Origin of the sequence: Mesorhizobium sp. M0244, from assembly GCF_040321795.1 — a bacterium.
Taxonomy (GTDB): Bacteria; Pseudomonadota; Alphaproteobacteria; order Rhizobiales; family Rhizobiaceae; genus Mesorhizobium.
This window is the reverse complement of record NZ_JAMYSE010000052.1, coordinates 1-47,555: the sequence shown is the minus strand read 5'-3', so window position 1 is coordinate 47,555 and position 47,555 is coordinate 1. Positions and strand designations below refer to the sequence as shown.

43 protein-coding genes, 1 tRNA gene and 2 pseudogenes are annotated in these 47,555 nt (G+C 63.6%); 25 read left to right on the top strand and 21 right to left on the bottom strand.

Annotated features, from left to right (window positions below; genetic code table 11):
- Positions 1–146: 146 nt before the first annotated feature.
- A complete protein-coding gene (locus NKJ08_RS25400; protein WP_352522672.1) occupies positions 147–1,739 on the bottom strand; it encodes an ABC transporter substrate-binding protein in 1,593 nt (530 codons plus the stop codon).
- A 366-nt stretch (positions 1,740–2,105) separates the two neighbouring features.
- Here NKJ08_RS25400 and NKJ08_RS25395 point away from each other — a divergent pair, with 366 nt between their 5' ends.
- Genes NKJ08_RS25395 through NKJ08_RS25385 form a run of 3 tightly spaced genes read left to right on the top strand, consistent with a single transcriptional unit; the run spans position 2,106 to position 4,939 of the window.
- Entirely contained in the window at positions 2,106–2,399 is a 294-nt protein-coding gene (locus NKJ08_RS25395; RefSeq protein ID WP_352522671.1) for a hypothetical protein, read from the top strand.
- A 52-nt stretch (positions 2,400–2,451) separates the two neighbouring features.
- Entirely contained in the window at positions 2,452–4,197 is a 1,746-nt protein-coding gene (locus NKJ08_RS25390) for a long-chain fatty acid--CoA ligase (RefSeq protein ID WP_352776250.1), read from the top strand.
- A 7-nt stretch (positions 4,198–4,204) separates the two neighbouring features.
- Positions 4,205–4,939, top strand: a complete 735-nt coding sequence (locus tag NKJ08_RS25385; RefSeq protein WP_502896163.1) for a class I SAM-dependent methyltransferase — start codon at positions 4,205–4,207, stop codon at positions 4,937–4,939.
- Here NKJ08_RS25385 and NKJ08_RS25380 read toward each other — a convergent pair.
- The 3 genes from NKJ08_RS25380 to NKJ08_RS25370 all read right to left on the bottom strand — a co-directional run bounded on the left by NKJ08_RS25380 (position 4,923) and on the right by NKJ08_RS25370 (position 7,544).
- On the bottom strand, positions 4,923–5,645 hold the full coding sequence (locus tag NKJ08_RS25380) for an HAD family hydrolase (protein WP_352522669.1): 723 nt from the start codon (positions 5,643–5,645) through the stop codon (positions 4,923–4,925). The two genes, NKJ08_RS25385 and NKJ08_RS25380, sit on opposite strands and share 17 nt — an antisense overlap.
- A 5-nt stretch (positions 5,646–5,650) precedes the next feature.
- A complete protein-coding gene (pgi, locus tag NKJ08_RS25375; RefSeq protein WP_352783912.1) occupies positions 5,651–7,294 on the bottom strand; it encodes a glucose-6-phosphate isomerase in 1,644 nt (547 codons plus the stop codon).
- Positions 7,295–7,388: 94 nt separating this feature from the next.
- The gene (locus NKJ08_RS25370; protein WP_254816186.1) at positions 7,389–7,544 is read right to left on the bottom strand and encodes a hypothetical protein; all 156 of its coding nucleotides are present in this window, start codon (positions 7,542–7,544) and stop codon (positions 7,389–7,391) included.
- A 5-nt stretch (positions 7,545–7,549) separates the two neighbouring features.
- On the opposite strand from NKJ08_RS25370, the gene pdxR reads away from it, so the two are divergent.
- Together pdxR and NKJ08_RS25360 are read left to right on the top strand one after the other, a co-directional pair.
- Positions 7,550–9,043 carry a MocR-like pyridoxine biosynthesis transcription factor PdxR gene (gene pdxR / locus NKJ08_RS25365; protein WP_352522667.1) on the top strand — a complete coding sequence of 498 codons (1,494 nt, stop codon included), beginning with the start codon at positions 7,550–7,552 and terminating at the stop codon, positions 9,041–9,043.
- Positions 9,044–9,236: 193 nt separating this feature from the next.
- Positions 9,237–10,826 carry a trimethylamine methyltransferase family protein gene (locus tag NKJ08_RS25360; protein WP_352783910.1) on the top strand — a complete coding sequence of 530 codons (1,590 nt, stop codon included), beginning with the start codon at positions 9,237–9,239 and terminating at the stop codon, positions 10,824–10,826.
- 3 nt (positions 10,827–10,829) lie between these two features.
- Here NKJ08_RS25360 and chrA read toward each other — a convergent pair whose 3' ends face one another.
- The 4 genes from chrA to NKJ08_RS25340 all read right to left on the bottom strand — a co-directional run bounded on the left by chrA (position 10,830) and on the right by NKJ08_RS25340 (position 15,600).
- Positions 10,830–12,218 (bottom strand): chromate efflux transporter, encoded by a 1,389-nt coding sequence (gene chrA / locus NKJ08_RS25355; RefSeq protein ID WP_352783908.1) that lies wholly within the window; start codon positions 12,216–12,218, stop codon positions 10,830–10,832.
- Positions 12,215–13,054, bottom strand: a complete 840-nt coding sequence (locus NKJ08_RS25350) for a chromate resistance protein ChrB domain-containing protein (RefSeq protein ID WP_352522664.1) — start codon at positions 13,052–13,054, stop codon at positions 12,215–12,217. Before NKJ08_RS25350 ends, chrA begins: the two co-directional genes overlap by 4 nt.
- Positions 13,055–13,267: 213 nt before the next feature.
- Complete coding sequence (locus NKJ08_RS25345) at positions 13,268–13,780, bottom strand: hypothetical protein (protein ID WP_352783906.1); 513 nt, start codon at positions 13,778–13,780, stop codon at positions 13,268–13,270.
- Between the two features lie 14 nt (positions 13,781–13,794).
- Positions 13,795–15,600, bottom strand: a complete 1,806-nt coding sequence (locus NKJ08_RS25340) for an IlvD/Edd family dehydratase (RefSeq protein ID WP_352522775.1) — start codon at positions 15,598–15,600, stop codon at positions 13,795–13,797.
- Between the two features lie 157 nt (positions 15,601–15,757).
- Between NKJ08_RS25340 and NKJ08_RS25335 the strand changes: the two genes are divergently transcribed.
- Positions 15,758–16,219 carry an SRPBCC family protein gene (locus NKJ08_RS25335; RefSeq protein WP_352522662.1) on the top strand — a complete coding sequence of 154 codons (462 nt, stop codon included), beginning with the start codon at positions 15,758–15,760 and terminating at the stop codon, positions 16,217–16,219.
- 152 nt (positions 16,220–16,371) lie between these two features.
- On the opposite strand, the gene NKJ08_RS25330 is transcribed toward NKJ08_RS25335, so the two are convergent.
- Positions 16,372–17,541, bottom strand: coding sequence for an Mrp/NBP35 family ATP-binding protein (locus tag NKJ08_RS25330; RefSeq protein WP_352783903.1), 1,170 nt, complete (start codon positions 17,539–17,541; stop codon positions 16,372–16,374).
- Positions 17,542–17,740: 199 nt separating this feature from the next.
- On the opposite strand from NKJ08_RS25330, the gene NKJ08_RS25325 reads away from it, so the two are divergent.
- A complete protein-coding gene (locus tag NKJ08_RS25325; protein ID WP_352522660.1) occupies positions 17,741–18,118 on the top strand; it encodes a VOC family protein in 378 nt (125 codons plus the stop codon).
- Between the two features lie 48 nt (positions 18,119–18,166).
- Here NKJ08_RS25325 and NKJ08_RS25320 read toward each other — a convergent pair whose 3' ends face one another.
- Positions 18,167–19,171 carry an inorganic phosphate transporter gene (locus NKJ08_RS25320; RefSeq protein ID WP_352522659.1) on the bottom strand — a complete coding sequence of 335 codons (1,005 nt, stop codon included), beginning with the start codon at positions 19,169–19,171 and terminating at the stop codon, positions 18,167–18,169.
- On the bottom strand, positions 19,171–19,812 hold the full coding sequence (locus NKJ08_RS25315) for a DUF47 family protein (protein WP_352783902.1): 642 nt from the start codon (positions 19,810–19,812) through the stop codon (positions 19,171–19,173). Before NKJ08_RS25315 ends, NKJ08_RS25320 begins: the two co-directional genes overlap by 1 nt.
- Positions 19,813–20,005: 193 nt before the next feature.
- On the opposite strand from NKJ08_RS25315, the gene NKJ08_RS25310 reads away from it, so the two are divergent.
- The 10 genes and pseudogenes from NKJ08_RS25310 (at position 20,006) to NKJ08_RS25265 (ending at position 30,132) form a co-directional block, all read left to right on the top strand.
- On the top strand, positions 20,006–20,905 hold the full coding sequence (locus NKJ08_RS25310; RefSeq protein ID WP_352522657.1) for a LysR family transcriptional regulator: 900 nt from the start codon (positions 20,006–20,008) through the stop codon (positions 20,903–20,905).
- A 132-nt stretch (positions 20,906–21,037) separates the two neighbouring features.
- A pseudogene (locus tag NKJ08_RS25305) lies at positions 21,038–21,517 on the top strand (formate dehydrogenase subunit gamma).
- Entirely contained in the window at positions 21,514–23,070 is a 1,557-nt protein-coding gene (locus tag NKJ08_RS25300; RefSeq protein WP_352522655.1) for a formate dehydrogenase beta subunit, read from the top strand. The pseudogene NKJ08_RS25305 and the gene NKJ08_RS25300 overlap by 4 nt, the downstream one beginning before the upstream one ends.
- 12 nt (positions 23,071–23,082) lie before the next feature.
- Positions 23,083–25,995, top strand: coding sequence for a formate dehydrogenase subunit alpha (gene fdhF, locus NKJ08_RS25295; protein ID WP_352783900.1), 2,913 nt, complete (start codon positions 23,083–23,085; stop codon positions 25,993–25,995).
- A 2-nt stretch (positions 25,996–25,997) separates the two neighbouring features.
- Positions 25,998–26,828: a formate dehydrogenase accessory sulfurtransferase FdhD gene (fdhD, locus tag NKJ08_RS25290; RefSeq protein WP_352522653.1), complete on the top strand. Its 831-nt coding sequence runs from the start codon at positions 25,998–26,000 to the stop codon at positions 26,826–26,828.
- Positions 26,818–27,123 carry a formate dehydrogenase subunit delta gene (locus NKJ08_RS25285; RefSeq protein WP_352783898.1) on the top strand — a complete coding sequence of 102 codons (306 nt, stop codon included), beginning with the start codon at positions 26,818–26,820 and terminating at the stop codon, positions 27,121–27,123. Before fdhD ends, NKJ08_RS25285 begins: the two co-directional genes overlap by 11 nt.
- A gap of 106 nt (positions 27,124–27,229) precedes the next feature.
- Complete coding sequence (locus NKJ08_RS25280; RefSeq protein WP_352522651.1) at positions 27,230–28,783, top strand: alpha/beta fold hydrolase; 1,554 nt, start codon at positions 27,230–27,232, stop codon at positions 28,781–28,783.
- A 111-nt stretch (positions 28,784–28,894) separates the two neighbouring features.
- Entirely contained in the window at positions 28,895–29,368 is a 474-nt protein-coding gene (locus tag NKJ08_RS25275) for a carboxymuconolactone decarboxylase family protein (protein WP_352522650.1), read from the top strand.
- Between the two features lie 79 nt (positions 29,369–29,447).
- Positions 29,448–29,810, top strand: a complete 363-nt coding sequence (locus NKJ08_RS25270) for a nuclear transport factor 2 family protein (protein ID WP_352783894.1) — start codon at positions 29,448–29,450, stop codon at positions 29,808–29,810.
- Positions 29,811–29,817: 7 nt separating this feature from the next.
- The gene (locus NKJ08_RS25265) at positions 29,818–30,132 is read left to right on the top strand and encodes a hypothetical protein (RefSeq protein WP_352522648.1); all 315 of its coding nucleotides are present in this window, start codon (positions 29,818–29,820) and stop codon (positions 30,130–30,132) included.
- A gap of 99 nt (positions 30,133–30,231) precedes the next feature.
- On the opposite strand, the gene NKJ08_RS25260 is transcribed toward NKJ08_RS25265, so the two are convergent.
- Positions 30,232–30,732 (bottom strand): MmcB family DNA repair protein, encoded by a 501-nt coding sequence (locus tag NKJ08_RS25260; RefSeq protein WP_352776387.1) that lies wholly within the window; start codon positions 30,730–30,732, stop codon positions 30,232–30,234.
- A gap of 214 nt (positions 30,733–30,946) precedes the next feature.
- Between NKJ08_RS25260 and NKJ08_RS25255 the strand changes: the two genes are divergently transcribed.
- Positions 30,947–31,270: a hypothetical protein gene (locus NKJ08_RS25255; protein WP_352522647.1), complete on the top strand. Its 324-nt coding sequence runs from the start codon at positions 30,947–30,949 to the stop codon at positions 31,268–31,270.
- A gap of 722 nt (positions 31,271–31,992) precedes the next feature.
- Here NKJ08_RS25255 and NKJ08_RS25250 read toward each other — a convergent pair.
- Positions 31,993–32,066, bottom strand: a tRNA-Cys gene (locus tag NKJ08_RS25250).
- A 163-nt stretch (positions 32,067–32,229) separates the two neighbouring features.
- On the bottom strand, positions 32,230–32,529 hold the full coding sequence (locus NKJ08_RS25245) for a DUF1330 domain-containing protein (RefSeq protein ID WP_352783891.1): 300 nt from the start codon (positions 32,527–32,529) through the stop codon (positions 32,230–32,232).
- Between the two features lie 193 nt (positions 32,530–32,722).
- Between NKJ08_RS25245 and NKJ08_RS25240 the strand changes: the two genes are divergently transcribed.
- Complete coding sequence (locus NKJ08_RS25240) at positions 32,723–33,049, top strand: GYD domain-containing protein (RefSeq protein WP_352522645.1); 327 nt, start codon at positions 32,723–32,725, stop codon at positions 33,047–33,049.
- Between the two features lie 80 nt (positions 33,050–33,129).
- On the opposite strand, the pseudogene cueR reads toward NKJ08_RS25240, so the two are convergent.
- Positions 33,130–33,552 (bottom strand): annotated as a pseudogene (gene cueR, locus NKJ08_RS25235) (Cu(I)-responsive transcriptional regulator).
- Positions 33,553–33,775: 223 nt separating this feature from the next.
- Here cueR and NKJ08_RS25230 point away from each other — a divergent pair.
- Positions 33,776–34,393, top strand: a complete 618-nt coding sequence (locus NKJ08_RS25230) for a L,D-transpeptidase (RefSeq protein ID WP_352522643.1) — start codon at positions 33,776–33,778, stop codon at positions 34,391–34,393.
- 137 nt (positions 34,394–34,530) lie between these two features.
- On the opposite strand, the gene NKJ08_RS25225 is transcribed toward NKJ08_RS25230, so the two are convergent.
- The 3 genes from NKJ08_RS25225 to trpS form a co-directional block, all read right to left on the bottom strand.
- Entirely contained in the window at positions 34,531–35,100 is a 570-nt protein-coding gene (locus NKJ08_RS25225) for a NifU family protein (protein ID WP_352522642.1), read from the bottom strand.
- A 139-nt stretch (positions 35,101–35,239) separates the two neighbouring features.
- Entirely contained in the window at positions 35,240–35,731 is a 492-nt protein-coding gene (locus tag NKJ08_RS25220; protein ID WP_023717912.1) for a universal stress protein, read from the bottom strand.
- A 96-nt stretch (positions 35,732–35,827) separates the two neighbouring features.
- Entirely contained in the window at positions 35,828–36,895 is a 1,068-nt protein-coding gene (trpS, locus tag NKJ08_RS25215) for a tryptophan--tRNA ligase (RefSeq protein ID WP_352522641.1), read from the bottom strand.
- A 360-nt stretch (positions 36,896–37,255) separates the two neighbouring features.
- Here trpS and NKJ08_RS25210 point away from each other — a divergent pair, with 360 nt between their 5' ends.
- On the top strand, positions 37,256–37,501 hold the full coding sequence (locus NKJ08_RS25210; RefSeq protein ID WP_352522640.1) for a type II toxin-antitoxin system VapB family antitoxin: 246 nt from the start codon (positions 37,256–37,258) through the stop codon (positions 37,499–37,501).
- Positions 37,501–37,905, top strand: coding sequence for a type II toxin-antitoxin system VapC family toxin (locus NKJ08_RS25205; RefSeq protein ID WP_352522639.1), 405 nt, complete (start codon positions 37,501–37,503; stop codon positions 37,903–37,905). The genes NKJ08_RS25210 and NKJ08_RS25205 overlap by 1 nt, the downstream gene beginning before the upstream one ends.
- Here NKJ08_RS25205 and murJ read toward each other — a convergent pair.
- Positions 37,880–39,478, bottom strand: coding sequence for a murein biosynthesis integral membrane protein MurJ (murJ, locus tag NKJ08_RS25200; protein ID WP_352783888.1), 1,599 nt, complete (start codon positions 39,476–39,478; stop codon positions 37,880–37,882). The two genes, NKJ08_RS25205 and murJ, sit on opposite strands and share 26 nt — an antisense overlap.
- A 46-nt stretch (positions 39,479–39,524) precedes the next feature.
- Positions 39,525–42,323 carry a [protein-PII] uridylyltransferase gene (locus tag NKJ08_RS25195; protein WP_352522637.1) on the bottom strand — a complete coding sequence of 933 codons (2,799 nt, stop codon included), beginning with the start codon at positions 42,321–42,323 and terminating at the stop codon, positions 39,525–39,527.
- Positions 42,324–42,550: 227 nt separating this feature from the next.
- Between NKJ08_RS25195 and NKJ08_RS25190 the strand changes: the two genes are divergently transcribed.
- The 3 genes from NKJ08_RS25190 (at position 42,551) to NKJ08_RS25180 (ending at position 46,418) form a co-directional block, all read left to right on the top strand.
- On the top strand, positions 42,551–45,055 hold the full coding sequence (locus NKJ08_RS25190; RefSeq protein ID WP_352783885.1) for a heavy metal translocating P-type ATPase: 2,505 nt from the start codon (positions 42,551–42,553) through the stop codon (positions 45,053–45,055).
- Positions 45,056–45,098: 43 nt separating this feature from the next.
- Positions 45,099–45,485, top strand: coding sequence for a CopM family metallochaperone (copM, locus tag NKJ08_RS25185; RefSeq protein WP_352522635.1), 387 nt, complete (start codon positions 45,099–45,101; stop codon positions 45,483–45,485).
- 87 nt (positions 45,486–45,572) lie between these two features.
- On the top strand, positions 45,573–46,418 hold the full coding sequence (locus NKJ08_RS25180; protein ID WP_352522634.1) for an aldo/keto reductase: 846 nt from the start codon (positions 45,573–45,575) through the stop codon (positions 46,416–46,418).
- A 242-nt stretch (positions 46,419–46,660) separates the two neighbouring features.
- Here the strand turns inward: NKJ08_RS25180 and NKJ08_RS25175 are convergent.
- The coding region (locus NKJ08_RS25175; protein WP_502906353.1) for a MutS-related protein at positions 46,661–47,555 on the bottom strand (895 nt) is incomplete at its 5' end.

The window sequence follows — 47,555 nt, the reverse complement described above, 5'->3', positions numbered from 1 at the left end:
ATAACACACATAAACCGACCCCCGCCCGTTATAGGCCTACCAGGGGGGGGATTATCAGGGCTCGCTGGTGGATTACAAACCGGCGCATGTTGCTCAAAACACCGGCGCCGGGGGGAGCCCCGCGCCGCCGTTCAATTTCTCAGGACTTATTCGGTGACGTCGACGCCGTCAAACCGGTGAATGCCAAGCGGGTCCATAACGAAGCCCGAAACCTTCTTGTTCATCGGCATGAAGACCTTGGAGTGGGCGATGGTCAGCCACGGCGCCTCACGCTTGAACACGACCTGGGCTTCCTCGTAGATTTTGGTGCGCTCGGCGACGTCCGTTGTCGCCTTGCCCTTCTTCAGCAGGCCTTCGAATTCCTGGTTGCACCAGATCGCATAATTGGACTGACCGATGGCATCGCAACCGAGCAGGAACAGGAAGTTGTCGGGGTCGCCATTGTCGCCGGTCCAGCCCAGCTGGAAGGCGCCGTCGCGATCCTTGGCCTTGCCGCGCTGGCGGTACTCGGTCCATTCGTAGCTGACGATCTCCGCCTTGACGCCGACGGCGGCGTAGTCGGCCTGGATCAGTTCGGCGACACGCTGGGCGTTCGGGTTGTAAGGGCGGCTGACCGGCATAGCCCAGATCTTCATCGACAGATCCTTGACGCCCGCGTCGGCCAGCATCTTCTTGGCCGCCTCTGGATCATAGGGATCGTCCTTGATGTCCTTGTTGTAGGACCACATGGTCGGTGGGATCGGGTTGATGGCCGGCGCGCCGGCGCCCTGATAGACCGCGTCGATGATCGCCTTCTTGTTGACCGCCATGTTGAGGGCCTTGCGGACCTCGACCTTGTCGAAGGGCGGCTGCGTCGTATTGTAAGCCATGTAGCCGATATTCAGGCCTTCCTGCTCGTCCACCTTGAGGTTCGTGTCGGCCTGCAGTCCGGCGATGTCGGCCGGCGCCGGGTACGACATGATATCGCACTCGCCTGCCTTCAGCTTCTGCGCGCGCACGGCCGGATCGGGCGTGATGGCGAAGATCAGATCGTCGATCTTCTGGCGGCCGCCATAGTAGCCGTCCCATGCGGCGTAGCGGATGACCGCATCGACCTGGTAGTCGACGAACTGGAACGGACCGGTGCCGACCGGCTTCTGGGTGAACTGCTGCCTGGTGCCGGCCTTGTCGAGCTGGTCGGCATATTCCTTGGAGACGATCGAGGCGAAATCCATGCCGAGGTCAGGCAGGAAGGCGACTTCAGGCTTGTTCAGAACGAATTTCACGGTCAGGTCGTCGACCTTGACGATTTCCTTCAGGAGATCGGGGAAGCCCATGCCGGTGAAATATTCCCAGCCGGTGCCTTCCAGATAGCTGTACCACGGGCTTTCTTTCTTCCACTGGCGTTCGAAGGAAAAGATCACGTCGTCGGCATTGAGGTCGCGAGTCGGCGTAAAATAGTCGGTCGTCTGGAATTTCACACCCGGGCGAAGCTTGAATGTATATTCGAGACCGTCGTCGGAAACCGTCCAGCTCTCTGCGAGGCCGGGCGAAATGGTGGTCTTGCCATGCTCGAACTCGACCAGGCGCGAATAGATAGTGCGCGACGAGGCGTCGAAGTCGTTGCCGCCGCTCCATGGCGACGGGTCGAAGCCGGCCGGCGATGCCTCCGAGCAATAGACCAGTTGTTTTGCATTGGCCATGCCGCCGAGGACGCTTGCAGCCAGCAACGCGGCTGCAAAAGTCAGTTTCTTTTTCATTGAGCACTCCCTGATGTTCTTCCAAGCCCCTCTATCAGGCTCGCGAAGCGCGCATATAAGCACCGTTTTTCTAGCTTTGGAACTGCTTGTTTGCCTAACCCACGGGAAGCAGAAAAAAATTCCGGCATGCGGCGGATTGTGGAAAAAACGAGCCGAATCCGCAGATCACGACATTATTAGCGACCTCAATTTTTTGTTGATCGGCGATGCCGCCAATTCGGGGAATCCAGCCGTTCGGTTCGGCAGCGATGCCAAGAGATGCCCGTCCGAAACCCGGTCGCGGCCGAGAGGTTTGAAGGCAAGTCTTGCCGCACTGCCAGGTGGGCGAGGCTTGCACGGCCGCCGCTAGTGGCAATACATAGATAGATGGACGGCGTGCTGGATTTCCCAGGTTCCGGACATTGCGGCAGCGTGGGATACCTTTGTTCGCCAGGGGCGGCGGTGGCGCTCAAGCGTGCCGAAACAATAAGAACGATTGAGGGAGCGACAGGTGGCAAAACCGGCAAAGACAACAACCCCGGCGAAAGCAAAGGCCGAGGCAACATCGAAAGCGGTCAAGCCAAAAGCGGCCGCCGCCAAGCCGAAGGCTACCGCGAAGACAAGCGCGAAGCCGGCGGCGAAAACCGCGGCTGGAAAGTCTGCCAAGCCGGCAGCCAGTAAGACGGCGACCCCCGCAAAGTCCGCCGCTGCTGCCAAGCCGGCGGCGAAGGCAGTGCCGACTGCGCCAAAACCGCCGGCAGGTCCGGCCAAGAGATTACCGAAGGCGATCACGTCGCTGGCCGCCGGCCTGCCGGAAAAACCGTGGCTCAAGAGTTATCCAAAGATCGTGCCGGCCGAGATCGGCGCCCTGCCCTCCAGCTCGATCGGCGACTTTCTCGTCGCCGCCTGCAAGCAGTTTGCGAATCGGCCGGCCTTTGTCTGCATGGGCAAATCGATCACCTATGCCGATCTCGAGCGACAGTCGGCGGCCTTTGGCGCTTATCTGCAATCAAAGGGGCTGCAGAAGGGCGCGCGTGTCGCGCTGATGATGCCGAACGTGCTGCAATATCCGGTCGCGATGATGGCAGTGCTTCGCGCCGGCTATGTCGTGGTGAACATCAACCCGCTCTACACGCCGCGCGAGCTGGAGCACCAGCTCAAGGATTCCGGCGCTCAAGCCATTGTCATCCTCGAAAATTTCGCCTGCACCTTGCAGGCGGTGATCGCCAGGACCGCGGTCAAGCATGTCGTGGTCGCGACGATGGGCGATATGCTCGGCGGGCTCAAGGGAACAATCGTCAACTTCGTCGTGCGCCGCGTCAAGAAGATGGTGCCGGCATGGTCGCTGCCCGGCCATGTCAAGTTCAACGCCGCATTGAAGGCCGGCGCCGGCGTGGCCTTCAAACCCGCCGAGGTCGCGACCGCCGACATCGCCTTCCTGCAATATACGGGCGGTACGACCGGCATCTCCAAGGGCGCGATGCTTTTGCACAGCAATGTTTTGGCGAACGTCGCGCAGAACGCGCTGTGGGTCGAAGACGCCTACACGGTCAAGCCGAAGCCGGCGCATCTGAATTTCCTCTGCGCGCTGCCGCTCTATCATATTTTTGCGCTGACGGTGAACGCGATGATGGGCATGCAGCAAGGCGCGCAGAACGTGCTCATTCCCAATCCGCGCGACATTCCCGGCTTCGTCAAGGAGCTGCAGAAATACCCGATTCACATCTTCCCGGGCCTCAACACACTGTTCAATGCCCTGCTCAACAATGAGGATTTTCGCAAGCTCGACTTCAAGCCGCTGATCTTGACGCTGGGTGGCGGCATGGCGGTGCAGAAGGGCATCGCCGAGCGCTGGAAGGCGCTGACCGGCTGCCCGATCAGCGAAGCCTACGGGCTCTCCGAAACCTCGCCGGGGGCGACCGCCAACAAATTCAGCGACGGAGCCTTCACCGGCACGATCGGCCTGCCGCTGCCCTCGACCGAGATCGCCATCCGCGACGACGACGGCAACAATTTGCCGCTCGGCGAGGTCGGCGAAATCTGCATTCGCGGACCGCAAGTGATGGCCGGCTACTGGAACCGGCCGGACGAGACCGCCAAGGTGATGACCGAGGACGGTTTCTTCAAGTCGGGCGACATGGGCTTCATGGACGAGCGTGGCTACACCAAGATCGTCGACCGCAAGAAGGACATGATCCTCGTTTCCGGCTTCAACGTCTATCCGAACGAACTCGAGGAGGTGGTGGCGCAGCATCCGGGCGTGCTCGAAGTGGCGGCGATCGGCGTACCGGACGAGCATTCGGGTGAAGTGCCGAAGCTGTTCGTCGTCAAGAAGGACCCGGCACTGACCGCCGAGATGCTGACGGCTTATTGCCGCGAGAACCTGACCGGCTACAAGCGACCCAGATATATCGAGTTCCGCCCCGAGCTGCCGAAGACACCGGTCGGCAAGATTCTGCGACGAGCGTTGCGGAGCTAGGCGCAGCTTGAGCGATTGCATCGCCGGCGCCAACACCGGGGATATAGGTTCGCGTCCAGACCCGGCAGACTTCATCCGGGCGAACATGCGGATCACCGCCGTGCCCGCGCTTCCCGAAATCCAGCTTTACACCGCCCATCCGGGAAGCGGGCTCAGGCGGCTTGTCGAGTGGAACCAACACGGGATCGAAGAAGACGGACCTGAACCGGAGCCACCGTACTGGGCCTATGCCTGGGCCGGCGGCGCGGTGCTCGCCCGCTACATAATCGACCGGCCGGAGACCGTGGCTGGGCGGCGCGTGCTCGACCTCGGCGCCGGCTCGGGCCTTGTCGGCATCGCTGCGGCAAAGGCCGGAGCCAGCGAGGTCGTCGCGACAGAGATCGACCGCAATGGCGTGGCCGCGCTCGGCCTCAATGCGGCTGCGAACGGCGTCGCTATCATGATCATTGGCGAAGACATCACCGGCGGTCCGCCGCCACCAGTGGATATCGTGATGGTCGGCGACCTGTTTTACGCCCACGATCTTGCCGGCCGGGTCGTTCCCTTCCTCGACCGCTGCCTTGCTGCCGGCATCGCCGTGCTGATCGGCGATCCGGGCCGCGCCTATCTGCCCCGCTCGCGGCTTCGCCTGCTGGCCGAATACGAGGTGCCGGATGTCGGCGCCGGCAGGAATGCGGCGATGAAACCAAGCGGCGTGTTTTCGTTCGAGCCGGATAGCTGCGCGCTCAAGCCGTCTCGCTGACTCGGGCCGCAAGAAAATCGGGCAGATCGGCAACCGAATCCAGGATGACGTCGGCGATCTGCGATAGCGATTCACGTGTGCCGGTGCCGGACAGCACGCCGATCGCCAGGCCGCAGCCGCCGGCGCGCGCCATTTCCAGATCGTGACGGTTGTCGCCGACCACGGCGATCGTTGCCGGCCTTAGCCCTGTCAGATCCGAGAAGGCAAGGATCGTATCCGGCGCCGGTTTTGGATTGGCCACCGCGTCGTAACCATAGGCGGCTTCGAAAAGCTGCGCGACGCCCAGCGTGACCAGGGTCTTTTCCGCGCCGCTGGTTGAGTCATTGGTGGCGACGCCAAGCCGGTAGGATTTTCTGTGAAGCAGCCCAAGCGTCTCGACCACGCCCGGCAGCGCCACGGCCATCGCCGATCCTTGCGCCGAGGTGATGGCATTGAAGCGGGCGACGGCAAGCATCTGGTCCTCATCGGACAGCCGCGGGAACCACAGTTCGACGACATCCATGTTGGTGCCGGAGGCAAAAATCGAATCCGGCTTGAAGCGCTTGGCGGCGAAATCGAAGCCCGCCGCCGCAAGCAGCCTGTCTGCTTTCCAGCGATCGCCTTCGGCCGCATCCATCGCCATGAAGTCGGCGATGCCCAGCCATGTCGCGTTGAAATCTACGAGCGTGCCGTCCTTGTCGAACAATATTCCCTTGATGTCCGCCAAGCTTTTCACTCCGAGCCACGCAAGCGGTGGATGTGTTCCACCAATCCAGCCGTCGAGGCATCCCGCTTTGCGGCATTCTCCTTGCCTTCAACGACGGGCAGCAGCCCGGTCGCCAGTTCCTTGCCGAGTTCGACGCCCCATTGGTCGAAGGAGTTGATGTTGAACAGCGTGCCTTCGACGAAGACGCGATGCTCGTAGAGGGCAATCAGCCGTCCGAATGTGTGGGGGTCGAGCTTCCTGTAGAGGATCGTCACCGAGGGGCGGTCGCCGGAGAAGACGCGGTGCGGAGCAATCCTGTCGACGTCGGCGGGCTTCATGCCTTTCGCCAGCATCTGCGCGCGGGCTTCCTCCAGAGTGCGGCCCTTCATGAAGGCTTCCGACTGCGCCAGGCAATTGGCGAGCAGAAGGTCGTGGTGATGCTTCAGTTCCGGCTCGTGGCCGACGGCGGCGGCGAGGAATTCGACCGAGATGAAGTCGGTGCCCTGGTGCAGTAGCTGGAAGAAGGCGTGCTGGCCGTTGGTGCCGGGCTCGCCCCAGACCAGCGGGCCGGTCGGCGTCGTTACAGCGCCACCATCCAGGGTGACGCTCTTGCCATTCGATTCCATGTCGAGCTGCTGCAGATAGGCCGGCAGCCTGGAAAGGCGCTGATCGTAGGGGATGACGGCACGAGCCGGATATTTGCAGATCACGCGGTGCCACCAGCCGATCAGGCCCATCAGCGCCGGCAGGTTCCCCGCCAGCGGCGCGGTGCGGAAATGCTCGTCCATCTCATGCGCGCCGTCGAGAAAGGCACGAAAATTCTTCGGGCCGATGGCAATCATCACCGGCAAGCCGATAGCGCCCCAGACCGAATAGCGGCCGCCGACCCAGTCCCAGAAGCCGAAGACGCGGTCGGCTGCGATGCCGAACTTGGCGACCAGCTCGAGCGCCGTCGAGACCGCGGCGAAATGCTTGCCGACCGCTTCCGTGCCGAGCGCCCTCTCGACCCATCTGCGCGCCGTCTCGGCATTGGTCATCGTCTCGACGGTGGTGAAGGTCTTGGAAGCGATGATGAACAGGGTGGTTTCGGCAGAAAGGCCCTTCAGCGTGTCATGGATATGCGCGCCATCGATATTGGACACGTAATGCGCGCGCGGGCCGTCATGATAGGGCGCCAGCGCCAGCGTCGCCATGGCCGGGCCGAGATCGGAGCCGCCGATGCCGATGTTGACGATGTCGGTGATCTTCTTGCCGGTCGCGCCGGCCGCATTGCCGGAACGCACCGCATCGGCGAAGGCGCCCATCGCGTCGAGCACGGCGAGGACTTCCGCCTTCACGTCCTGGCCGTCGAGCACGATGCCCTTGCCGGTCAGATTGCGCAGCGCCGTGTGCAGCACGGCGCGGTCTTCGGTGACGTTGATCTTCTTGCCGGCAAACATCGCAGCGCGCCGGCCTTCGAGGTCGGCGGCCGCACCCAGCTTCTCCAGCAGTTCCATCGTCCACGCATCGACCGCGCATTTCGACCAGTCGAGCAGCAGGTCGCCGTCGCTGGCGGAGAATTTCTCGAAGCGCTGCGGATCGGCGGCGAAAGCCTCGCGCATCGAGCCCGATTTGGCCGCACGATGATCGCGCAACGCGTCGAGCTGCTTTTGAAAGGACGATTGATCCACTGCTTCGCTCCGATCTCTTGAGATGCATCTTATCAGGCCGGATGTTTCCGGCGCGTGTCGTCGCGGCAAACTATCGGGTCGAATTCCATCTGTTTCAATGCGCAGCGATGCCGCAGCGCAGCGCGGGCCGGCGCAAAGGATCACTGGCATAAATCCCAGCGATCAGAAAAATTGATTGGCGCAACACCTTGTGCCACCGGTACATTCGACTGGTCCAGCCAAGTGAAAAAAGCTGGCCATCGAGGAACATCTCCCATGCCACAGCGAAACGACACGGCCATATGGTCCGGCCTGTTCCGGATTTCGGCGGAATCCGGTCAGACCCTGCAGGCGCAGATCCGCCAGGCGATCGTCGCCGCTATCCTCGACCGGCAGATCGCGGCTTCGATGCCGCTTCCGTCCTGCCGGATTCTTGCCGAGAAACTCGGCGTCGCGCGCGGCACCGTGGTGCTGGCCTTCCAGCAGCTGGTCGACCAGGGTTTCCTGGTGGCGCGCGAGCGGCGCGGCCACTTCGTCAATCCCGAAGTGCTGGCGACGCCGGCCAAGCCGCACCAGAAGGCGCCCGACCAGGCCAACGAGATCGACTGGAAGGCGCGCCGGCAGATCGCGGCCAGCGACATGCCGCCGCCGGCCAAGCACGACAACTGGATCAAGTCGTCCTACCCCTTCGTCTATGGCCAGTTCGATCCGGCGCTTTTCCCGACGGCCGAATGGCGCGAGTGCAACCGCATGGCGCTGGCGGTGCTCGAAATCCGCAACTGGGCGTCCGACATGGTCGACCGCGACGATCCGCTGTTGATCGAGCAGATCCAGGCGCGGCTGCTGCCGCGGCGCGGTATCTTCGCCAATCCGGACGAGATCATCGTGACGCTGGGCGCCCAGAACGCGCTTTACATGCTGGCGACGCTTTTGATGACCAAGGGCTCCAAGGTGGCGATGGAAGACCCCGGCTATCCCGATGCACGCTCGATCTTCCGGCTGGCCGGCGCCGACATCCAGCCGGTTCCGGTCGACCACTCCGGCATCGTAACCTCTGCCATTCCCAATGATTCCGGCTTCGTCTTCGTCACGCCCAGCCACCATTGCCCGACCATGGTGCCGCTGTCGGCCGAGCGGCGGCAGGATCTTTTGGCGCGCGCCAACCGCTACAACCAGATCATCATCGAGGATGGATATGACAGCCAGCTTCTGGACGAGGCGCCGCAGCAGGCGCTGAAGAGCCTCGATCGTTCAGGCCGCGTCGTCTATGTCGGCTCGATGTCGAAGACGCTGGCTCCGGGCTTGAGGCTCGGCTACATCGTCGCCTCGGCCGGGCTGATCTCCGAGCTTCGGGCGCTGCGCCGCTTCATGCTGCGCCATCCGCCGGCGAACAACCAGCGCGCCGTCGCGCTATTCCTGTCGCTCGGCCATCACGAGGCGCTGGTGCGGCGGCTGTCGAGCGCCTTCGACGAGCGGCGCAAGCGTCTGGTCCATGCGATTTCCGCCTTCCTGCCGGAGTGGCGTTCGACCGATTCGGCCGGCGGCACGTCGCTCTGGCTCGAAGGGCCACGCGGCACCGATTCGCGCGGCCTGGCCGAGGCCGCGGCGTCGCGCAGCGTCATTATCGAGCCCGGCGACCGGTTCTTCGACCGCACCGACAAGCCGTCGCGTTTCATGCGCTTGGGCATTTCATCGATCGCGCTGCAGCACATCGAGCCAGGTATCCGCGAACTGGCGACGGCAGCTGGACGAAGGCCGGCAGCGGCTTGATCGCCCTCCCCCGACCGGAGCTTGGCGCATGTAGCGCGGCTCCGGTTCTTTAGCACCTTGGCATATGCGACGGGACCGGCTGGCACATAGGCTGTGCCAATGTCGGCGGCATAGTCGCAGTATAAGGGGACGAAGCAGGCCGATGGTGGACCAACCGCCGCGCCCGCTTCGCAGCTAAAGGTGGAGTGCCTTCATGCCGGTGGCTCATGAGAAGCAGGATTCGTCCGCAGACCAGCGTTCGCGGCGTTCCGGCGGGCGCGAGGCGCGCCGCGCCATGCGGGCGGCACCGCTTGCCGACGACATCAAGCCGGTGCGCGCCGGCCTTGAAGGCGGAAGCTACAGCCCGCTCAGCGGGAACGATTGCGAACGTATCCACGAAGCCGTGCTGACGCTTCTGGAGACAGTCGGCTTCGCCAATGCCATCCCCTCCTGCATCGAGGCGCTGACCAAGGCCGGTGCGAGCCTCAGCGAAGATGGCCGTCTGCGCTTTCCCCGCGGTCTCGTGCTCGACACGATCAAGAAAGCGGCACGGCATTTCACCCTCTACGGCCAGAATCCGAAGCACGACATGGTGATCCAGGGCAAGCGCGTGCATTACGGCACGGCCGGTGCTGCGGTGCACCTTGTCGACGTCGAAAAGCGTGAGTATCGCGAGTCGCTGCTGCAGGACATCTACGATGCCGCGCGCTTGGTCGAAGGGCTCGACAACATCCATTTCTTCCAGCGGCCGATGGTGCCGCGCGACATTCCCGACCCGCTCGATATGGATTTCAACACGCTCTACGCCTGCGTCATGGGCACATCGAAGCATGTCGGCACCTCGTTCACTGTGCGTGAGAACGTCAAGCCGGCGCTCGACATGCTTTATGCGATCGCGGGCGGCGAAGAGAATTTTCGCGCGCGGCCTTTCGTCTCCAATTCGAACTGCTTCGTCGTGCCGCCGATGAAGTTTGCCGAGGACGCCTGCGGCGTGCTCGAAGCCTGCGTGGAGGGCGGCATTCCGATCCTGCTGCTGTCGGCCGGCCAAGCGGGTGCAACAGCACCGGCGGCGATTGCCGGTGCTGTGGTGCAGGCGGTCGCCGAAGTGCTCGTCGGCCTTATCTATGTCAACGCCATCAAGCCCGGCCATCCGGCGATCTTCGGCACCTGGCCGTTTGTCTCGGATCTCAGGACCGGCGCCATGTCGGGCGGTTCGGCCGAGCAGGCGGTGCTGACCGCGGCCTGTGCACAGATGGCGCAGTTCTACGACCTGCCAGGCGGTTCGGCCGCCGGCATGACGGATTCGAAACTGCCTGACATCCAGTCCGGCTACGAAAAGGGCATAACCGACGTGATGGCCGGTCTCGCCGGCCTCAACCTGGTTTATGAGTCGGCCGGCATGCATGCGTCGCTGCTCGGCTTCTGCCTGGAGAGCCTGATCATCGACAATGACATGCTCGGCCACTGCCTGCGCTGCGTGCGCGGCATCGAGGTGACGGACGAGTCGCTGTCGATCGACACCATCGCCGATGTTTGCCTGAAAGGGCCGGGCCATTATCTCGGCAACGAGCAGACGCTGCGGCTGATGCAGACCGAATATTTCTATCCGGCCGTCGGCGACCGCTTTTCGCCGAAGGAATGGAACGAGAAAGGCAGGCCCGACATCTTGCAGCGGGCAATCATCGAGAAGAAACGCGTGCTTGCCGAACGCTTCCCGCGCCATGTGCCGAAGCCGGTCGACGACAGATTGCGTGCCCGCTTCGGCGATATGATCAAGCTGCCGCGCAGCGGCATGGGCGGTTGAGCTCTACCCGCTCACCGCCAGCAACAACACACCGGCCAGCGCCGATCCGGCAAGCGTCGGCAGCATGCCGATTTTCAGCTTCAGAATGGCGATCATGGCGGCACAGGAAAGCAGCGCCGCGCGCCAGTCGATCGACGCGAGCACCGGCACGTCCATTCCAAGCCCGACATTGCGCACTTCGCCGAAGATGACGTGTAAGCCGAACCAAAGCGCGAGGTTCATGATGACGCCGACGACCGCAGCGGTGATCGCGCCGAGCGCCGCCGACAGCGCCCTGTTGCCGCGCAGCGCTTCGATGTAGGGCGCGCCGAGGAATATCCACAAGAAGCACGGCGTAAACGTCACCCACAGTGTGAGCAGTGCCCCAAGCGCGCCGGCAAGCAGCGGGGCGAGCGCGCCGGAGTGGCGGAAGGCGGCAATGTAACCGACGAACTGCAAGACCAGGATCAGCGGGCCCGGCGTGGTTTCGGCCAGCCCAAGGCCGTCGACCATTTCACCGGGTGCGAGCCAGCCGAAGGACTCGACCGCTGCCTGCGCGACATAGGCAAGCACGGCATAGGCGCCACCAAAGGTGACGACCGCCATGAGACTGAAGAACCCACCGATTTGCGTCCACACGCTGGCAGAGCCGGTGAAAGCCCAGATCAGCAGAACAGGCCCGAGCCAGATCGGCAGCCAGATCGCCAAAATGCGCGGCGCATGCCATCGCGTCGGCTTGACGTGGGTCAGTTCGCCGCGCTCGAACATCAGATCGACCGCGCCCTTGATGTCGGGAACATCGCCTTTGCCCTGCGATGTGCCGGAAAAAAATGCCGGTGCAATGCGGTTGCCGATCCAGCCTGTCAGGCCGGCAAGCAGGACGATCAGCGGGAACGGCACGTTTAGCGCGTAGATGGCGATGAAGGCGGCGAGTGCGATCGACACCATGATCCGGTTCTTCAGCGCACGTCGCCCGATCCGGATCACCGCCTCGATGACAATGGCGAGCACCGTCGCTTTGACCCCGAAAAACAGCGCCTCGACGAAGGGTATATCGCCGTAGAGCGCATAGAGGCTGCTCAAGACGAGCATGACAAGCGCGCCCGGCACAACGAAGAGAATGCCGGCAACAAGGCCGCCGACTGTTTTGTGCAGCAGCCAGCCGATATAGATGGCAAGCTGCTGAGCCTCGGGGCCGGGCAGCAGCATGCAGTAATTCAATGCATGCAGGAAACGCTGTTCGCCGATCCAGCGCCGCTCCTCGACCAACTCCTTGTGCATGAGCGCGATCTGTCCTGCCGGGCCGCCGAAGCTGAGCAAGCCGATTTTCGCCCAGAGCTTCACGGCCTGCCGGAAGCTTGGCACAGCCGGAGCTTGGATCTCCGCCGGATCCTTCGAAAAGACGGCGCTCACGACGGTTTGCCCGCGCCGAGACTACCCGCGCCTGCGGCCGGCCAGTTATGCGTTTCCTCGGTGGCATCACGGCACCATCGGAAAAACGCATCGTAAAGCAGCATACCCGCCTCAAGCTGCTCCAGATCATCGCGAAACATCCGCGACAGGCCAAGCGAAGCGGCCAGGAACCCGGCTGCCTGGGGAACCAGACCGAGGTCCGCAGTGTCGGCAGCGCGTATGATCATGGCGAGGCGATCGAGCGGCTCGGATTCAAGCCCGAACTCCTCGATCATGGTGTCGAAGGTGCAGCGTTCGCCGCGGTGGCTCCAGAACACGGCGTCGATGTCGAACGGCACGGCGTGAAAACGATCAGCGACGGCCGACACTTCGGCCGCCTCGACGAAGAGGAAGACCGCGTGAGGATCGATGAAGCGCCGGATCAGCCACGGGCAGGCGATGCGGTCGATCTTCGGGCGAGCCCGCGTGACCCAGACTGTGCGGCCCTTTGCGTCGAGGCGCGGAATCTTTTCAGCGTGGACCAGAAGCCCCTTGGCATCGCGCCAGGCTTCAAACCCGCCTTCGAGCGATTCGGCGGCAATGCCCTCGTGCCGCAGCCATGCGGCCACCCCTTGCGAGAGCTTTTTTCCCTGTTGGCAGACGACCGCCACTTGCCTGCCGGTGAAATCGGCAGCCCAGGTGGAGATGGTCTTGAAGTCACGCCGGGTTGAACCTGGCAGCAGGCGCGGATCGGAATTGTAGTCATCGTCGATGCGGACATCGATGATCGCGGGTGCACCCGGCAGACCAATCAGACGGGATAGTTGCGGTACGGTGATGGTTGTTGTCGACGGCATGGCGTCCACCTCCTTGAGAGAGAAGCTTGGACGCGAACATTGGGCTGACGCCTCACGGGGTCGTCGCGATTAACCCCTTGCGATGATCGTGGATTTGTCGCGCTCGCTTGTCAAGCATTCTGCCGGCTGTTGACACATCCAGTTTGCGAGGCCGCCCGAAGACCAGGGAGAAAGGGCCGGGCCTTGGCGCATGCCAAGAGCCGCAGCACCGACTCATTCGTGTTTGATCGTCTTGGCGCACTCGTTGAGCAACTCCAGCGCTCCGGCAACGCCTTCGGTGCGAAAAACCAGCGGCTGTTCGACACCCGTCACTCGCACAGTCATCGATCCGGCACCGGCGATTGCCTTCTGCTCCTCGCTCGTCAGAGCATAGTCGAGATCGACGATATAATCGACCGTGGTCATCGCCGTCATCACCAGCGGCGTCTCGACGTTCCCAAGTTGCAGCGTCGCAGTCACGGGCATGTCGTCCTTGACGGCACCCGGCCACAGGAACACGCGCATGACAATTCCCGTCCAGTCGCGCGTGCGGCCGAACTTCAGGCCGTTATAGGGGGTGGCGGCGAATTCAACCGGATCGCGGTTGGACGCGTCGCACCAGCGCCCGGCGACCGCAACGGTCCAGCGATCGGCCGTTACCGGAAATTCGGTGGCGGAGGCGACGGACGGCAACAATGCAGCAGCCAGGAAAAGAGCTGCACGCAGCAGTTTTCCTGGCCGCCTCATGCGACGGATCCTGGTCAGTGATTGTCCCTCGGCACGCCGCTGGTATGCGCCACATCCTGGTATTTCACCGCCGGCTTCAGCACCATGCCTTCGGAAAACTGGTCGACCATGCCACGCTGGATCTCCTGCCACGGCGTCTGGTGCTTGGGATAGTGATAGCCGCCATTGTTCTGCAGCTCGGCGCGCCGCCGCGTGATCTCGTCGTCGCTGACGAGGATATCGGCGGTGCCCTTCCGCAAATCGACGCGGACACGGTCGCCGGTCTTCAGCAGCGCCAGCCCGCCGCCGATGGCGGCTTCCGGCGAGGCGTTGAGGATCGAGGGCGAACCCGAGGTGCCCGACTGGCGGCCGTCGCCGATACAGGCCAGCGCGTGGATGCCCTTCTTGATCAGATAGGCCGGCGGCTGCATGTTGACGACTTCGGCGCCACCCGGATAGCCGATCGGGCCGGCGCCGCGCATGAACAGGATGGTGTGCTCGTCGATGCCTTGTGCCGGATCGTCGATGCGGGCGTGGTAGTCCTCGGGCCCGTCGAACACCATGGCGTTGCCCTCGAAGGCTTCGGGATCCTTCGGGTTTGACAGATAGCGCTCGCGGAATTCGGGCGAGATGCCGCTGGTCTTCATGATCGCCGAATCGAACAAATTGCCCTTGAGATTGATGAAGCCGGCATTGGCTTTCAGCGGTTCGGCAACCGTGCGGATGACATCGAGGTTCTCGTTGACGGCGCCGCTGCAATTGTCGCCGATGGTTTTGCCGTTGGCGGTCATGGCTTCCGGATAGGGCAGCAGGCCGCCTTTCATCAGTTCGGCGACGACGGCCGGCACGCCGCCGGCATGATGATAGTCTTCGCCGAGATATTCGCCCGACGGCTGCAGATTGACGATGAGCGGAATTTTGAGGCCGATCTTTTGCCAGTCGTCATTGTCGAGCGGCACGCCGAGATGGCGGGCGATGGCGTTGAGGTGGATCGGCGCATTGGTCGAGCCGCCGATCGCCGAGTTGACGACGATGGCGTTCTCGAAAGCCTTGCGGGTCATGATGTCGGACGGCTTCAGATCCTCATGCACCATGTCGACGATTCGCTTTCCCGTCTCGTAGGCGATCTGGCCGCGTTCACGATAAGGGGCGGGGATAGCGGCCGAGCCCGGCAATTGCATGCCGAGCGCCTCGGCCAACGAATTCATCGTGGTGGCGGTGCCCATCGTGTTGCAATAGCCGGTCGACGGCGCCGAGGAGGCGACGATGTCCATGAACTCGTCATAGCCGATCTCGCCGGCCGACAGGCGCTGGCGCGATTCCCAGACGATCGTGCCGGAGCCGGTGCGCTTGCCCTTGTGCCAGCCGTTGAGCATCGGGCCGACCGAAAGCGCGATGGCCGGAATGTTGACGGTGGCCGCAGCCATCAGCATGGCCGGCGTCGTCTTGTCGCAGCCGATGGTGAGCACCACGCCGTCGAGCGGATAGCCGTAGAGCACCTCTACCAGGCTGAGATAGGCAAGGTTGCGGTCGAGCGCGGCGGTCGGCCGCTTGCCGGTTTCCTGGATCGGGTGACACGGGAACTCGAAAGGAATGCCGCCCATCGAGACGATGCCCTCGCGCACCCGCTTGGCCAGTTCGATGTGATGGCGGTTGCAGGGCGACAGGTCCGAGCCGGTCTGGGCGATGCCGATCAGCGGCTTGCCGGACATCAGCTCGGCCCGCGTCAGCCCGTAATTCAGGTAGCGCTCCAGATAGAGTGCCGTCATGCCCGGATTGTCGGGATTGTCGAACCACTCCTGCGAGCGAAATTTTTTCTTGCTGGTGGGGGCGCCTGCCATCATGGTCTCCGTATTTGTATGACAAATCGATATGACAACGCGCGGGAGCAGGCAAGGGCACGCGTCATCCGAATCCGCACTTTGGTGCGATAGACATGCATCTGCCCCCGCGCTAGACGGGATCGAGGTTTGTCAGTCCGCTATCCGGGAGATTTTGATGGCTTTGGTGATCGAGGGCGAGGAACGCATCGCCGCACCCCTGCAAAAGGTGTGGGAAGCGCTGAACGACCCGGATGTTCTGAGACAAACCATTCCCGGCTGCCTAAGCCTCGAGAAAAGGTCGGACACCGAGATGGCAGCGACGGTGGTGCTGAAGATCGGACCGATCAAGGCGACGTTCAACGGCGAGGTGACGCTGAATAATCTCAACCCGCCGCATTCCTACACCATCCAGGGCGAAGGCAAGGGCGGCGTCGCCGGCTTCGCCAAGGGCGGCGCCGACGTCACGCTGACCGAAGACGGGCCGGAAACGACAGTGCTGAGATATGCGGCCAAGGCCGATGTCGGCGGCAAGATCGCCCAGCTCGGCAGCCGGTTGATCGAATCGACGTCGAAGAAACTTGCCGGGCAGTTTTTTTCGAGCTTTGGCGAGAAGGTCGGCGGCTCCCCTCCCCCTTGAGGACCCCTTGAGGGGAGGGTGGCCCGCAGGGCCGGGTGGGGTCCGCAGCGACGTGCTCCGTCTTTTTTAAGTTTAAGTTCGAAGGTCGAGGCGGTTGAGGCGACCCCCTCCCGCCGCGCTTCGCGCGGCACCCGCCCCTCAAGGGGGAGGGGTCACTCGAAGACGATGCTCGGCACCGCGGCTTCGGCCGCGCCGCGCTCTTCATTGACCCTGTCCCAGACCTTCGCGGCGATGTCGCGATAGATTTTCGCCTCGGCGCTATCGGGCTTCGAAACCACCACCGGCGTGCCAGCATCCGAGCTTTCGCGGATAACCATTTCAAGCGGCACTTCGCCGAGGAAGGTGACGCCGAGACGCTCGGCCTCGCGGCGCGCGCCGCCATGACCGAAAATGTCGTAGCGTTTCCCCGTATCGGGAGCGAGAAAATAACTCATATTCTCGACGATGCCCAACAGCGGCACGTCGACTTTCCTGAACATGTTGAGGCCTTTGCGCGCATCGATCAGGGCGAGGTCCTGTGGCGTCGAGACGATGACGGCGCCGGCCAGCGGCACTTGCTGGGCCATAGTCAGTTGCGCGTCGCCGGTGCCGGGCGGCATGTCGACGACGAGCACGTCGAGCGGGCCCCATTCGACCTCTCGCAGCATTTGCGTCAACGCCGACATCACCATCGGCCCGCGCCAGATCATCGGCGTCTCCTCATCGACGAGGAAGCCCATCGACATGACCTTGAGGCCATAATTCTGCATCGGCTTCAGGATCTTGCCGTCGATGGTCTGCGGCCGACCACGAATGTTGAGCAGACGCGGCATGGACGGGCCGTAAATATCGGCATCGAGCACGCCGACCCGCAACCCGTTGGCGGCAAGCCCAAGCGCGATATTGACGGCAGTGGTCGACTTGCCGACGCCGCCCTTGCCGGAAGCGACGGCGATGATCGCCTCGATGCCGGGCACGCCGCGCTTGCCCTGGCTGTGCGAGGCGGGTGCCGGCGGGGCGGGACGCGCAGGTGCAGCCGCCGGGGCGGGCCGCTGAGCAGGTCTTTGCGGAACCGGCGCCTCCATGCCGCCGCCCTTCTTTTCCGCCGTCAGCGCGACAACGGCGCCGGCGACACCGGGGATCGCCTTGACGACACGCTCGGCGGCGGCGCGCAACGGCTCCATCTCCTGGGCGCGGGCGGCGGGAACAGTGATCGAGAAGAACACCTTGGCATCGGCAATGAAAATCTCCGAAACCATGCCGAGATCGACAATGTTGCCGGTGAAGTCCGGTCCGTTGACCGTCTTCAGGCGCTCGATGACGATTTGCTTGGTGACGGGCATGGCAATTTTCCTGGGTGTTCGGCGCTTCAGATAGTGCAGTTTCCGACCAGAACCAAGTCGTGGAACAACGGTTGCCCGGTGTGACCGGGAAACCGGGTCCCGCGAACGGGCATTCCGGCGGGATGACCCTTCGCCGAACAGTCCATGCGACCTATTTCAGTGATCGCATAGGGAACGACAACCAGGGAAGGAGACGATCATGCTCGCCAACAGCAATGCGACGGCCAATCTCGCGGTGAAGGATTTGGCCAAGGCCAGGGCCTTCTATGAGGACATCTTGGGTTTGACGGAGATTCACAATGAGGGTGGCGAACTGATCGTCTATAAAAGCGGCGATACCAGCATCAACGTGTACCGTTCGAACTTCGCTGGGACCAACAAGGCGACGGCTGTGACCTGGATGGTCGGCGACGAGATAGACAATATCGTCAAGGCGTTGAAATCGAAGGGCGTCGCCTTCGAGCACTACGACATGCCCGGCCTGGCGCTGGAGGGCGATATCCATGTCGGCCAGGGCATGAAGGTCGCGTGGTTCAAGGATCCGGACGGCAACATCCTGAACCTGGTGGACAGGTAGGTTCGGCTGCGCTCAATGGGGGCGGCTGCAGACGCCGGCCCGTTCACATCACTTTGCCAGGCCGACCGCGAAGTAGGTAAGAGCCGCGATCGCGGCCGTGGCCGGCAGAGTGACGATCCAGGCGATGACGATGTTGCCGGCGATGCCCCAGCGAACGGCAGAGACGCGGCGGGCAGCACCGACGCCGATGATGGCGCCGGTGATCGTGTGGGTGGTCGACACCGGAATACCGAGCCAGGTGGCGGCGAACAGCGTGATCGCGCCACCGGTCTCGGCGCAGAACCCCTGCATCGGGTTCAGCCGGGTGATCTTCGAGCCCATCGTGTGGACGATGCGCCAGCCGCCGAGCAACGTGCCAAGCGCCAGCGCCGACTGACAGGTGATGACGACCCACAGCGGCACGTAAAAATTCGCGCCGAGCATGCCCTGCGAATAGAGCAGCACGGCAATGATGCCCATGGTCTTCTGCGCGTCGTTGCCGCCATGTCCGAGCGAATAGAGCGAGGCGGAAAAGAACTGCATGACGCGGAAGGTGCTGTCCACGGCGAACGGTGTCTGCCGCACGAACAACCAGGAGACCGCGAGGATCAAGACGAGCGCCAGCAGAAAGCCGGCCGCCGGCGATAGCACGATGGCCGCCGTCGTCTTGCCCAACCCGGCCCAGACGATGGCGCCGGTGCCTGCCTTGGCAACGCCGGCGCCGACCAGTCCGCCAATCAGCGCGTGCGAGCTGCTGGACGGAATGCCGACGAGCCAGGTGACGATATTCCAGACGATGGCGCCGACAAGTGCTGCGAAGATCACTGCCGGCGTGACGATGCTGGCGTCGATGATGCCGGTTCCCAGCGTCTCCGCGACGTGAAGACCGAAGAACATGAAGGCGATGAAATTGAAGAAGGCCGCCCAGAACACAGCATAGTGTGGCCTCAGCACGCGGGTGGAGACGATGGTGGCGATGGAGTTGGCGGCATCGTGCAGGCCGTTGAGGAAATCGAAGAACAGCGCGACGGCGACAAGGCCGACCAGCACGGGAAAGGCTATCGCGACTTCCACTAGACGTTCTCGATGATGATGCCGCTGATTTCATTGGCGACGTCCTCGAAGCGGTCGACCACCTTTTCCAGCTCGCCGTAGATCTCGCTGCCGATCAGATAGGCCATCGGGTCGCTGCGGCCGTGCCGTTCGAACAGGTCCTTCAGGCCCTGCTCGTGCAGGTCGTCTGCCCGGCCCTCCGCGCGCATAACCTCCTCGGCGATGGCGTTGAGGCGCACCGTATGCGCCCCGACCTTGCTGAGCAGCGGGATTGCCTCGGCCACCAACTTGGCGGCCTCGACGATGACGCTTCCCATTTCCTGCATCAGCGGGTCGAATTCTTTCTTTTCGAACAGCCTTACCGTCTTGACGGTCTTGTGCATCATGTCGATGGCATCATCCATCGACTGGATCAGGTCCTTGATGTCGCCGCGGTCGAAGGGCGTGATGAAGGAGCGGCGCACGGCCAGCAGCACTTCCGCGGTGATCTGATCGGCTTCGTCCTCGAGATCGATGATCGTCTGACACCAGCGGTCGACGTCGTTGCCCTGAAGAAGCTGCTGCAGGGCCTCGGCGCCACCGACCACGGTACGGGAATGCCGTTCGAACAGGTCGAAGAAGCGATCTTCGCGCGGCAAAAGCTTGCGGAACCAGCCCAGCATGTTTGACCTCCCGTGGTACCAGTGCATGACCCAGGTTCCATCCACATAGCGCCGCAGTTCGTCGCGGGAAACAGTAAGCCGGCTGAAAGATGTGGATGCGGGCGATTTGCACATGCGGCTTGCGGACGAAGACAATTTCCCCGACCTTGCGCGCTACGATCGGACACATGGTCCGTGACAGGCTCCCGACGGCATGATCGACAAGCTGGAATTCTTTATAGCACTTGCCAAGGAGGAGCATTTCGGCCGCGCGGCGGAGGTGTGCGGCGTCACCCAGCCGACGCTTTCGGCCGGCATCAAGCAGCTGGAGGGCCAGCTCGGCGTGATGCTGGTACTGCGCGGCTCGCGCTTCCAGGGGCTGACGCCGGAAGGCAAGCAGGTGCTGGTGTGGGCGCGCCGCATCGTCGGCGACACCCGCACCATGCGCGAGGAGATGCGGGCGGCGCGCCACGGCCTGTCGGGGCGCATCCGCATCGCGGCGATCCCGACAGCGCTGGCCATGGTGGCGCGATTGACGACGCCGTTTCGGGCAAAGCACCCCGGCGTCACCTTCTCGGTGCTGTCGCGGACCTCGATCGAGGTGCTGTCGCTGCTCGGCAATTTCGACATCGACGCCGGCATCACCTATCTCGACAACGAGCCGCTCGGACGCGTCACCAGCGTGCCGCTCTATGACGAGCGCTATCAGCTGATCACCGCGGTCGGGAACCCGTATTTTGACCGCGACAAAGTGACATGGGCCGAGCTCAGCCAGCTGCCGCTCTGCCTGCTGACGCCGGACATGCAGAACCGCCGCATCATCGACCAGCATCTGGCCGAAGCCGGCGTGCAGGTGCGGCCGACATTGGAATCCAATTCGATGATCGTGCTGTTTTCGCATATCCGTACCGGCAAATGGTCGTCGATCATGCCGCTTAACCTTGCGGAAACGTTCGGTTTTTCCGAGCCGATCCGGGCGATTCCGATCGTCGAGCCGGATGCCAGCCACACGGTCGGGCTGGTGGCGGCACCGCGCGAACCGCACACGCCGCTGGTCTCGGCGCTGTTGGACGAGGCGATGGCGCTGGCGGACGATTTCCGCGGCCGCCGCTAGGCTAGACAATGCTGGTGAACGCGATCGATAGAAGGTTTCTATCGAGCAACGGATCGGCTTTATTGATTTGGCGGGTTTCCTCTGATTTCCTAAGCACTTAGCGGAAGATCGCTACGACAGGGAGGGCGCTGCATGACGATGCAGCCTGCAAGTACCGAGATCGCATCGCGCACGGCGGCGATCATCCACGAGCTAAAAGGCCTCGAAGGCCCGCTGTTGCCCATCCTTCACGGCATCCAGGAAGAGTTCGGCTATGTGCCGCAGGACGCGCTGCCGGTCATCGCCGAGGCGCTGAACATCTCCAGGGCCGAGGTGCACGGCGTCGTCACCTTCTATCACGATTAGCGTAGCCGGGCGGCGGGCCGGCATGTGCTGAAGCTCTGCCAGGCGGAAGCCTGCCAGTCGATGGGTTCGGATGCGATTGCCGCCAAGCTCAAATCATTGCTGGGCATCGGTTTCCACGAGACAACCCACGACGGTTCGGTGACGCTGGAGCCGGTCTATTGCCTCGGCCTTTGCGCCTGCTCGCCGTCGGCGATGCTGGACGGCGAGGTGATCGGGCGGCTGGACGACGAAAAGCTCAATGATATCGTTGCCGAGGTGCGCTCATGATCCCGCGTATCTACATTCCCGGCGATTCCGGCGCGCTGGCGCTGGGCGCGGAAAAGGTCGCCAAGGCGGTTCGTACGGAATTGGCCGAGCGCGGCATCGAGGCCAAGATCGTGCGCAACGGCTCGCGCGGCGCCTATTTCCTCGAGCCGATGGTCGAAGTGGCGACGGCCAATGGCCGTGTCGCCTATGGGCCGGTGAAGCCATCCGACGTCAAAAGCCTGTTCGACTGCGGCTTCCTCACCGGCGGCCATCACAAGCGCTGGCTGGGCGCACCGGACAAAATCCCGTTCCTGGCCAGACAGACGCGGCTGACCTTTGCGCGCTGCGGCGTCACCGATCCGCTGTCGCTCGATCACTACAAGGCGCATGACGGGCTGAAGGGCCTGCAGAATGCCGTGGCGATGACGCCGGCCGACATCGTCAGCCAGGTGACCGAGTCCGGCCTGCGCGGTCGCGGCGGCGCCGGCTTCCCGACCGGCATCAAATGGAAGACGGTGCTCGATACGTCGGCCGACCGCAAATACATCGTCTGCAATGCCGATGAAGGCGATTCCGGCACGTTCGCCGACCGCATGATCATGGAAGGCGACCCGTTCGTGCTGATCGAAGGCATGGCGATCGCCGGCATCGCCACCGGCGCGACCAAGGGCTTCATCTATATCCGCTCCGAATATCCGCATGCCGTGGCGGTGATGCAGAAGGCCGTCGAGATCGCCCGCAAGGCCGGCGTGCTCGGCGTCAATGTGCTCGGCTCGCCCAATTCATTCGACATGGAAGTCCGCGTCGGCGCCGGCGCCTATGTCTGCGGCGAGGAGACCGCGCTGCTCGACAGCCTCGAGGGCAAGCGCGGACAGGTGCGGGCCAAGCCGCCGCTGCCGGCGCATAAGGGCCTGTTCGGCAAGCCGACGGTGATCAACAATGTCATCTCGCTGGCCTCGGTGCCGGTGATCATGGACAAGGGCGCTGCCTACTACAAGGATTTCGGCATGGGCCGTTCGCGCGGCACCATCCCGATCCAGATTGCCGGCAACGTGAAGCATCCCGGTCTCTACGAGGCTGCGTTCGGCATGACGCTGGGTGAGATCATCGACGACATCGGCGGCGGCACGGCGACCGGGCGTCCGGTCAAAGCTGTGCAAGTGGGTGGCCCGCTCGGCGCTTATTTCCCGCGCGCGCTGTTCGACACGCCGTTCGACTACGAAGCGTTTGCCGCCAAGGACGGGCTGATCGGCCATGCCGGCATCGTCGTTTTTGACGACAGCGCCGACATGCTGAAGCAGGCACGCTTCGCCATGGAATTCTGCGCCATCGAGAGCTGCGGCAAGTGCACGCCCTGCCGCGTCGGCTCGACGCGCGGCGTCGAGGTGCTGGACCGGCTCGCCCAGAACGTCGAACCGGAAAAGCAGATCGCACTGGTCACCGACCTTTGCAACACGATGAAGTTCGGCTCGCTTTGCGCGCTGGGCGGCTTCACCCCATATCCGGTGATGAGTGCACTCAACCATTTTCCGGACGACTTTCGGCCGACGCCGGTCGCCGAAGCAGCGGAATAGGAGCGGACAGGCATGAACGCGGCATTAGACATCAAATCGCTGGTCCAGGAAATCGACTACGGCACACCCGCCTCTGAAGCCGAACAGCAGGTGACGCTGACCGTCGACGGCAAGTCGGTGACGGTGCCGGCGGGTACGTCGATCATGCGCGCTTCGATGGAAGCGGGCGTCGAAATCCCGAAACTGTGCGCAACCGACATGCTGGACTCGTTCGGCTCCTGCCGGGTCTGCCTCGTCGAGATCGACGGGCGCGGCGGCACGCCGGCCTCGTGCACGACGCCGGTCGGCGAAGGCATGGTCGTGCATACGCAGACCGACCGGCTGAACGCCATCCGCCGCGGCGTGATGGAGCTCTACGTCTCCGACCACCCGGTGGCGTGGGGCGAGACGGCCGGCACCGGCGCCAGCGAATTCGACAAGGTCGTCAGGACGGTCGGCCTGACCGAGAACCGCTACGGCGTGGACGGCCGCAACCACGTCATGCAAGAAAACGGCGTGGCGCCCGGCCATGGCTCGCTGACCATCGACTATATCGCCAGCGATGAATCGAACCCTTATTTCACCTACGATCCGGCGCAATGCATCGTGTGCTCGCGCTGCGTGCGCGCTTGCGAAGAGGTGCAGGGCACGTTCGCGCTGACCATCGAGGGCCGCGGCTTCGAATCCAGGGTCTCGGCCGGCATGCACGAGGCGTTCGTCGATTCCGAATGCGTGTCGTGCGGTGCCTGCGTGCAGGCCTGCCCGACTGATGCGCTGAGGGAAAAGACCGTGCTGGCGAAAGGCCTGCCCGAGCGTTCGACCGTCACCACCTGCGCCTATTGCGGCGTTGGCTGCTCATTCAAGGCCGAGGTCAAGGGCGACGAGGTCATTCGCATGATGCCCTACAAGGCGGGCAAGGCGAACCACGGCCACTCCTGCGTCAAGGGCCGCTTCGCCTATGGCTATGCGACGCACAAGGACCGGATCCTGAAACCGATGATCCGCGAGCGGGTCAGCGATCCGTGGCGCGAAGTGTCGTGGGAAGAGGCGCTCACCCATACGGCGAACGAATTCCGCCGCATCCAGTACCAGTACGGCCGCACCTCGATCGGCGGCATCACCTCCTCGCGCTGCACCAACGAGGAGACCTACCTCGTCCAGAAGCTGGTCCGGCAGGGCTTCCGCAACAACAATGTCGACACCTGCGCCCGTGTCTGCCATTCGCCGACCGGCTATGGCCTCGGCCAGACCTTCGGCACCTCCGCCGGCACGCAAGATTTCGATTCGATCGAGCAGACGGACGTCATCCTGCTCATCGGCGCCAATCCGACCGATGCGCATCCGGTGTTCGCCTCGCGCATGAAAAAGCGCATGCGCCAGGGCGCCAAGCTGATCGTGCTCGATCCGCGCCGCACCGACATCGTGCGCTCGGCCCATGTCGAGGCGCAGTACCATCTGCCGCTGAAGCCGGGCACCAACGTCGCCATGCTGACCGCGCTTGCCCACGTCATCGTCACCGAAGGCCTGTTCGACGAGGCCTTCATCCGCGAGCGCTGCGACTGGGACGAGTTCCAGGACTGGGCGTCGTTCGTGGCACTGCCGGAAAACAGCCCGGAGGTCGTCGGCCAGCTTGCCAATGTCGATCCCGACGACATACGCGGCGCAGCGCGGCTCTACGCTCGCGGCGGCAACGGCGCGATCTATTACGGCCTCGGCGTGACCGAGCACAGCCAAGGCTCGACCACCGTCATCGCCATTGCCAACCTTGCCATGGCGACCGGCAATATCGGCCGGCCGGGCGTCGGCGTGAACCCGCTGCGCGGCCAGAACAATGTGCAGGGCTCCTGCGACATGGGTTCGTTCCCGCACGAGCTTCCCGGCTATCGTCATATTTCAGGCGACGCGGTGCGCGCGATCTATGAGAGCCTGTGGGGCGTCAAGCTCGACGAAGAGCCCGGCCTGCGCATCCCCAACATGCTGGACGCAGCCGTCGATGGTTCGTTCAAGGGCCTCTATGTGCAGGGCGAGGACATCCTGCAGTCGGACCCCGACACCAAGCATGTCGCCGCCGGCCTGGCGGCGATGGAATGCGTGGTGGTGCACGATCTCTTCCTCAACGAGACGGCCAACTACGCGCATGTCTTCCTGCCCGGCTCGACTTTCCTCGAGAAGGACGGCACCTTCACCAATGCCGAGCGCCGCATCAACATGGTGCGCAAGGTGATGGAGCCGAAATGCGGCTATGCCGACTGGGAAACGACGCAGGAGCTCGCCAAGGCGCTCGGCCTCGACTGGACCTACACGCATCCCTCCGAGATCATGGACGAGATCGCCAAGACCACGCCGAGCTTCGCCGGCGTTTCCTTCGACCTCCTCGACAGAGTGGGTTCGGTGCAGTGGCCCTGCAACGAGAAGTCGCCGGAAGGCACACCGATCATGCATATTGGCGGCTTCGTGCGCGGCAAGGGCAAGTTCATCCGCACCGAATATGTCGCGACCGACGAGAGGACCGGGCCGCGCTTCCCGCTGCTGCTGACCACCGGCCGCATTCTGTCGCAATACAATGTCGGCGCGCAGACCAGACGCACCGACAACGTGGTCTGGCATAGCGAGGACCGACTGGAGATCCATCCGCATGACGCCGAAAATCGCGGCCTGCGCGACGGCGACTGGGTGCGGCTGACCAGCCGTTCCGGCGAGACGACGCTGCGCGCGCTGATCACCGATCGGGTGTCGCCGGGCGTGGTCTATACGACGTTCCACCATCCCGACACCCAGGCGAACGTCATCACCACCGACTTCTCCGACTGGGCGACCAACTGCCCGGAATACAAGGTGACGGCGGTGCAGGTCGGCGCGTCCAACGGCCCGTCGGAATGGCAGCGCGACTATGACGAGCAGGCAAAGCAAAGCCGACGCATCGCCTCGCTGGAAGCAGCGGAGTAACCTTGACCGCGCGCCGCAAAGCCATTGCGCAGATCTCGCGGCTGGCGCGCCGCGCCGGCGGCACTCAAGCCGCCAACCGGATGGTGCCGGAAGAGACGCCGGTGGCGTTCTCCTTTGCCGGCACCACGCACGCTGTGATGATGGCAAGCCCGGCCGATTTCGAGGATTTCGCGCTCGGCTTCTCGCTGACCGAAGGCATCATTGCGGCACCTGATGAGATCGAGGCGATCGAGGTCGAGGATCATGGCGCCGGTATCGACATCCAGATCCGGCTGAAGGACCAGGCCAACACCCGGTTCGAGTCGCGGCGGCGCAGGCTGGCCGGCCCGGTCGGCTGTGGGTTGTGCGGCATCGAATCGATCGAGGAGGCGATGCGCTCGGTCGATGCGGTCGGTGTGTCAAAGCTGACACTTCAGGCCGACGACATTGTCCGCTCGGTCAAGCTGCTGTCGAAGCTGCAGCCGCTGCATGCCGAGACCGGTGCCGTCCACGCCGCCGGTTTTTACGTCCCCGGCAAGGGCATCGTCATGGCGCGCGAGGATGTCGGCCGCCATAATGCGCTGGACAAGCTGGCCGGGGCGCTGGCCAGAGCCGGCATTGACGGCGCCAGCGGTGCCGTAGTCGTCACGTCGCGCGTTTCGGTCGAGATGGTGCAGAAGACGGCGGCGATCGGCGCGGCCGTCATCATTGCCGTCTCGGCGCCGACCGCGCTTGCCATCCGCACCGCGGACGACGCCGGCATGACGCTGGTGGCGCTGGTGCGCGGCGACGATTTCGATATTTTCACCCACCCTGACCGCGTGGTTTCCGGAGTTGCCAAGCATGTCGCATGACGAAGGCCACCTCATGAGCACCAGCGAGAAGCTGGTCCGCATGGCCAACCAGATCGCTGCCTTTTTCCACTCCAAGCCGCGCGAGCAAGGCATTGCCGGCGTCGCCGAGCACATCAACAAATTCTGGGAACCGAGGATGCGCCGGCAACTGTTCGAGATGCTGGACAGCGGGCGCGAGGGCTTCGACGAGCTTGTCGTCGCCGCCGCGCCCAGGATCAAGCGGCCGAGCGCGCCTGAGGGCGCCGGTTTTAGCGTCGGCGGAGCGAAGACCGAGACCGCCGCGTCACAGAAGTAGCCGCCGCCGGCCTATATTCACTCGCTCTAAAGTTTCATCTGACGCAAGCCGCGCGCCTCTGCTATGATCGGCGATAAGAAATCGTCGGGTCGAGCGGACAAATCTCGTGAGGCCGATCGAAACTCGATACGCGCTTAGCGGCGACGTGCGGATCGCCTATCAGGTGGTCGGCCAGGGATCGTTCGATCTCGTCTTTGTGCCGGGCTTCATTTCCAATCTCGACCTGCACTGGGAAGACGAGGGCTACAGCCGGCTGTTGAAGCGGCTTTCGGCGTTCTCGCGCCTGATTCTGTTCGACAAGCGGGGCACCGGTCTGTCCGACCGCGTCGATGCCCACCACCTGCCCAGCCTTGAAACCCGCATGGACGACGTGCGCGCGGTGATGGATGCGGCCGGCAGCGGCCGCGCCGCCTTGCTTGGCGCTTCGGAAGGCGCGCCGATGGCAATGCTGTTCGCCGCCACCTACCCGGAGCGGACGCGGGCGCTGACGCTTTATGGCGGCTATGCGCATTTCCACAAATGGGTGATGCCGCCGGAACGCCTTGAGGCGTTCATCGCGACGGCGGAGACCGCATGGGGCACCGGCGCCACCCTGCCGCATTTCGCGCCCGGCCGCGTCGACGATCCGCGTTTCGCCACATGGTGGGCGCGCTTCGAGCGGCTGTCGGCGAGCCCGACCGCGGCAATCGCCCTGGCCCGCATGAATGCAGCTATCGACGTGCGCGGCGTGCTGGCGGCGATCAGCGCACCGACGCTGCTCATCCATCGCCGCAACGACGCGCGCGTCGACCCGGAGGCCAGCCGCTTCCTGGCAAGGAAGATCCCGAATTCGCGGCTGGTCGAGGTGGCCGGGCGCGACCACCCGATCTGGACCGGCGATATCGACCGGGTGGCCGATCTGATCGAGGAATTCCTGACCGGAGCGCGCGCCGTTGCCGAGGCCGAGCGCGTGCTGGCTGCACTGCTGGTCACCCGGATCTACGACACGGCGCGGCTTGGCGACCGCATGTGGAGCGAGCGCAGCCAGCGTTTTCAGGAAACATGGCGGCTGCTGGTCGGGCGCCATGGCGGCCGCCCGGCCGGCACGCATGGCGAGCTGATGATGGCGCGCTTCGACGGCCCGGCGCGGGCCGTACGCTGCGCGGCGGCGCTGCGCGATGCGGCGCAGGAGATCGGCGTCCTCAGCGCGCAGGGCGTGCATGTCGGCGAGGTCGAGTTGCGTGGGCCGCCGACGGGGTTGACGGCGCGCGTGACGATGCAGCTTGCCGCGCATGCCGGGCGCGGCGACATCCTCGCTTCGCGGCTGGTCGCCGACCTCGCCGCCGGTTCAGGCCTTCATTTCAATGACGCCGGGCGCATCGCGCTTGACGAGCTGGATGAGCCGCTGGCGCTGGTGCAGGCGACCTCGGAACAGCATCTGGAGCCGGCCTGCCGGCCGAAGGCCAAGGCTGCCGAGCCGGCCGCACTGACGGCGCGCGAAAGCGAGGTGGTGAACCTCATCGCCGATGGCAAGAGCAATGCCGCGATCGCCGCCGAACTCGGGCTGAGCGAACACACCGTCAAGCGCCACGTCGCCAATATTCTGCTCAAGCTGGACCTGCCGTCGCGGGCGGCGGCGGCGGCGTTCTCGGCCCGGCACGCTGGCCCGCACGGGCCATAGGAGCCATGGCGCTTTCGGGCGAAGCGGCCGGGCATGCGTAAGCGCTATCACTTCGTCCCATGCAGGCCAGGCGGATATCGCCGGGAAAGGCGCTGCGAAGGGAGGAATAAAATGCTGAAGTCGACACTCAAATCACTGGTGCTGGCGGCAGGCGTTGGCGCGCTGTTGGCGATCGTTCCTGCCAAGGCCGAAGACGCCTCGGCGACGGCTGCCTACAAGGACATCCAGGCAACGCTCGGCTCGGTACCGGACATGTTCAAGACGCTGCCGGACGTCGCCGTTGCCGGCGCCTGGGCCGAGATCAAGGGCGTGCAGCTCAACCCGAACACCGCGCTCGACGGCAAGACCAAGGAATTGATGGGCCTCGCCGTCGCCTCGCAGATCCCCTGCCAGTACTGCATCTATTTCCACACGCAGGCGGCCAAGCTCAATGGCGCCAGCGACGAGGAGATCAAGGAGGCCGTGGCGATGGCGGCGATCGTGCGGCACTGGTCGACGATGCTCAACGGCAGCCAGGTCGACTTCACCGCCTTCAAGAAGCAGTCCGATGAGGTGTTCGCGGCCGTCAAGGCCAAGTCGCAGTGAAAGACCACTGCCCGGCGGCGAGCGCCGGGCGGTTCTGATCAATTGAACGCCCGGTGAAGACGGGCCAATGGAGGATAAAATGCTGACCAAGACACAGACGGTAGACGGTGCGGCGGTCAAGAAGGCGATCGAGGGCCGTGACGGAAAATTGCTGTCGAGCTTCTATGCCGACGATGCATTGGTGCGGGTGATCGACCGCAACAACCCGCCGAGCAAGCCGCGTGAAATCCACGGACGCGCGGCGATCACCACGTTCTGGGACGACATCTGCAGCCGGGCGATGACCCACAAGGTCGACACCACCATCGCCGACGGCAACAGTCTCGCCTTCACCCAGGCCTGCTCCTATCCGGACGGGACCAAGGTGTTCTGCGCGGCGATGCTGGAGTTGAAGAACGGCCTCATCGCACGGCAGACGGTCGTGCAGGCCTGGGACGAGTGAGGCGGCCATGTTCAGCGCCAGATGGCAGATCGACGCCAGGTTCGGGCACAAGCAGACCGTGCTCGACCTGTTGAAAAAATGGGAACGCGAGATCGGCTCGCAGGTCGGTCTCGACGACCTCAAGTTCCAGATCATGACCGGATCGATCGGCGCGCGGGAGGCGACGATCGAGTCCCACCACCAGGTCGAGAGCCTCGCCCAGCTGGAAGAGTTCTTCGCCAGGATCGGCAAGATCGACGCGCACGCCAAATGGGGCAAGGAGATGGAGCCCTATGTCGTGTCGGGCACCAGCCTATGGAACATCTACCGCATCGTGGAATAGCTGTCCGGCCATCTCCCTTCTCCCCGTCACTTACGGGGAGAAGGTGGCGGCAGCCGGATGAGGGGCAGCGCCCACATCTACAATTACGGAGAGCAACCCCTACTCGCTCTCGCCGTCCAGCGCCGGCACCGACACGCCGGCAAGCTCGGCCGCGAGCAGCCGCGACGCACTGGCGCGTGCGATCCGCAGCATCAGCGCCTTGCGCGTCGCCGCTGCCATGCGGTGCTCGGGCGCATCGCGCAAAATCTCGGCACCGTAGCCGTCGGAGAGAATGAAGCCGCACTCCTCCGGAAAGATCTCCTGGGGTACGCCGGGATGGGTGGCGAAGAAGAAGCGGTCGGAATGCAGCCGGTAGTCAGGCCATTTGCGGTCGACCCTGAAATCCTCGACCGAGGATTTGATCTCGATGATCCAAATGTCGCCGTGGCGGGTCAGCGCGACGAGATCGGCGCGCCGGCCGGTGGCCAGCGACAGTTCGGGCAAGACATGCGCGCCCATATCCCTGAGCAGCCGCTGCACGCCGCGCCTGACCAGCATGGCGCGCTCCGACTGGCGGCCGTCGATGAGCGGATTGAGGGGAATCGGTGAGATGATCGGCATGGCGGCACCATGCCAGATTTTGTTCACGATTTGAACCTGTTTTTGATGGGCGATTACGCACTTTACAAACACGGCGATGTGCCTGATACCTTGAATCCACAGTAGGAATCCGGGTTATGAGTGTCCTTTTCGAGCCACACTTCCACAACGAAGAAGCTGCTTTCGAACGGCTGGAGACGGGCAAGAAGGCCCGTTAGGCAATGGCTGAGTCACAATGAGCGTCGTGAGCGGTGTGGTGCTTTGTACGTCTTCTGTTGAAGATCGATCGAGCCCGAACGGCCTGCCCATTCTCTTCGAGAGCATACAGGAATGGCTGGCAGAGCGCGCCCCCTTCCAACAACTTAACAGCGTCGAGGATAGCTTTGGCGGCAGCAAGCACCCGCAAATGTTTGTAGCCGGTGGTGGCTTCAACCATTTCCCTGAAGACGATTTTGCGGCCTACGTGATGTTGTTGCCTTGGCAAAACCCAGAAAACGTTGTGCTGGTGATCGAGCCCGAAGAAGGGCCTACCCGTGTCTTCAGGCCTTCCTGTTTGTAAAGTACATAATTGCCTTTTGAGAAACGATAGAGGCCCACCCTACCCCAAGGCGGGCCGCTCGCGTTAGCAATGCAATTCCTACGGGTGAGGGGAGCTATGTTTTCGCGAGGCGTCGCCGTTGATCTAATATTCACCGCTGCAGGCCCGATAGTGGTCGCAGCTTAATCAAAAAGGTGGCGAAGCGTGGTTACTGAGAATGCAAGTTTGACGGTCGAGCAGACTAGGCTCAATAGGATGCTCACTCGGGGCATCGTATTTTCCGTTGTTTGGCTTGCCGGTTTCGGGTCTTCTTATGCGCTTTACCAGGGGCTTCTGGCGCGACGGATGATAAAAATGAATCCCATGCTTCGGGGAAATGGCCGCGCCTGGTGGTGCATCATTGTGGGGGGCTTGGGGCCGCAGCCTTATGTGCGATAGTTGGCGCCGGCATTTTCAACGCCATGACACAACCCTAGGTCAAACATCGCCTGCCGATCCGGTGTTGGGTCCATATTGATATGGAGGTCCCGTTCAATGAGTGCATAAATGCGTTTGGTCTCACCCCGCGCGCCCTGCCTATGAGGGCGGTACTCCGGACGAAGATCGTGCGGACTTTTCCGGCGATTATCTGTTCGACAAACCCAAAGACGAATAGGAATATGGTCCTCGACCGGCCGGCATCAACATTTTAAGATGCGTCTATAATTGATTACAGCGGAACAAATCAGCGCCGGTGGGCTGGCTGGAGGTCTGAGTGGGAATTGAACCCACTACGTCGGTTTTGCAGACCGATGCGTCACCGTCCCGCCCTCAGACCTCGGTGCCTCTATGCCCAATCCATCAGCGCAGTCAACCCGTCGATGCCAGGATACCCAGCCGTCGCCGAAGCACGCTTGTCACCAGCCGTCCGCCACCCGCATATCCTCCAAAATCGGGCAGTCGGGCCTGTCGTCGCCGTGACATGCGTAGATATTCGACTTTTAACTAACCGGCATCATGCCCTCCAGGGCAATGATCCTGGTCTTTGCGGAGCGTTCGCGGATGGCTTTGAGCCGGCCGTATTCTGGAGAGTCGTACCATGCCATGAGGGAGGCCATATCCGGGAATTCGACGATGACGAGGCGATGAGGCTCCCAGTCGCCTTCCAGCACTTTGGTGGGTCCGCCACGAGCGATATATCTTCCTCCGTAGCGCGCTTCGGTTGCCGGCACTTCCCTGCGGTATTCCTCGAAAACGGCGGCGTCGGTTATGGCGACATCAGCAATAAGATATGCTGCCATTGATCTTACTCCCTCAAGGAGGGGATTGAAGCACGTCCATTAGCATTCCCGCAACTAAGCCGGCCGAACTACCCAGCCTAGGGGATGGCCGGCCGTATATTTTTGACACACCGGCTCGGAAACGACTCGCGTTCCCCCGGATCGCGGCGCTTACTATGTCTTCGTGGGGGGCAGCTCTGGGAGGAGACGAACCATGCCGATGTATCTCACGCAATTCAGCTACGAGCCCGGAACCTGGGCGCGCTTGATCGAAAACCCCGAGGACAGACGCGAGGCTGCCCGTTCCTACATCGAGTCGGTCGGCGGAAAGCTGCACGGCTTCTGGTACGCCTTCGGAGAGCACGATGGCTGGAATCTGTGGGAGGCGCCGGACAATGTGTCCATGGCATCTGTCATGCTTGCCATTGGTGCGGGAGGCGCGCTCAGCTCATACCAGACCACCGTGCTGTTAAGTGTCGAAGAGACGATGGAAGCCCTTGGGAGGGCGAAGTCGATCCGGTATCGCCCACCGGGATCATAAGGACGCCTTGCGGCTTTGCCGAGTTTCGAGGCATAGCCGCCGGCCGCGCCCTGCTGCATCGTGAATTCGTCGACGCGGTTCTACGCCGCCGCCGAAGCACTCTTCTCGCCGGCCGGCGCCGCCCGCGCAATATCCTCCAAAATCGGGCAGTCCGGCCTGTCGTCGCCGTGGCAGGCGTGGATCAGCTTCTGCAGGGTTGCCCGCATCGACTGCAGCTCACGTATCTTGTCCTCGATTGCCGTGACATGCGCGGCGGCGATCTCGCGGACGTCGTGGCTGGCGCGGCTGCGATCCTGGTAGAGCGCCATCAGCTGGCGGCAGTCGTCGATGGAAAAACCGAGATTGCGGGCGCGGCGCAGAAACGCCAACCGGTGGATGTCATCGCCCGAATAGTCGCGGTAACCGTTGTTGGCACGCGCAGGCGAGATCAGGCCGATCTACTCGTAGTAACGGATGGTCTTGGCCGGCAGGCCAGAACGCTGGGCAGCGTCACCGACATTCATGGTGATTTCCTCGTCTGCTGGTTCTTGTTCTTGGCCCATTGATTTTGCAGCATAATCCTGCGGGGGCTGTTGCCGAAATGCCATAGTCGCTGGTTTACCGGCACGCAAGCCCATGGATATAGGCATCGCCCGCTTGGCAAGCAAAGCAAATGCCAGCATGAATGAAGATGAAAAAGCGGCCGACTCGAGCCGCTGTTGTTTGGGCAGGGCATCGGACCTTTTCATGCGCATGAAGTCACTTGCAATCGTCGCGGCCCTGGCGCTGTCGACGGCTGTCGCCGGTTGCAGCACCATCGGCTCGCAGATCTTCACCAACGACTATGGCGCGGTGACCGATGCCGGCTATCACCTGCCGCGCATCCCCATCGAAAAGGTGCCGTTCAAATACCGCCGGCAGATCGTCGACTACGACACCAAGGAAAAGCCGGGCACCATCATCGTCGATACGCAGAACAAATTCCTCTACTTCGTCATGGGCGACGGCGAGGCGATGCGCTACGGCATCGGCGTCGGCCGTGAGGGTTTCGAGTGGCACGGCACCGCCCATATCGCGCTGAAGCGCGAATGGCCGACCTGGACGCCGCCTTCGCAGATGATCAGGCGCCAGCCGGAGCTGGCCAAATTTGCCAGCGGCATGGATCCGGGACTGAAGAACCCGCTCGGCGCGCGCGCCATGTACCTGTTCAACAAGGGCGGCGATATGGGCTACCGCCTGCATGGCAGCCCGGAATGGAATTCGATCGGCAAGGCGATGTCGTCGGGCTGCATCCGGCTGATGAACCAGGACATTATCGACCTCTACGACCGCACCTCGGTCGGCGCCAAGGTCATCGTCTTATAAAACTATCCTTACGCGGACCGTCTAGGCAACACAGACGTCGCAAACAGAAAACCGGGCACTTGGCCCGGTTTTTTGTTTTTTGCCGTTTGTATTTGGAAGCGCGGAAACCGCGTCAGGCTGTCGGCGGAGCAGAAATATCAGGAGACCTGTTCGACGTGCTGCACTTCCGGCACAAAGTGCCGGAGCAGGTTCTGGATGCCGTGCTTCAGCGTCGCCGTCGACGACGGGCAGCCGGCGCAGGCGCCTTTCATGTGCAGGAACACGGTGCCGTTCTCGAAGCCGCGGAAGGTGATGTCGCCGCCATCCTGGGCCACCGCCGGGCGCACCCGCGTGTCGAGCAGTTCCTTGATGGTGATCACCAGCTCCTCGTCGGCCTTGTCGTAGAATTCGCCGGTCTGGCTGGTCTCGGCGGCGGGGCCGGCCCTGGCCATCACCGGGGCGCCGGACATGAAATGCTCCATGATGGCGCCGAGGATCGCCGGCTTCAGATGCTGCCAGTCGGGGCCGTCCTTGGTCACGGTGATGAAATCATAACCGAAGAAGACGCCGGTAACGCCGGGAATCTCGAACAGCCGGCCGGCCAGCGGCGAAGCCGTCGCGGCACTGTCGGCATCGCGGAAATCGGCGGTGCCTTCAACAAGCACTTCCTTGCCGGGCAGGAATTTCAGCGTCGCCGGGTTTGGCGTCGACTCGGTCTGGATGAACATGGCCGTCTCCGTGCCCGTTTCGGGCAACTAGTTTGGAATAATTCTAATTAGGCTTTATCCGCCCGACATTCAAGCGAAAGGCATCGCTGCAACCGGCCGCAGGCGGAATGTTTTACCCCCGGCCCCGAGCGAGGCGCGCTCAGGCGAGGCTGTCGATCTCTTCGTCGGACAGGTTCTGCGGCACCACGGTGACCGGAATGGGAAACGCGGCGCCCTTGCCGGCGACCGCGCCGACCAGCGGCCCAGGCCCTTCCTTGCCGGCGCCTGCCGCCAGCACCAGGATGGCGATGTCCTGGTCTTCCTCGATCAGCTTGTGGATCTCTTCGGTCGGCTTGCCTTCGCGCACCACCAGCTCCGGCTCGATGCCGAGCTTCTGGCGCACCTTGTTGGCGTAGCTGTCCAGTGCCGCGCGCGCCGTGGCGGTCGCCTCCTCGCGCATGATCTTCTCGACGCCCAGCCAGTGCTGGAAATCGTCGGGCTCGATGACATAGAGCAGCACCAGCACGCCGCCCGTGCTTTGCGCCCGCTTCGAGGCGTAGGCGACGGCGCGCTCGCATTCCGGCGTATCGTCGATGATCGCCAGGAACTTGCGGCGATGACCGGCTTCGCGGCTGAGGCGTTTGGAGACCATATTCACCCTGTTCGATGGTTTCGGTTCGCAATCTGCCACCGCCACAGCCCGCCCGCAAGCGACCGGCGGCTGTGGCGATAGGGCGCCGCTCTAAGCTCAGCCTTGCAGCAGGCCGATAATGTCGCGCACGGTCTTCATCGTCGCTTCGGCCAACGTACCGGCGCGCTCGCCGCCATCCCGCAGCACCGCGTCGACATAGGTGCGGTCGCCGGAGATGCGGCGCATCTCGCCGGCGATCGGCGCCAGCTTTTCCACCGCGAGATCAGCCAGTGCCGGCTTGAACACCGAAAACTGCTGGCCGCCGAACTCTTGCAGCACCGCCTCTTTCGATATCTCGGCAAGACCGGCATAGATGCCCACAAGGTTTTCCGCTTCCGGCCGGCCGGCAAGGCCGTCCAGTTCGCCCGGCAAGGCTTCCGGGTCGGTCTTGGCCTTGCGGATCTTCTTCGAGATGGCATCGGCATCGTCGGTCAGATTGATGCGCGACAGGTCGGACGGGTCGGACTTCGACATCTTCTTCGAACCGTCGCGCAGCGACATGATGCGCGCCGCCGGGCCGCCGATGACCGGCTCGGTCAGTGGGAAATAGCCGTTCACGGTCTCTTCGCCTACCTGCATCTCGACGCCGACACCAAGCGCTGCGATGCGGTCCGAAAAGTCGTTGTTGAATTTCTGCGCAATGTCGCGGGTCAGCTCCAGATGCTGCTTCTGGTCGTCGCCGACCGGCACATGGGTGGCGCGGTAGACGAGGATATCGGCGGCCATCAGGCTCGGATAGGCGAGCAGGCCGAGCGAGGCGTTCTCGCGGTCCTTGCCGGCCTTGTCCTTGAACTGCGTCATGCGGTTCATCCAACCGATCCGCGCCACGCAGTTGAAGATCCAGGCGAGCTCGGCGTGCTGCATCACCCGCGACTGGTTGAAGACGATGTGCTTGGCCGGATCGATGCCGGAGGCGAGAAACGCCGCGGTGATCGAACGCGTCTGGTCCTGAAGGTCCTCATAGACGAGCTGCGCGGTCAGCGAATGCAGGTCGACGACGCAATAGATGCAGTCGGAGGTGTCCTGCAGGGCGACGAATTTCTTGATGGCGCCGAGATAATTGCCGAGATGCAGATTGCCGGTCGGCTGGACGCCGGAAAAGACGAGTGGCTTGAAGGCGGTCATGGTGTTTCCTTGGCTTGTGGAGGGCCGTTTCGCGCGCGGCGAAAGTCTTGCGACGGCGCGCTTATGGACGAGAGCGAGGAGACGATCAAGAGGGTGTCGACTGGACGGCGCAGGGCTTTGGCTTCGGCCGAGCAGAAGGCTGTTTGAAGGGGATGTCGCCGATCAGAAACAAAAACCCGCCTTGCGGCGGGTCCTCGGCGCGAATCAGCACCATAGCCAAATTAGTAGCATAGCTGCCGGCACAAAGCAAGAACAAAATAGCTCGCCTTGGCGATTGCGTTCAATTTGGCTCAGGCCCGCATTGACGCATTGATGTAGGATAGCTACATAACATTTGCTACACACAACGGAAGCAAAACAATGACGATCAACATCAACAACAAGGAAGCGGACAGCCTGACGCGGGCTTTTGCCAGGCTTGAAGGTGTCGGCATCACCGAGGCAATCGTGATCGCCATGCGCGAAGCTCTGGAGCGCCGGCGCAACCGCGAGACGCCGCTGGAGACGGCGGCACGGCTCCGGGCTGAGTTCGGTATTGAGCTGAGCGAGCAGGCGCGCAACCCGCTGCCGCGCTCGGTCTACGACGAATTGTCCGGCGAAGACTGATGTTCATCGACGCAGCCGCTATCGTTGCAATACTGAGCAACGAGCCCGAAGCCCAGCGCTGCGCGCAGGCGGTCATGAAAGCGTCGGCTCCGTTCACGTCGGCGATCGCGGTTTGGGAAGCCGCGATGGCGCTTTCGCGATCGGAAAAGCTGGCCATATCGGTCGCCATAAGCCTGGAGATAGTCAGCCGTTTTCTCGAAGAGCGTGGAATCACCTTGCGGGAGCTTCCGCCTGCCTCGGACGCAGCATCTCTGTCTGTCGAGGCTGCGTCGCGGTTTCGCGGCAACGCTGGCCGCCTGAACATGGCCGACTGTTTCCACTATGCCTGTGCGCGCTACTACGCCGTTCCGATGCTTTCGACGGCGGACGAATTCCGCTTCACGGATCTGGAGACTGTTCCTTGACCGGCTGGGACCCCTTCCGCCCGATATTGCGCCGGATCATGCCGAAATCGGCGCCGCCGGTGGCGAAGGCGGTGACGAAGTAAAGCAGCGCCCCGCCGGCGACGAGCGCAAGCAGGGTTACCGCCTTGATCACCAGCGGCGAGCCGGAGGCGAGCCTTGCGGCGAACCAATGCTCGGCAAAATAAAGCGCCGCGGCCATCACCGCCGCCGACAGCACCAGCCGCGGAATGCGCTTCATGAGCGGCACGTCGCGGCCCCAATGGCCGCGCCGGACCAGCACGGCGAGCAGCATGAACGCATTGACCCAGCCGGCGACGGCGGAGGCAACCGCGATGCCGGGCGCGCCCATCGTCGGAAACAGCGTCAGCGCGGTTGTAACGTTCACCGCCACCGAGATGGCGGCGAAAATCATCGGCGTGCGCGTGTCCTCGCGGGCGAAATAGCCTGGGGTGAACGCCTTGATCAGCACGAAGGCCGGGAGGCCGAGGCCGAAAATCGCCAGGATTGCCGCGACCGTCGGCGTCGAATTGTTGGCGGCAAAGGCGCCGCGCTCATAGACCAGCCGCACGATCGGCTCGGACATGACCAGCAGCGCCGCCGCCGCCGGCAAGGTCATGAACAAAGTGAACTCGACCGAGCGGTTCTGCAGATTGGCCGCCTCGATCAGATTGCCTGACTTCAGCGCCCGCGACAGTTCCGGCAAAAGCACGATGGCGACGGCGACGCCGACGACGCCCAACGGCAGCTGGTAGATGCGGTCGGCATAGGCCAGCGACGACACCGCGCTGTCCTGGGCGGAGGCGATCGCCGTGCCGATCAGCTGGTTGATCTGGGTGATGCCGCCGGTGATCGCCGCCGGCAGCGCCAGGATCAGCAGCCGCTTGACGTTCGGTGTCATCTTCGGCCGGCGGAAGCCGATCGAGATGCCGGCATGGCGCACCGCCGCCCAGACGATCGCCAGCTGCACCAAACCGGCCGCCAGCACACCCCAGGCCAGCCCGAAACCGACGGTGCGGGCGTCCGAACCCTTGTACCGGGCATAGGCAAGCACCGCGATGAGGATGACGTTGAGGAACACCGGCGCCACCGCGGCGGCGAAATAGCGGCGCAGCGAATTCAGCATGCCGGCCATCATGGCGCCGAGCGACATGCAGATCAGGTAGGGGAACATGACGGTTGCCAGCGCGACCGTCGTTTCGAATTTTCCCGGCGTGTCGGCAAAGCCCGGCGCCACCAGGTAGCGCACGATCAGCGGCATCGCCAGTTCCATGGCGATGGTCAGCGCCAGAAGCGCCGTGAACAAGACGCCGAACACCTCTTCGGAAAAGCGCTTGGCGCCGTCGGTGCCGTGCGTTTCGATCTCCTTGGCGAATAGCGGCACGAAGGCGGCGTTGAAGGCGCCTTCGGCGAACAGCCGGCGAAAGGTATTGGGGAACTGGAAGGCGGCGTTGAAGGCGTCGGCGATCGGCCCGGTGCCGAGTGCCGCAGCCATCAGCATCTCACGGCCGAAGCCGAGGGCGCGGCTCATCAGCGTGCCGGAAGCGACCGTCGCGAATTTCTTGACAAGGCTCATGCGCTTGGAGACTGCCTGTAGGATTGGGGCAAATGGAAGGTAACAGTCACTCGGCGGCCGCTTTGGTCTTGCCGCGCTCGGACGCCGTGCCTTCGAGCACCGCGATCAGCCTGTTGCGAATGGTCGCCGTGCGCGACGGGCTGTCGATCTTCTGGCCGGTGAGGTCGGTGACGTAGAACGTGTCGATGACCTTTTCGCCGAAGGTGGTGATGTGGGCCGAGGCGATGTCGAGCGACAGGTCCGACAGCACGCCGGTGATCTCCGACAAAAGGCCTGGCCTGTCCAGTCCTTCGACCTCGATCACCGAGAACCGGTTCGACAGGGTGTTGCGGATCTCGGCCCGCGGCGGGATGCGGAAAACCTTGGCGCCGCGCCGCGGCTTGGTGCGCTTCTCGATCATCTCCGGCAGCCAGCTCTTGCCCGACAACACGTCCTCGATCAGCCGGCCGACGCGTTCGGCACGGCGGCGCTCGTCTTCGTCGAGGTCGAACTCCCTCGAGATCAGGATGGTGTCCAGCGCGCGGCCGTCCGAGGTGGTGAAGATCTGCGCGTCGACGATGTTGCCGCCGGCCGCCGCACAAGCACCGGCAATCACCGAGAGCAGGCGCGGATGATCCTGCGCCAGCACCGTGATCTCGGTCACCGCCTCGAACTGGTGGGTCTTGACCATGGTGGCGAGCTTCTTGCCGGCGTGGTCGGCCTCGCGGATGAATTCGGCATGGCGCAGCTGGTCGGGAAGATCGACCGCCAGCAGGTAGTTCTCGTAGTGCTGGCCGACATAACGCTTGCGGGCCTTTTCCGGCCAGTCGGCAAGCGCCTCGGCCAGTTGTTCGCGCGCCGCCGCCGTCCGCTTGGCGCGCGACACCTCCGAAAACCCACCGGTCAACAAAAGCTCGGTCTCGTAGTAGAGCGTGCGCAGCAACTGGCCTTTCCAGCCGTTCCAGACGCCCGGCCCGACGCCACGGATATCGCAGACAGTAAGCACCAGCAGCATCTTCAGCCGTTCGACCGACTGCACGATGGCGGCAAAATCCTCGATCGTCTTGCGGTCGTTGAGATCGCGGGTCTGCGCCGTCATCGACATGACGAGGTGGTTCTCGACCAGCCAGGCGACCGTTTCGGTGTCGGCCGGCGAGAGCCCCATATGCGGGCAGATGCGCCGGGCGATCCTGGCGCCGGCCTGCGAATGGTCCTCCGGCCTGCCCTTGGCGACGTCGTGCAGAAGCACGGCGACATAGAGCGCCTCGCGGCTCTTCTTCAGCCCCGGCATCAGCGTATGGGAAAGCGGATGGACCTTTTCGCCGTCGCCGCGCTCGATCTCGGCCAGCACGCCGATGCAGCGGATCAGGTGCTCGTCCACCGTGTAGTGGTGGTACATCGAGAACTGCATCATGGCGACGATCTTGCCGAAATCCGGGATCAGCTTGGCAAGCAGTCCGGCCTCGTTCATGCGCCGCAGATTGAGCTCGGCGTTGCGGTCCGAGGTCAAGATGTCGAGGAACAGCCGGTTGGCCTCCTCGTCGCGCCTGAGCGCCTTGCCGACCAGGCCGAGCGAGCGGGTCAGAAGCTTCAGCGCATCGGGGTGGAATTCCAGGCCGTGCTTGTCGGCGAACCAGAACAGCCTGAGCAGGTTGACCGGATCGCGTTCGAACACCTGGTCGTCGGCGATGTTGATGCGGTGGTTGTCGACGATGAAATCAGCCGTGCCGGCAAGCTTGCGCTTGCGCCGCGAGAAGGTGAGAAAGATGCGGTTGAAACCCGGCACATGCTTGGCCTGCTCCTCCTCGAGCGCGGCGCAGAAAATGCGGGTCAGGTCGCCGACGTCCTTGGCGACGAGGAAGTAGTGCTTCATGAAGCGCTCGACCGCCGACAGGCCGGGATGGGTGGTGTAGCCCAGCCGCTCGGCGATGTCGCGCTGGATGTCGAAATGCAGCCGCTCCTCGGCCTTGCCGGTGAGGAAATGCATGTGGCAGCGCACCGCCCACAGAAAATCCTCGGCCTTCTGGAATTCCCGGTATTCGGCGTCGGTGAAGACGCCCTTGTCGACCAGTTCTTCGCCGGTGCGCACCCGGTAGAAATATTTGCCGATCCAGAACAGCGTCTGCAGGTCGCGCAGGCCGCCCTTGCCGTCCTTGACGTTGGGTTCGACCAGGTAACGGCTCTCGCCGGCCTTGGCGTGGCGCTCGTCGCGTTCGGCAAGCTTGGCCTGCACATATTCGGGGCCGGTGGTGCGCACCACCTCGTGATCGAAGCGCTGCAAAAGCTCGTCATAGAGCTTTTGCTCGCCCCACAGGAAGCGCGCTTCAAGGATCGAGGTGCGAATGGTGATGTCGGTGCGCGACAGCCTGAGGCACTCGTCGATGTTGCGGGTGGCGTGGCCAACCTTCAGCCCGAGGTCCCACAGCATGTAGAGCATGTATTCGACGATCTGTTCGCCCCAGGGCGTCTGCTTGTAGGGCAGCAGGAACAGGAGATCGATGTCGGACCCCGGCGCCAGCGTGCCGCGGCCATAGCCGCCGACGGCGACGACCGCCATGCGCTCGGCTGATGACGGGTTTTTGACACGATAGACATGGGTGGCGGCGAAATCGTAGAGCGCGCGGATGATCTCGTCCATCAGATGCGACAGCCGGGCGGCGCAGGCGGTGCCGCTGCCATCGTCCATCAGCATGCGTTCGGCGACAGTGCGCCCGTCGGCGAGCCGGCTTTTGAGAAGCTTGAGAACGCCGCTACGTGCGGCCTTGCCGGAACCGTCGCCTGCCGTGGCCGCGGTCAGTTCGGTCATCTCGCGGCGCAAGGCTTCGCCGTCGATCAGTTCCTCGAGCTTCAGTGATATTCTTGCCATGGATGCCGTTAGGCCTCGCCGTTTCGGCGGCGTCTATAGCGCGTTTTCGCGGCGCTGGGTATGGGGCGGACGGACGCGTGCTCCGTAGCGGTGGAACGGGACGATCCTATCGTCCCCGCGGTCGGTTCAATTTGGCCTATGGCGCGAAAAGTCGAAATTGGCCCTTGACCTTCCAGTCACTGGAAGCACTACCTCCGCCCCAACATCGAAATACAGAGGCATTTGGCATGACGCATTCCGACCACGATCATCACCCCCATGGCCATGGCAGCTGCTGCTCGGCGAAGGGCGCTTCGACCGCCGCCGTCGTCCGCGATCCGGTCTGCGGCATGACCGTCGATCCGGCTGCCGGCAAGCCAACGGCCGAGCATGGCGGCCATCGCTATCATTTCTGCAGCGAAAGCTGCCGCGCGAAATTCGTCGCAGAACCGGAAAAATACCTGACGGCCATTGATCCCGTCTGCAGCATGAGCGTCGATCGCGTCACGGCCAAGCACTTTTTGCGGCATGAGGGCCAGGGCTTCTATTTCTGCTCGGCCGGCTGCAAGGCGAAGTTCGAGGCCGAGCCGGCAAAATACCTCGGCGACAGGCCGGCGCCGCAGGCGATGCCGAAAGGCACGCAATACACCTGCCCGATGCATCCGGAAATCATCCGCGACAAACCCGGCTCCTGCCCGATCTGCGGCATGGCGCTGGAGCCGATGGGCGTGCCGACCGGCGACGAGGGCCCGAACCCCGAACTGGTCGACTTCACCAGGCGCCTGTGGGTGAGCGCGGTGCTGTCCGTGCCGTTGCTGGTCATCGCCATGGCACCGATGCTCGGCCTGACGTTTCAGGCCTTCATCGACGAGCGGGCGAAGGTCTGGCTGGAACTGGCGCTGGCCAGCCCGGTGGTGTTGTGGGCGGCATTCCCGTTCTTCCACCGCGGCTGGGACTCGGTGCTCAACCGCAGCCCCAATATGTGGACGCTGATTTCGCTCGGCGTCGGTGCCGCCTATCTCTACAGCGTCATCGCCACGCTGTTTCCAGGCCTCTTTCCGCACCAGTTCCGCGGCCATGACGGCACCGTGCCGGTCTATTTCGAGGCGGCGGCGGTAATCGTCGCGCTGGTGTTCCTCGGCCAGGTGCTGGAATTGCGCGCTCGTGAGAAAACCGGCTCGGCGATCCGTGCGTTGCTCGACCTGGCGCCGAAGACGGCGCGGCTGATCGGCGCGGACGGCTCCGAGAACGACGTGCCGCTCGACACGGTCAAGGCCGGCGACCGCTTGCGCATCCGCCCAGGTGACGCCGTGCCGGTCGACGGCATTGTGCTCGAAGGACGCTCCTCCATCGATGAATCGATGATATCGGGCGAGCCGCTGCCGGTCGAAAAGACCGAAGGCGACAACCTCACCGGCGGCACGCTCAACAAGAACGGTTCGCTGATCATGCGCGCCGAAAGGATCGGCGCCGAGACGACACTGGCGCGCATCGTCGAACTGGTCGCCAAGGCGCAGCGGTCGCGCGCGCCGATCCAAGGATTGGCCGACCGCGTCTCGTTCTACTTCGTCCCGGCCGTCGTGCTGGTCGCGATCATAGCGTTCGTCGCCTGGGCGATCGTCGGACCGCAACCCAGCCTGGTCTTTGCCATCGTCTCGGCGGTCTCGGTGCTGATCATCGCCTGCCCCTGTGCGCTCGGCCTTGCCACGCCGATGTCGATCATGACCGCCACCGGACGCGGCGCGCTTGCCGGCGTGCTGATCAAGGAAGCGGCGGCGCTCGAACGCTTTGCCTCGGTCGATACGCTGATCGTCGACAAGACGGGAACGCTGACCGAAGGCCGGCCGCGACTGACCGACGTCGTCGCCGTCGAAGGGATGGCGCAAGACGATCTCCTGGCGCTCGCCGCCGGGCTGGAAAAAGGCTCGGAGCATCCGCTGGCCGAGGCGATCGTCGAAGGCGCCCGCGAACGCGGGGTGAGTACTCCCGAGGCCGGCGGTTTCGAGGCCGTCACCGGCAAGGGCGTTTCCGGCACGGTTTCGGGGCAGAAGGTGGCGCTCGGCAATGCCGCGATGATGGCCGATCTCGGCATCGACACGGCGTCGGTCCTGGCCAGCGCCGAGGCGCTGCAGGCCGACGGCAAGACCGCGAGGTTCGTTGCCGTCGGCAACAGGCTCGCCGGCCTCGTCGCCGTCGCCGACCCGATCAAGGCGACCACCGCCGAGGCGATCAAGGCGCTGCATGACAGCGGGCTGAAGATCGTCATGGCGACCGGCGACAACGAGCGCACGGCCAAGGCCATCGCAGCCAAGCTCGGCATCGACGAGGTGCGTGCCGGGCTTTTGCCGGAACAGAAGAACGCGCTGGTCGAGGAGTTGCGAGCCGGCGGCGCCGGCGTCGCCAAGGCCGGCGACGGCGTCAACGATGCGCCCGCGCTCGCCGCCGCCGATGTCGGCATCGCCATGGGCACCGGCGCCGATGTTGCGGTCGAAAGTGCCGGGATTACGCTGGTCAAGGGCGATCTCAACGGCATCGTCAGGGCCCGCACGCTGGCCCGCGCAACGATCCGCAACATCCGCCAGAACTTGTTTTTCGCTTTCCTCTACAATGTGCTTGGCGTGCCGGTTGCTGCCGGCGTGCTCTATCCGCTCACCGGCACGCTGTTGTCGCCGATGCTGGCGGCGGCGGCGATGAGCCTGTCTTCGGTTTCGGTCATCGCCAACGCATTGCGGCTCAGGACGTTGAAACTCTGAGTCAACTGCCCAGATAGACCCTGTTCAAAAAAGGAGACGATGAATGACCTTGGCCAAGAAGATCGTGCTGCTGATGATGGCGGCGGGAATGCTGCTTGCCGTTTTCCTCGAAAGCGTTCCGGCGCAAGCCGAGGAGATGAAACACGACATGGGCGCGATGGGCGCGCAGAGCCCTTCGACCGACGGCTACAAGGCAGCGATGGACAAGATGCATACCGACATGATGGCGATCGAATATTCCGGCAATGCCGATGTCGATTTCGCCCGCGGCATGATCCCGCATCACCAGGCGGCGATCGACATGGCCAAGGTCGAGCTTGCCAATGGCAAGGATCCGGAAATCCGCAAGCTGGCCGAAGCGGTGATCGCCGCGCAGGAAGCCGAGATCAAGCAGATGCAGGACTGGCTCGCTGCCCATCCGGTGAAGTAGCGGTTCACGCCGTCAGTGGGAATCCAGGAAAGAGGCTTCACCTGGATTTCCCTTGGCGGCTATGATGCCGCCCGACTGGAGCATGCCATGCCATCGACCATAAGAACGACCACCCTGCCCTTCGGCGAAGCCGTGCCGGTGCTCGGCCAGGGCACCTGGAAGATGGGCGAGGATACCCGCCGCCGTGGCGATGAGGCCAATGCCCTGAAGCTCGGGCTGGACCTCGGCATGACGCTGATCGACACCGCCGAAATGTATGCCAGCGGCGGTGCCGAGGAGGTGGTGGCGGAGGCCATCGCCGGGCGCCGCGACGAGGTCTTCCTGGTCTCCAAGGTGCTGCCGTCCAATGCCTCGCGCACCGGCGTGCCGCAAGCCTGCGACAAAAGCCTGAAACGGCTGCGCACCGACCGCATCGATCTCTATCTCCTGCATTGGCCGGGCAGCGTGCCGCTGGCGGAGACGGTCGAGGCCTTCGAGGCATTGCGGCACGCCGGCAAGATTCGCCACTGGGGCGTCAGCAATTTCGATACCGATGAGATGGAAGAGCTGACCAGCTTGCCGGGCGGCAACAACGTCCAGATCAATCAGGTGCTCTACAATCTGTCGCAGCGCGGCGTCGAGTTCGATCTCGCCCCGTGGAGCCGGCAACGCGGCATGCCGCTGATGGCCTATTCGCCGGTCGATCAGGGGGTATTGGCGCGCAACGCCAGGCTCGAAACCATCGCCGCTCGCCACAACGTCACCTCGGCGCAGATCGCGCTTGCCTGGGTGATGGCGCAAGAGGGTGTTATCGCCATTCCGAAGGCCGGCAAACAAGAGCATGTCCGGCAGAATGTCGCGGCGTTGGACATCGAGCTTACGAGTGAAGATTTCGCAGAAATCGACCGCGCTTTTCCACCACCGAGGCGGAAGCAGGGCTTGGCGATGATTTGAGGGTTGCGGCGCGGGACCAGAAACTAAGGTTGCGATCCTTCGCGCCCCCCTCTGTCCTGCCGGACATCTCCCCCACGAATGGCGAGATTGGACGTCGCATCGGCTTTCACCAACTTCAAACATCGAAGAAAAAGCGCTATCAGCGAAGCTGCCAATCTCCCCCCAAGTGGGGGAGATGTCCGGCAGGACAGAGGGGGGGGCGCGAAGGAATGCCGACAGACGGCGGGCTCAGCCAGCGACGGCTACTTCCCCACCATCCCCTTCAGCCGGTACAGCGCCTCCAGCGCCTCCCTTGGCGTCATCTCGTCAGGATTGATCTCGCCTAGCGCCGCGCCCAGCCCATCACTCTTTGCCGGCTGCTGCGCTTGCCGCTTCGCCGCCACGGAAAACAGCGGCAGGTCGTCGACCAGACGGTTGGCCTTGCCCGAGACCTCGCCCGCCTCGAGCTGGTGCAGCACTTCCTTGGCCCGGCCGACGACGGCTTCCGGCAGGCCGGCCAGCCGCGCCACCTGGACGCCGTAGGAACGGTCGGCCGCACCCTTGCCGACCTCGTGCAGGAAGACCACGTCGCCTTCCCATTCCTTGACCCGCATGGTGACGTTGTGCAGCCGCGGCAGTTTTCCGGCCAGCGCCGTCATTTCGTGGAAATGCGTGGCGAAGATCGCCCGGCAGCGGTTTTTCTCGTGCAAATATTCGACCGCCGCCCAGGCGATCGACAGCCCGTCAAAGGTGGCGGTGCCGCGGCCGATCTCGTCGAGGATGACCAGCGCGCGTTCGCCGGCCTGGTTGAGGATCGCCGCCGTCTCGACCATCTCGACCATGAAGGTCGAGCGGCCGCGCGCCAGATCGTCGGAAGCGCCGACCCGCGAAAACAGCCGGTCGACGACGCCGATATGGGCGCTTGCCGCCGGCACGAAGGAGCCGGTCTGGGCGAGAATGGCGATCAGCGCGTTTTGCCTGAGGAAGGTCGACTTGCCGCCCATATTGGGGCCGGTCAGCAGCCAGATCGCGCCGGCCTTCGCGGGGCCCTTCGGGGGCAGCGATCCAAAAAATGGGCGCCACCGGCCATACCCCCCACCACCCCCCCCCGGGGAGCCCCCCCGCGTGGGGCGCGCCGCAAACAGCGAAGCCACGCAA

Bases quoted from the DNA above. Each gene is read 5' to 3' on its own strand.
- NKJ08_RS25205 (WP_352522639.1), top strand. From the start codon at position 37,501: ATGTTCATCGACGCAGCCGCTATCGTTGCAATACTGAGCAACGAGCCC.
- copM (WP_352522635.1), top strand. From the start codon at position 45,099: ATGACCTTGGCCAAGAAGATCGTGCTGCTGATGATGGCGGCGGGAATG.
- NKJ08_RS25265 (WP_352522648.1), top strand. From the start codon at position 29,818: ATGTTCAGCGCCAGATGGCAGATCGACGCCAGGTTCGGGCACAAGCAG.
- trpS (WP_352522641.1), bottom strand. From the start codon at position 36,895: ATGACCGCCTTCAAGCCACTCGTCTTTTCCGGCGTCCAGCCGACCGGC.
- NKJ08_RS25245 (WP_352783891.1), bottom strand. From the start codon at position 32,529: ATGGCAGCATATCTTATTGCTGATGTCGCCATAACCGACGCCGCCGTT.
- NKJ08_RS25325 (WP_352522660.1), top strand. From the start codon at position 17,741: ATGCTCGCCAACAGCAATGCGACGGCCAATCTCGCGGTGAAGGATTTG.
- NKJ08_RS25360 (WP_352783910.1), top strand. From the start codon at position 9,237: ATGCCGGTGGCTCATGAGAAGCAGGATTCGTCCGCAGACCAGCGTTCG.
- NKJ08_RS25340 (WP_352522775.1), bottom strand. From the start codon at position 15,600: ATGGCAGGCGCCCCCACCAGCAAGAAAAAATTTCGCTCGCAGGAGTGG.
- NKJ08_RS25210 (WP_352522640.1), top strand. From the start codon at position 37,256: ATGACGATCAACATCAACAACAAGGAAGCGGACAGCCTGACGCGGGCT.
- NKJ08_RS25225 (WP_352522642.1), bottom strand. From the start codon at position 35,100: ATGTTCATCCAGACCGAGTCGACGCCAAACCCGGCGACGCTGAAATTC.
- NKJ08_RS25345 (WP_352783906.1), bottom strand. From the start codon at position 13,780: ATGAGGCGGCCAGGAAAACTGCTGCGTGCAGCTCTTTTCCTGGCTGCT.
- fdhF (WP_352783900.1), top strand. From the start codon at position 23,083: ATGAACGCGGCATTAGACATCAAATCGCTGGTCCAGGAAATCGACTAC.
- NKJ08_RS25335 (WP_352522662.1), top strand. From the start codon at position 15,758: ATGGCTTTGGTGATCGAGGGCGAGGAACGCATCGCCGCACCCCTGCAA.
- murJ (WP_352783888.1), bottom strand. From the start codon at position 39,478: ATGAGCCTTGTCAAGAAATTCGCGACGGTCGCTTCCGGCACGCTGATG.
- NKJ08_RS25195 (WP_352522637.1), bottom strand. From the start codon at position 42,323: ATGGCAAGAATATCACTGAAGCTCGAGGAACTGATCGACGGCGAAGCC.
- NKJ08_RS25260 (WP_352776387.1), bottom strand. From the start codon at position 30,732: ATGCCGATCATCTCACCGATTCCCCTCAATCCGCTCATCGACGGCCGC.
- NKJ08_RS25180 (WP_352522634.1), top strand. From the start codon at position 45,573: ATGCCATCGACCATAAGAACGACCACCCTGCCCTTCGGCGAAGCCGTG.
- NKJ08_RS25330 (WP_352783903.1), bottom strand. From the start codon at position 17,541: ATGCCCGTCACCAAGCAAATCGTCATCGAGCGCCTGAAGACGGTCAAC.
- NKJ08_RS25240 (WP_352522645.1), top strand. From the start codon at position 32,723: ATGCCGATGTATCTCACGCAATTCAGCTACGAGCCCGGAACCTGGGCG.
- NKJ08_RS25270 (WP_352783894.1), top strand. From the start codon at position 29,448: ATGCTGACCAAGACACAGACGGTAGACGGTGCGGCGGTCAAGAAGGCG.
- NKJ08_RS25220 (WP_023717912.1), bottom strand. From the start codon at position 35,731: ATGGTCTCCAAACGCCTCAGCCGCGAAGCCGGTCATCGCCGCAAGTTC.
- NKJ08_RS25400 (WP_352522672.1), bottom strand. From the start codon at position 1,739: ATGAAAAAGAAACTGACTTTTGCAGCCGCGTTGCTGGCTGCAAGCGTC.
- NKJ08_RS25395 (WP_352522671.1), top strand. From the start codon at position 2,106: ATGGACGGCGTGCTGGATTTCCCAGGTTCCGGACATTGCGGCAGCGTG.
- NKJ08_RS25370 (WP_254816186.1), bottom strand. From the start codon at position 7,544: ATGTTCCTCGATGGCCAGCTTTTTTCACTTGGCTGGACCAGTCGAATG.
- NKJ08_RS25275 (WP_352522650.1), top strand. From the start codon at position 28,895: ATGCTGAAGTCGACACTCAAATCACTGGTGCTGGCGGCAGGCGTTGGC.
- pdxR (WP_352522667.1), top strand. From the start codon at position 7,550: ATGCCACAGCGAAACGACACGGCCATATGGTCCGGCCTGTTCCGGATT.
- NKJ08_RS25190 (WP_352783885.1), top strand. From the start codon at position 42,551: ATGACGCATTCCGACCACGATCATCACCCCCATGGCCATGGCAGCTGC.
- NKJ08_RS25310 (WP_352522657.1), top strand. From the start codon at position 20,006: ATGATCGACAAGCTGGAATTCTTTATAGCACTTGCCAAGGAGGAGCAT.
- NKJ08_RS25230 (WP_352522643.1), top strand. From the start codon at position 33,776: ATGCGCATGAAGTCACTTGCAATCGTCGCGGCCCTGGCGCTGTCGACG.
- NKJ08_RS25300 (WP_352522655.1), top strand. From the start codon at position 21,514: ATGATCCCGCGTATCTACATTCCCGGCGATTCCGGCGCGCTGGCGCTG.
- NKJ08_RS25315 (WP_352783902.1), bottom strand. From the start codon at position 19,812: ATGCTGGGCTGGTTCCGCAAGCTTTTGCCGCGCGAAGATCGCTTCTTC.
- NKJ08_RS25285 (WP_352783898.1), top strand. From the start codon at position 26,818: ATGTCGCATGACGAAGGCCACCTCATGAGCACCAGCGAGAAGCTGGTC.
- NKJ08_RS25255 (WP_352522647.1), top strand. From the start codon at position 30,947: ATGAGCGTCGTGAGCGGTGTGGTGCTTTGTACGTCTTCTGTTGAAGAT.
- NKJ08_RS25350 (WP_352522664.1), bottom strand. From the start codon at position 13,054: ATGCCGTCGACAACAACCATCACCGTACCGCAACTATCCCGTCTGATT.